35 protein-coding genes (1 of these 35 running past the window's edge) are annotated in these 57,671 nt (G+C 45.4%); 20 read left to right on the top strand and 15 right to left on the bottom strand.

The features are described 5' to 3' along the window. Positions 1-2,474: the 3' portion of a helix-turn-helix and ligand-binding sensor domain-containing protein gene (locus tag F7D20_RS11260; RefSeq protein WP_158464120.1), read on the top strand. Its footprint begins 274 nt before the window's first position; the window shows 2,474 of its 2,748 coding nt (coding positions 275-2,748); the start codon falls outside the window, past its left edge; its stop codon occupies positions 2,472-2,474. An 11-nt stretch (positions 2,475-2,485) separates the two neighbouring features. Here the strand turns inward: F7D20_RS11260 and F7D20_RS11255 are convergent, their stop codons facing one another. After that, positions 2,486-3,475: a YqiA/YcfP family alpha/beta fold hydrolase gene (locus F7D20_RS11255; protein ID WP_158464119.1), complete on the bottom strand. Its 990-nt coding sequence runs from the start codon at positions 3,473-3,475 to the stop codon at positions 2,486-2,488. A gap of 345 nt (positions 3,476-3,820) precedes the next feature. Here F7D20_RS11255 and F7D20_RS11250 point away from each other — a divergent pair, with 345 nt between their 5' ends. Together F7D20_RS11250 and xpt are read left to right on the top strand one after the other, a co-directional pair. Then, positions 3,821-5,125: a nucleobase:cation symporter-2 family protein gene (locus tag F7D20_RS11250; RefSeq protein WP_158464118.1), complete on the top strand. Its 1,305-nt coding sequence runs from the start codon at positions 3,821-3,823 to the stop codon at positions 5,123-5,125. Positions 5,126-5,168: 43 nt separating this feature from the next. Then, entirely contained in the window at positions 5,169-5,735 is a 567-nt protein-coding gene (gene xpt / locus F7D20_RS11245) for a xanthine phosphoribosyltransferase (protein WP_022252325.1), read from the top strand. Between the two features lie 363 nt (positions 5,736-6,098). Here xpt and F7D20_RS11240 read toward each other — a convergent pair whose 3' ends face one another. Together F7D20_RS11240 and F7D20_RS11235 are read right to left on the bottom strand one after the other, a co-directional pair. Continuing rightward, the gene (locus F7D20_RS11240) at positions 6,099-7,292 is read right to left on the bottom strand and encodes an SGNH/GDSL hydrolase family protein (RefSeq protein ID WP_158464117.1); all 1,194 of its coding nucleotides are present in this window, start codon (positions 7,290-7,292) and stop codon (positions 6,099-6,101) included. After that, positions 7,289-7,495, bottom strand: a complete 207-nt coding sequence (locus F7D20_RS11235; protein ID WP_158464116.1) for a hypothetical protein — start codon at positions 7,493-7,495, stop codon at positions 7,289-7,291. Before F7D20_RS11235 ends, F7D20_RS11240 begins: the two co-directional genes overlap by 4 nt. Before the next feature lie 618 nt (positions 7,496-8,113). Here F7D20_RS11235 and F7D20_RS11230 point away from each other — a divergent pair. Continuing rightward, positions 8,114-16,012, top strand: coding sequence for a S8 family serine peptidase (locus tag F7D20_RS11230; RefSeq protein ID WP_158464115.1), 7,899 nt, complete (start codon positions 8,114-8,116; stop codon positions 16,010-16,012). Positions 16,013-17,040: 1,028 nt separating this feature from the next. After that, positions 17,041-19,248, top strand: coding sequence for a M6 family metalloprotease domain-containing protein (locus F7D20_RS11225; RefSeq protein ID WP_158464114.1), 2,208 nt, complete (start codon positions 17,041-17,043; stop codon positions 19,246-19,248). A gap of 121 nt (positions 19,249-19,369) precedes the next feature. On the opposite strand, the gene F7D20_RS11220 is transcribed toward F7D20_RS11225, so the two are convergent. Beyond that, positions 19,370-19,510, bottom strand: coding sequence for a hypothetical protein (locus tag F7D20_RS11220; protein WP_158464113.1), 141 nt, complete (start codon positions 19,508-19,510; stop codon positions 19,370-19,372). A 4-nt stretch (positions 19,511-19,514) separates the two neighbouring features. Continuing rightward, the gene (locus F7D20_RS11215) at positions 19,515-19,802 is read right to left on the bottom strand and encodes a hypothetical protein (RefSeq protein ID WP_158464112.1); all 288 of its coding nucleotides are present in this window, start codon (positions 19,800-19,802) and stop codon (positions 19,515-19,517) included. A gap of 112 nt (positions 19,803-19,914) precedes the next feature. Between F7D20_RS11215 and F7D20_RS11210 the strand changes: the two genes are divergently transcribed. After that, entirely contained in the window at positions 19,915-20,574 is a 660-nt protein-coding gene (locus tag F7D20_RS11210; protein ID WP_158464111.1) for an Abi family protein, read from the top strand. A 223-nt stretch (positions 20,575-20,797) separates the two neighbouring features. Here the strand turns inward: F7D20_RS11210 and F7D20_RS11205 are convergent, their stop codons facing one another. The 4 genes from F7D20_RS11205 to F7D20_RS11190 all read right to left on the bottom strand — a co-directional run bounded on the left by F7D20_RS11205 (position 20,798) and on the right by F7D20_RS11190 (position 28,389). Then, positions 20,798-22,510: a C10 family peptidase gene (locus tag F7D20_RS11205; RefSeq protein WP_158464110.1), complete on the bottom strand. Its 1,713-nt coding sequence runs from the start codon at positions 22,508-22,510 to the stop codon at positions 20,798-20,800. Between the two features lie 98 nt (positions 22,511-22,608). Continuing rightward, positions 22,609-23,442 (bottom strand): hypothetical protein, encoded by an 834-nt coding sequence (locus tag F7D20_RS11200; protein ID WP_158464109.1) that lies wholly within the window; start codon positions 23,440-23,442, stop codon positions 22,609-22,611. A gap of 31 nt (positions 23,443-23,473) precedes the next feature. Next, complete coding sequence (locus F7D20_RS11195; RefSeq protein ID WP_158464108.1) at positions 23,474-25,171, bottom strand: RagB/SusD family nutrient uptake outer membrane protein; 1,698 nt, start codon at positions 25,169-25,171, stop codon at positions 23,474-23,476. A 20-nt stretch (positions 25,172-25,191) separates the two neighbouring features. Beyond that, positions 25,192-28,389, bottom strand: a complete 3,198-nt coding sequence (locus F7D20_RS11190) for a SusC/RagA family TonB-linked outer membrane protein (protein WP_194253558.1) — start codon at positions 28,387-28,389, stop codon at positions 25,192-25,194. Between the two features lie 319 nt (positions 28,390-28,708). Between F7D20_RS11190 and F7D20_RS11185 the strand changes: the two genes are divergently transcribed. Further along, positions 28,709-29,692 carry a tyrosine-type recombinase/integrase gene (locus tag F7D20_RS11185; RefSeq protein ID WP_158464107.1) on the top strand — a complete coding sequence of 328 codons (984 nt, stop codon included), beginning with the start codon at positions 28,709-28,711 and terminating at the stop codon, positions 29,690-29,692. Between the two features lie 645 nt (positions 29,693-30,337). After that, positions 30,338-31,228: an Rpn family recombination-promoting nuclease/putative transposase gene (locus F7D20_RS11180; RefSeq protein ID WP_158464106.1), complete on the top strand. Its 891-nt coding sequence runs from the start codon at positions 30,338-30,340 to the stop codon at positions 31,226-31,228. 400 nt (positions 31,229-31,628) lie between these two features. Here the strand turns inward: F7D20_RS11180 and F7D20_RS11175 are convergent, their stop codons facing one another. Continuing rightward, positions 31,629-32,513 (bottom strand): HNH endonuclease, encoded by an 885-nt coding sequence (locus F7D20_RS11175; RefSeq protein ID WP_158464105.1) that lies wholly within the window; start codon positions 32,511-32,513, stop codon positions 31,629-31,631. Further along, the gene (locus F7D20_RS11170) at positions 32,500-33,963 is read right to left on the bottom strand and encodes an AAA family ATPase (protein ID WP_194253557.1); all 1,464 of its coding nucleotides are present in this window, start codon (positions 33,961-33,963) and stop codon (positions 32,500-32,502) included. The genes F7D20_RS11175 and F7D20_RS11170 overlap by 14 nt, the downstream gene beginning before the upstream one ends. Positions 33,964-34,432: 469 nt before the next feature. On the opposite strand from F7D20_RS11170, the gene F7D20_RS11165 reads away from it, so the two are divergent. The 9 genes from F7D20_RS11165 to F7D20_RS11125 all read left to right on the top strand — a co-directional run bounded on the left by F7D20_RS11165 (position 34,433) and on the right by F7D20_RS11125 (position 46,650). Further along, complete coding sequence (locus tag F7D20_RS11165; RefSeq protein WP_194253556.1) at positions 34,433-37,681, top strand: SusC/RagA family TonB-linked outer membrane protein; 3,249 nt, start codon at positions 34,433-34,435, stop codon at positions 37,679-37,681. A 27-nt stretch (positions 37,682-37,708) separates the two neighbouring features. Then, on the top strand, positions 37,709-39,367 hold the full coding sequence (locus tag F7D20_RS11160) for a RagB/SusD family nutrient uptake outer membrane protein (protein ID WP_158464103.1): 1,659 nt from the start codon (positions 37,709-37,711) through the stop codon (positions 39,365-39,367). 36 nt (positions 39,368-39,403) lie between these two features. Beyond that, positions 39,404-41,242 (top strand): hypothetical protein, encoded by a 1,839-nt coding sequence (locus F7D20_RS11155; RefSeq protein ID WP_158464102.1) that lies wholly within the window; start codon positions 39,404-39,406, stop codon positions 41,240-41,242. A gap of 110 nt (positions 41,243-41,352) precedes the next feature. Next, positions 41,353-43,113 (top strand): M6 family metalloprotease domain-containing protein, encoded by a 1,761-nt coding sequence (locus F7D20_RS11150; protein ID WP_158464101.1) that lies wholly within the window; start codon positions 41,353-41,355, stop codon positions 43,111-43,113. Positions 43,114-43,116: 3 nt separating this feature from the next. Further along, entirely contained in the window at positions 43,117-43,581 is a 465-nt protein-coding gene (locus F7D20_RS11145; protein WP_158464100.1) for an energy transducer TonB, read from the top strand. A gap of 261 nt (positions 43,582-43,842) precedes the next feature. Continuing rightward, positions 43,843-44,043, top strand: coding sequence for a DUF4160 domain-containing protein (locus F7D20_RS11140; protein ID WP_228114180.1), 201 nt, complete (start codon positions 43,843-43,845; stop codon positions 44,041-44,043). 6 nt (positions 44,044-44,049) lie between these two features. Beyond that, entirely contained in the window at positions 44,050-44,316 is a 267-nt protein-coding gene (locus F7D20_RS11135; RefSeq protein WP_022252574.1) for a DUF2442 domain-containing protein, read from the top strand. Positions 44,317-44,519: 203 nt separating this feature from the next. Then, positions 44,520-45,908, top strand: coding sequence for a DUF5687 family protein (locus tag F7D20_RS11130; protein ID WP_158464099.1), 1,389 nt, complete (start codon positions 44,520-44,522; stop codon positions 45,906-45,908). A 34-nt stretch (positions 45,909-45,942) separates the two neighbouring features. After that, a complete protein-coding gene (locus F7D20_RS11125) occupies positions 45,943-46,650 on the top strand; it encodes an ABC transporter ATP-binding protein (RefSeq protein WP_228114179.1) in 708 nt (235 codons plus the stop codon). Positions 46,651-46,946: 296 nt separating this feature from the next. On the opposite strand, the gene F7D20_RS11120 is transcribed toward F7D20_RS11125, so the two are convergent. From F7D20_RS11120 to rhuM, 4 genes are all read right to left on the bottom strand, one after another. Further along, positions 46,947-48,056: a tetratricopeptide repeat protein gene (locus tag F7D20_RS11120; protein WP_158464097.1), complete on the bottom strand. Its 1,110-nt coding sequence runs from the start codon at positions 48,054-48,056 to the stop codon at positions 46,947-46,949. Between the two features lie 3 nt (positions 48,057-48,059). Further along, positions 48,060-49,553: a TlpA family protein disulfide reductase gene (locus F7D20_RS11115; protein ID WP_158464096.1), complete on the bottom strand. Its 1,494-nt coding sequence runs from the start codon at positions 49,551-49,553 to the stop codon at positions 48,060-48,062. 157 nt (positions 49,554-49,710) lie between these two features. Next, entirely contained in the window at positions 49,711-51,324 is a 1,614-nt protein-coding gene (locus F7D20_RS11110; RefSeq protein WP_158464095.1) for a hypothetical protein, read from the bottom strand. 187 nt (positions 51,325-51,511) lie between these two features. After that, the gene (gene rhuM, locus F7D20_RS11105) at positions 51,512-52,522 is read right to left on the bottom strand and encodes a RhuM family protein (protein ID WP_158464094.1); all 1,011 of its coding nucleotides are present in this window, start codon (positions 52,520-52,522) and stop codon (positions 51,512-51,514) included. 464 nt (positions 52,523-52,986) lie between these two features. Between rhuM and F7D20_RS11100 the strand changes: the two genes are divergently transcribed. From F7D20_RS11100 to F7D20_RS11090, 3 genes are all read left to right on the top strand, one after another. Next, complete coding sequence (locus tag F7D20_RS11100) at positions 52,987-55,338, top strand: beta-glucosidase (protein ID WP_158464126.1); 2,352 nt, start codon at positions 52,987-52,989, stop codon at positions 55,336-55,338. Positions 55,339-55,730: 392 nt separating this feature from the next. Then, positions 55,731-57,080 carry an ATP-binding protein gene (locus F7D20_RS11095; RefSeq protein WP_158464093.1) on the top strand — a complete coding sequence of 450 codons (1,350 nt, stop codon included), beginning with the start codon at positions 55,731-55,733 and terminating at the stop codon, positions 57,078-57,080. Positions 57,081-57,397: 317 nt separating this feature from the next. Further along, positions 57,398-57,628 carry a hypothetical protein gene (locus tag F7D20_RS11090; RefSeq protein ID WP_158464092.1) on the top strand — a complete coding sequence of 77 codons (231 nt, stop codon included), beginning with the start codon at positions 57,398-57,400 and terminating at the stop codon, positions 57,626-57,628. The last annotated feature ends 43 nt before the right edge of the window (positions 57,629-57,671 follow it).

The following is a 57,671-nucleotide window of genomic DNA, read 5'->3' as shown; positions in this document are numbered from 1 at the left end:
CCAAAAAATATCAGTCGCATAATGACGAGATATGGAATATCGTGAAGGGTGCTGATGGACATATTTACTTCCAGTCATTCTGCTCTTATTTCGTTTACGATGGCAAGAAAGTTACACCTTATTATATAAAGGAGCATCTGCCGCTCTGGTTTTTCCAAACAGGCGGTCAGCTCTATGCTCAATTGATTTCCGACGGATTGTGCCGGGTCAGCAAGACGTATTACCCCCCCATTCTACATCGTAGAGACTATGGCAACGATCATGTGATGGGCTTGCACCAGTTGGGCAAGAGTCATTTCTTGTTGGCCACCAACCAGAATGGACTCTTCCTATACGACGGACAGCAGGTGAAGCCTGTTCGTACTGATGTCGATGCTTTGCTCCGACAAGCCTTGATCAACCGTACTGTCATGCTCAATAAGCATACCTTGGTGTTGGGAACCATCAAGAGTGGAATTTTTGCCATCGACCTCAATACTAATAAGGTGTTGTGGCACTACAGCAAGGCTAACGGACTGGGAAACAATACCGTGCTCAATCTCCTGGTGGACAGAACGGGCAACTTATGGGCAGCCTTGGACAATGGCATCGCCCTTATCCATACGGGTTTGCCCCTTTCGGTGATGAGACTCGAGGGCATCGGTATGGTCTACGATGTGGCTACCTTGGGAAGCGATATGTATATTGCCACCAACCAGTCGGTGTGGCGATATGACATGAAGGAACACAATATAGTTCCAGTGAATGGCTGCGAAGGACAAAACTGGTATGTATCTCAGTTTGACAACCAGGTGTTTGCCGGCAACAATTTAGGCACAAAGGCCCTTGTGGGCAATCAGTCTTTCGACCTTTTAAACGACAATCAGGGCTGTACTATGATGCGTGAGTATCAGCATTATGGTCAGCATGCATTGATAGAGTCTTCCTACAACAGTTTCCGCATTTATTTACGCGATGGCGACAAATGGCGCTATGGTTGGACGGTGAAAGGCTTCAGTGCTCCTATCAGAGAGATAGAAATAGACAACCAGGGTGTCATCTGGGCAGCCCACATGAGCAAAGGTCTCTATCGACTGGAGCTTTCCAAGGACATGAAGCGATTTGAGAAGGTGAACTACTATTCGTCGTTGCCCAATAGCAAGGGTGATGCATTCCATGTGATGACCATCATGGGACGTGTGGTCTTCTCGTATGGTGGCCGTCTCTTTACTTACGATGATATACGCAAGCAGATATTGCCCTATTATGGTTGCGGCAGGTTGAGCGACATGGGCATTGTGTCGTCTGCCTTCCTTGATAAGAAAACCTTCTGGTTGCTCAATAGCGATGGCTATTGGCTCATGCATTCGGGCAGTAAGGAGAACCTGCCGGTGTTCTTTATCTCCAATTCTTCGTTTGGGCAGGAGTGCAACATCTATGGACATTCGATGTATGTGTCGGGTCGTGCCACCTATTTCTTCCTCAACGATGGTATAGGCAGATATTTGGGCACAGGTGCTGAAAAGGGAAAGAATCCCGCCTGCTATCAGGCTTCATTCAGCGAGGTGACGACAAAGGACCGTGATAATGTGGCGCATCAACTGCCTGTGGTCAGCGATGGCAAGGTGAAGGCATGGGGGAACATTCGGCTCAGGGTGTCGTTCCCCAACTACGATAACGACAAACTGCAGTTCTGCTATACGCTGAAGGGTGGAGGCAATACGCTTACCGAGTCTTCCTATTCGCCAGAGATCGTGTACAGCAACTTTGGCTTTGGAGATTATGAACTGACGGTGGTGGTCAAAAACCTTAAGGGCGACATCATAGGCAAGCCTCTTGTCTATTGTTTCTCTTTCCCCACACCTTTCCTGCTCTCATGGTGGGCGTGGCTGATGTATCTGTTGTTGCTCTCGGCTTTGGTGTATGGCTTTATTCGCTGGCGCACCAACAAGATTATTCGTCGCAATAAGAAGATTGCCGAAAAAGAGCTGATGGAGCAGAAGATGAAATCGTTGGAACAGGAACGTATCATTGCTGAGCAACAGAAACAACTCTTAGAAAACGAGCTCGTCCTTAAGGGAAAGGACGTGGCAAGCATGGCTTTCGATATGGTGGCGATGAACAACTCCATCAGTGAGGCGAAGGAGACTTTGCTTGAAGGCATGCGCAAGGGAACCATCACCACCAAGAATGCCAGCAAACTGTTGTTGCAGATGAAGAGTGGCGATAACGACTTGTTCTGGAATACGTTCCAAAACAACTTCGACCTGATACACAAGAAGTTCTTCCGCAGTCTGCGTGAGAAATATCCCGACCTCACGTCGAACGACCTGAAGGTGTGTGCCCTCTTGCGCCTGAACCTGAATACGAAGGATATTGCCAACTTCACTCACCTTACCATCCGTGGTGTGGAAGGCGCAAGATACCGACTCAGAAAGAAGTTGGGCATTCCTACCGACAAGTCGCTCACCGATTTCCTCATCGAGTTCGAATAAGGGTAGGATCTTTATTGTCCTCCCAAGCGCTCGAAGAAGGTGATGATTTCCTCAAAAGTCTTGAATTCATCGCTGCCATACTCGATGGCTGTGCCCATGAAGCCCTTGTCGGGACAGGGGTCGATGAAGTAGTCGCCATAGAGCAATGCCTTCTGGTTGCAGAAAATGACGTGGTTGTAGGCTGGGGCAGATAGGTACTCCTCTACCCAGGTCATGACACGAGCCATATAGTCATGGTCGTTGGTGGGGGCCTGTGCCACAATGTACACATTATAATATTCTATCAGCATCTCATAGGCCTTGTGCATTGAGCTGGTGGTTTTCCAGTAACTGTCGTGCAGGGCATCGAAGTCGATATACACGATGGGGCGTTCCTTTCCGTTCTGCTTGTCGTCTATCCATCGGATGACGGGTGCGAGATAATGGAATGCCACCTTGTCTATCAGTCGATGCTCACCATGGAAGCGGATGGCTTGTGGATAATGCTCGTGGAAGAGGTCGAAGGTATGAACCACTGGGTCCTTGTCGCCAAAGAGTCCGTAGACACGGCTTTGCTCCTCGGGTGTAACATTCTGAAAGCACAGGGCGGTAATGTCCTTGTACTCCTTGATGAGTCCCTTGTTCACCATCAGCTCCTGCACACCGTCCTTGCGCGGGTTCTGAAACTCCTGTCTTCCCGTCATACTGCTCATGGTGTTGCCCATCTCGAAAGCAGGGTTTACCAGGATGCGGTCGGTGCCATGGAGCATCTCGGTGAACATACCCCCCATGGAGGTGCCTATGATCAGGTCGGGTTTCTCCCTCTGCTGCATATCCTTCAGCATCGCTATGGCTTCTTCGGCATGCACGGGAATGTCGTCAGCCACGATGGTGGCATTGGGCATCAACTCCTGCAACATTTTTACCGTACCGCTCTGTCCCGACGACAGGAAGCCGTGTACATACATGATTTTCTTGCCCTGCATCAGGTCAGGGAACTGCTTGATGTATTGATTTTCCATTGCTTGTTGTTTTAATTCAAGTTTCTCAAGTGAGGGAATTGATAGAAGTTAAAGAAGTTATCACTCCCTACGGTCGTTCGGGAAGTTAAGAGACAATAGTCTTCTTTCGTAAAACGTAGGACATTTGTCCCTTCACTTCCCTCTAACTTCACTAACTTCACTTAACTTCCCCAAATGCGAAGTTTAGTAAAATGTAGTTGCAAAAGTACAGTTATTTGCAGTGAAAACAAAATTATTGATGCAGATTTTTTCTTCTGTTGTTCAAATAATGCGATGAAAGGGCAGTATTTCTCGGATTTTATTTGTACTTTTGCCGCATCTTTCTGAAATTACATATATGTGACAATGGAACAGTCAATAGAAAATCTCTACAAGCTCGACGGCAGAGTGCCCGTCGCCAAAGCACTTCCTTTCGGCCTTCAGCATGTGCTGGCCATGTTTGTGAGCAACATTGCTCCTATTATGATTCTTGCCGGAGCCGTAGGCTTGGACAGTTCAGTGAGCGCCGTGCTTATCCAGAACTGTATGGTCATAGCCGGTATCGGTACGTTGGTACAGCTTTATCCCGTTTGGCGCATTGGCTCGCGCCTGCCTATCGTGATGGGCATTTCCTTCACCTTCCTTTCTCTGGCCATCGCCATTGCCGGTTCTCAGGGCATGGGAACTCTCATTGGTGCGGTTATCATTGGTGGATTGATAGAGGGAACGCTTGGACTCTTTGCCAAGTATTGGATTAAACTCATTCCGCCCGTTGTGGCTGCTACGGTGGTTACCGCCATCGGTTTCTCGCTTCTTCCTGTAGGTGCCAACTCGTTTGCCGGTGGACAGGGCGCAGCCGATTTTGGCAGTGTGAACAACTGGATTGTAGGAAGCGTTACCCTGTTGGCCTGTCTGCTCTGCCAGATTTTTGCCAAGGGCTTCCTCCGTTCGCTGTCTGTTCTTATGGGTCTGATAGTAGGCTACATTCTTGCCTGCTGCATGGGTATGGTCAATTTCAGCGGACTCACCGGTCTGTCGCTTGTAGCCTTGCCCCAGCTTCTGCCTTTTACTCCCGAGTTTCATATCGGTGCCATCCTCTCGGTGGTAGCCGTCTATCTTGTGTCAGCCACAGAGACGATTGGTGATACTTCTGCCCTCTGCAACAGTGCGCTGAAGCGCAATCCTCAGACCAAGGAGATGGGCTCTGCCGTTTGCTGCGATGGTTTCGTCAGCTCGGTGTCTGGTCTCTTCGGTTGTACTCCTATCACCTCGTTCAGTCAGAATGTGGGATTGGCAGCCATGTCGGGTGTGGTCAACCGTTTCACCATTGCCATGGGAGCCTTGATAATGATTATCGGTGGTGTGTTCCCTGCCATAGGCTATGTGCTCACCACCATTCCTCAGGCTGTTTTGGGCGGTTGCACCATTATGATGTTTGGTAGCATCCTCTTTGCCGGTTTCGGTATGATGGCGCGTACGGGCTTCTCACAGCGCAACATGGTGATCGTGAGCCTTTCGCTGAGTGTAGGCCTTGGCTTCACCCAGGCTACAGGCATGTTCAACATCTTCCCTGAGATTGTCCGCACGGTGTTTGCCGACAACTGCGTGGCTGTGGTCTTCCTGCTTGCTGTGGTTCTCAACCTCGTGTTGCCAAAGGATCTGGAACAATAAAAAGAGAATTATTTGCTAATATTACTATAAAATTCTATTCATAATGGATTTACTGAAAGAAAGAATTATGCAGGAAGGCAGATGTTTTCCTGGTGGAATCTTAAAAGTAGACAGTTTCGTAAATCACCAGATGGATCCTATCTTGATGATGGATTTGGCGAAGGAGTTTGTTCGTCTGTTCCAGGACATTAAGTACAACAAGATCATCACCATTGAGGCATCGGGTATCGCTCCTGCCATCATGGTAGGTTATCTGACCCATCTTCCAGTGGTCTTCGTCAAGAAGAAACAGCCCAAGACAATGGAGGGTATGATTACTTCTGTGGTTCACTCTTTCACCAAGGACCGCGACTATACGGTTTGTGTGAGCGACAGCTATCTTACTCCCGACGACCATGTCATCTTTATCGACGATTTCCTCGCCAATGGCAATGCTTCCAAGGGCGTGATGGAACTCTGCGAAAAGGCTGGCGCCAAGATAGAGGCGATGGGCTTTATCATTGAGAAAGCCTTCCAGCATGGTGGCGACTTCCTGCGCCGTGAGGGAATGCGCTATGAGGCGCTCGCTACGGTTGAGAGCCTGGAAGACTGCAAGATCGTATTGAAGTAAGGGGCTCAAGTTTCACAAGTGGTTTAAGTACGCCCTGAAGGCCCAAAAACTCTTAGCCCATGGTTGTTATGGACACAAGCAGCACGCCCTGAAGGGGCAGAAGCTCTTAGCCCAGGGCATCGCTCTGGGTACAATGACAATCAGAAAGGCGCCCTGTAAGGGCAAAAGCTTTGTATATTGTCCGGTATTTTAAAGCTTTTGCCCTTACAGGGCGACAGGTTTGCAGCCGTAATTACCCAGGGCGATGCCCTGGGCTAAGAGCTTCTGCCCCTTCAGGGCGTGTGGGGAAAAACAATAAGGAGTTATTTCATGGAGTTAACTCCTTAACTCCTCCAAATCTCAAGTGCTTTAACTCCTCCAAATCTATTTGACTATTTCTGCCGCATAGATTCCCATTACCTTATATCCTGCGGCGTTGGGATGCAGCCAGTCGCTGCATACATATTCCTTCTTCATTCTGTGCTCATCGGCAGAATCTTGCATCAGTTTGGCAAAGTCGAGCACGCCATCCACCTTTTTCTCTTTGCCCTGACTGCGTATCCAGTCGTTCACGTATTGGCGGCATGCCTCGTGGAAATAAGTGTAATAGCCTGCACCCTTGAAAGGCGTGATGGTGGCGAGATACACCTTCATGCGCTTGGCCTTTGCCTTCTTTATCATGTTCTGATAACTCTCTATCAGCAGTCGGGCTGTTGTCTCGCTGTTTCCGCTCTTAGTGTTTCCTATATCGTTGACACCTTCGAAGATAATCACCTTCTTCACACCGCATTGTCCCAGGATGTCGCGGTCGTATCGGTCTTTGGCCAATGTGCCTATTCCTCCGGGCACTACCACCTGATTGGATCCGATACCTAAGTTGAGTACGCCCTGATTGGTAATCTTATGTTTCAGGTGCAGCATCTCGCTCATGATGTCGGGCCATCGGTTCTGTGCATTGTCGGTTGTTCCGCGACCATCGGTTATTGAGTTTCCTATGATGGCAATGGCGCTCAGGTTGTTCTTCATCGACCATACATCAATGCCTGCGATGGTGTACCAATGGTTCACGCGTTGTGCTTTTTCGAAGTTGGAGTGAGCATTGGTTACTCCTTTCATGATATAGGAGGTGGTGCGTGAGCCTGGATGCATGGTAGGCTTGGCTGGCGATGAGGTGTAGTTGATGGTAATGGCAACGCGCTCCAAAGGTCTGAGGTTGAACTTCAGCGGGTCGCTTTCTATCGCCTTGCCAGCAGGAATCACAGTCTTGTATTTGCCGTGAAACTTCAGGTACTCAGCGCTCTTGGCGTCTACGCCAAATGTGTCTTTGGCATGGGCGATATAGACCGAACGTATCACCACGGGTTCCGAACTGTAGATGTTGCTCAGCTTCAGTCGTATCACCTCGCCGCCCAATGATACCTTCACCACTTGTCTGATGGAGTGGGGCGTATTGCTGTATAACACTTTGCTCTTTTCGGCAGCCTGTGGAGCTGTAGCCCAGGTTCCTACCCATGTCTGTGCCGTGGCATTCATGATGAATGCACACAGAAAGCATAATAATGCGAATGTTTTCTTCATAATATTTCTCTCTTTTCTTTTTTCTGCTTTGTTTTTCTTTTGCGTGTTATTTTCTTTCTTCTTCCGAAATATCTTTGGTAAAGATACGACTTTTTATCGTGCTGAGCATACTGCGAGGGTTTTTCTCTAACTTCCTTTAACGAGTTTAACTTCCATTGTAACCGCTCTGCAACCCTAAAGCTATGTTCAGTTACTTTAATCATTGTTTTTCGTTCGTTATGAATTTGTTTTTTCTCTTGTGGATAAATCTCCGTTCCGTGATACGGAACGGCCGTTCCAAATCACGGAATGGCGGTTCTAAATCACGGAATGTGCGTTCCGAATCACGGAACGGAGATTTTTGCAGCTTCAACAAAACTTTTATATAGTATAAGAGTAAGATTTTTGTGATTTAACGATTTTAATTGACCACTCTTGGCATTATTTTTAATATGAGTAGACTCGGTTGTTGCTTATTTGTCATTTGCGTTGACTTACTTAATTTTAGTCATATTCATTGTTGACTGCTTATCTCCTTAACTTTACAAAATGGAAATAACATTTCGTAAATAAAAGTGCTTAAAAATGGGGTGGTTGTAAGTTGCGGCCGTGATAAGGCATAAAATGATGTATTTTTACTATCTTTTTATACAAAAACTGTTAGAAATGCTTGCATATATCAATTAATTTATTTACTTTTGCACCCGAGAGAAAAAGTTTGTGTCGTACAGACACTCATGAGGGCGTATCAACACTTATCAGATTGTTCCGGCACTTATTTACGGATAGCATTATAATATACTATTATTTGTTTTATATTTATTTTTTACAACATTTTCAAGATGACAAGAAGATTACTTTTGTTAGTATGTGCAATGCTGTGTTTAGGCAGTAGTGTGCATATTCAGGCGCAGTCTGTATCTTCTTCTACAGCAACCTCTGCGGATGGTAATTACGTAGAGGGTGTCGTTCGTGTCAAACTCCAGCGCGAGATAGCCGACCGTTTGGTGGCTGCCAAGCTTCCGCTGTCAGTAAAAGGTACGAGCAAGAAGTATGTTCAGACTGGCGTGACCCCGCTCGACAGGGTCAGTCAGAAAGTAAAGGCAGTCTCCATGACCCGTGTTTTCCCTTATGCCGGTAAGGATGAGGCTAAGCACAAGGCAGCAGGACTGGATCTTTGGTACGATGTCCATTACGAGGCATCAGGTATGAAACTGGCACAAGCCCGCAACTTGCTCCGTTCTACAGAGGGTGTGGCTTATGCCCAGCGCATACCGGTTTACAAACCCATAGGCGGTGAGCGTTTCCTTGAGGTTTCGCCAGCAGCAGTGGCTAAGGCTGCCAAGGCTGCATCCACCTTGCCTTTCAACGACCCATTGCTCAATGACCAGTGGCATTACAACAACGATGGTCATATCCCAGGTACCAAGGCAGGTGCCGATGCCAATGTGTTCAAGGCTTGGGAGTCTGGTGTTACCGGTTCTAAGGATGTAGTGGTTGCCATCATTGATGGTGGTTTCCAGGTAGATCACCCAGACCTGAAGGACAATGTGTGGATCAACGAAGCTGAGAAGAACGGTAAGCCTGGTGTTGATGATGATGGTGATGGCTATGTAGATGATATCTACGGTTACAACTTCGTTATCAATTCAAGCAATATCAACGCTCACTCTCATGGTACTCACGTAGCAGGTACCGTAGGTGCCACCAATAATAATGGTATTGGTGTCTGCGGTGTTGCCGGTGGTGGTAAAGACGGTAAGGGCGGTGTCAAGATGATGGTTTGTCAGGTATTCGACAGCCGTGCCAGCAGTTCTGCTGTAGCTGATTTCGGTGCTGCGCTTGTCTATGCAGCCGACCGCGGTGCCAGCATCGCCCAGTGTTCTTGGGGTGCCAGTGTTGCAGACGATGAGGACAAGTCGGTTACCGAAGCTGTTGATTACTTCACCAAGAATGGTGGCGGCGACAAGATGAACGGAGGTCTCTGTATCTTTGCTGCCGGCAACAATGGTGAGGAAGGCAACTATTATCCCGGTTGTCTTGACAAGGTTGTGGCTGTTGGTTCCATGGCTCCTGACGGAAGCGTGGCTTATTATTCCAACCGTGGCAAGTGGGTTGATGTGACAGCCCCTGGTGGTCTGGAGGACAATGGTCAGCAGTATGGCGTATTGAGTACCTTGCCTAACAGTACCTATGGTTACAACGAGGGAACCTCTATGGCGTGTCCTCATGTATCGGGTATTGCAGCCTTGATTCTTTCCAAGTATGGTAACAAGCAGTTCTCTAATGAGACTCTCCGCACCTTGCTCACCACATCCGTAAACGACCTGTATACTCAGAATCCTGAGTACGAGGGATTGATGGGCTCCGGTTATATCGATGCCTACAAGGCCCTGCAGGGCAAGGAGGGCAGCGTGCCTGAGGCTGTTGCCGACTTCACTGTTACTGCATCTCATGACAATGCTCTCATCGAATGGACGATTCCTGAGACCGAAGAGAAGAGCATCGATCATCATGTGATTTATTATAGCACAGAGGCTTTCACTGCTACAGACGACTTGAACAAGCTGAGCTCAGTGTCAGTAGATACCAAGTTCAAGTATTCTGGCGATAAGATGTCTTACGAGTTGGACGGTCTGAAGGCTTCCACCAAGTACTACTTCGCCATTGTGGCTTACAACCGTTGGGGTAAGGCTTCTGCCGTATCTCTCATCAAGGAGGCTACCACCAATGCAGGTCCTAAGGTAGAGGTAGACAAGAAGAACCTTCCTATGACAGTAGATGCCACCAAGGCTTCCACAGCTGAGGCTTCTTTCAATGTAAAGAATGCCGGTGAGGGCGTGTTGAAGTATCAGCTCACTACAGCAACCACCAAGGCTACCATGTCTACCAGCGGTCGCATCAAGAATCCGAACCCTGGTCAGGTTCTTCCTTTCAGCGGTACTGTCAGCCCAACACTTGTAAAGCGCAATGCTGTGGCCACTTCCGACTATCAGGCAAAGGACTGGCCAGACACTTTGACCTATTCCAACCTGTTGTACAGCTATATCGGTGAGACTGACACCAAGCTGCCTAATGCCTTGGCTCAGTATTTCTATGTAGATAAGGCAACTTATCCTAATGGTTTCAACCTGACCGATCTTCGCTTCCAGGGACATAACGGACAGGATCCTGTGATTGAGATTTACGACGGATCTCGTTCTATCTCTACTGCAAGTTTGATTCAGAAGGTTAATTATAAATTCTGGGCATACGATTATCCTATTACTTTGGAAGAGCAGATTCACTTTGCTCCAGGTACCAGCTTCTGGGTAGTGGCTAAGTTCCCTGCCGGCGCCAAGAACCCATTGGCTACAGGCAAGACTACCCGAACCGATGTTGCCCAGTATAGCTTCTATAGCTCTGACAATGGTACTACCTGGACTCAGCTGAGTCAAGTGCTCAAGGGCACCAGCTTCGAGGCAGTAGCTAATCAGCTCACATGGGCTGTACAGGCCATCAGCAAGAACCCAGACTGGAGTCAGGTTCTCAATCCAGAGCCTATCAGCGGCGAGGTTCGTCCTAATGAAAGCCAGAAGGTTACTCTGAAGAATGATGGTCAGAAACTCGTTAACGGCACATACAATTTTAATATCCATGTCAAGAGCAATGAGGCTGTTGATTCTAAGCAGCAGGTTGCTTTGTCTATGACCGTGAAGGGCTATAAGCCTGAATTGCACAGCCAGCAGCTGGTTGACTTCGGCGACTTGCTGGTGGGTCAGACCAAGACCATTGATGTGGAGTTGACCAATAGTGGTTATGGTGTGTTTGGTGGTAATTATGGTAGGCTCCAGGCTCCAAAGAACGTGACGTCTTCTTTACCCGATCAGTTCAACGTGTCAAAGGGTGCCAATAATATTGCTGCCCGCTCTACAGGTACGTTGCCTGTGACGTTCGCTCCTACCAAGGAGGGCAACTTCAGCAGTACCATCACCCTGACCGATAAGAATGGTAATCAGCATTCATTCCTGGTTCGCGGTGTCGCTTCTGTACCTGCCAAGCAGAGTGTAACTCCTGATGTTTACGAAGCAGGCGACCTGAAGGTAGGCGGTGAGGATAAGACTGCTACCATCACTATCAGTAACAAGGGTAACTATCCTTTGCAGTATGTCTTCCCTAAGTTCTCTTCCGAGAAGATAGTAGGTTCTACTGCCAAAGTACATAAGTTTGGTTATACTACCATCTCTAATGTTGCCGGCGACGAATCATTCGAGTACGAGCCAGCTCCAGAGTTGGCTGACGAGAAGGACATCACCTCTCAGTTCACCAACGACAACTGGCAGTCGGGTCCTATCAAGGTGGGCTTCAAGTTCCCATTCTATGGTAAGGACTACGAGCAGATTTACGTATCTTCTTATGGTGGTGTTTCTATGCAGCAGATGGATGGCCGTATCTCTTGTATGGTTCCTACTGGTGACTGTGTAGATGGTTTGGGCTATATCTCAGCCTACACCAACTCTGGCTGGATGGACATGGGCGCCAACAGCAAGATTACCTATGGTCATAAGAACGGCAAACTCTATATCAAGTTCAAGGATGTGGTAACTCCTGCCACCAACGGTGCCGGCGAGACAACAACCATCAGCTTCCACATGGCTCTCTGCCCTGACGGAAGTGTAGAGGTCTTCTACGATGATTATGATCCAGCTGGCGTATTCGGCTCTGGTGGTCACAACTTCGTTGGTGTCAGCGATATTGCTGCTTCCGACCCTTGTATATTTGTTGATGCCAACAAGGTAAAGGAGAGCAATGATGGTCTGGATGCTCCTTATTATGATATCGCTACTGGCAGCGCCATCAAGATTGTGGCTCCTGCCAAGTCTATGATCAAGAGCCTGTCAAGCACTGATGGCTATGTAGGCAATGGTGAAAGCAAGGAAATCAAGGTGACATTGGCTGCCAATGATGATTTGGTAGCAGGACCTCTGACCAACTATCTCACCGTTATCACCAACGACCCTATCAACCCAAGCTCAACTGTCAAGCTGACTGCCAACATCGTTGGCGACAACCTGAAGGCTGAGGCTGCTCTCGATTCTACCAGCGTAGATTTCGGTAAGGTATTCCGTACTTCAGCCCAGCAGCGCACCGTCTTGTTGAGCAACAATGGTAAGGATGCTCTCAACGTGACAAGCGTAACTGTTAAGAATGGCAAGTTCACTCTTGCAGAAGATATGAATGCGGCCTTCTCTGTTCCTGCAGGTCAGGGCAAGGATATCGTAGTAACATTGCCTACTGCCGAGAAGGGTACTGTAGAAGATGTGCTCGTTATCACCTATCAGGATGGTACAACCAAGGAAATACCATTGAAGGCTGAGGTGATTGGTAATCCTACCTGGAAGAGCAATCCAGAGAGCCTGGAGGTTGAAACTCCTTATGGTACCAACGTAGAAAAGACAATCCAGGTAACCAACGAGGGCGATGAGAACCTTACGTTCTCTGCTGAGCCTGCTTCATGGTATACTGCTTCCGACCAGGTGGCTAACGACAACTCAACTGTAGACTATGTGTTCAAGTCTAAGCTCGATGGCTTCGATGTGCCTTACAAGTGGGTAGACATCACCAACGACTATACCGAGCACATGCCTTATGCATTCTATATCGACAAGACAGACTTCGAGAAGGTGGAGCTTCCATTCGAGTTCCCATTCTATGGCAAGAAGTACAAGGAGATGTATATCTACAATACTGGTTTCGTATCTTTCGATGCACCGGTAGAGGATTACAAGCAGTTCCCTGAGCCACCAGCAAGTCTGCCAACAACAGAAACCTTCTATACCAACATCATCTGCCCATTCTGGGGTAACCACTCTATGAATACTCCATCTTCTGATGGTGTATATTACAAGGCAAAGGATGACGAGGTGATCGTAAGCTATAAGAACTATGGCAATACGATGATGCAGGGTATGAACTTCGAGGTGATCCTCCGCAAGGACGGTTCCTTCAAGTTCCAGTACAATGTGGATCCTGATGGATTCCAGGTGGGCGTATTCGGTCTCTGTGGTATCATGGATCATACTGGTACCCGTGGTATTACTCCTTCCGATATGTATATCACCGACGGCAATACCGTTGAGTTTACACCTTATAAGAACTATGTCGTGGCTCCAGGTGATCAGGTAGATATGCCTGTCGTACTGAAGGCAGACCAGTTGGCTGATACTTACGACTATGAGTTGAACGTTACCACCAACGATCCTTCTAAGCCAAGTGTCAAGATTCCTGTTACGCTGAATATCACTGGTGAGGCTAAGCCTGAGTTCCCAGAGGTAATCAATGTTGAGCAGCCTGTAGATGAAAACGCAGATCCTTCATACTATGAATTCTATGTAGTCAACAAGGGAACCAAGGCATTCACTATCACAGATGTGGCTTCTGAGATGTTTACTGGCTCGGAGTCTGATGACCCTGATGTTGAGCCTTCTGCTCCAGAAGGTCAACTTGAGGTCTATGCTGCACAAAGCAACTATGGCGGTGACGACGGTATCGACCCAGGTCCAATGGCTCTCTCTGATGATGCTACAGCCAAGGCATGGATTCCATACCAGAGCGGTATGATGGCTCCTATCGTAGTAGGTACCGACACCGTGAAGTTCAGAATCGCACCTTATAATGTTTATGAGGTTCATGCGAAGGATTTCCCTCTCGTATTCACTGTAGATGGCTTGGAAAATACCGAGTACACCTCTACCATCAAGTTGAATATCACTAAGGCTCCTGTCTTGTCATTCGACCAAGAGGAGTTGCGCATTGAGAATGTGGCTTCTGACTATAAGGGCACTTCTACCGTCAATCTGATGAACGAAGGCAAGTATAAGCTTACTTACTCTTTGAGTCTCGACCCATCTGGTCGTGATGCTGGTAATGAGTATGAGGACGGCAACGATCCTGCTCCTGCCTATAACGTCATCTCTTATCCTTCTGAGGATGCAGCCAAGAACTTCGTTGCTACCTGCGTGGAGAAGGTTTCCGGCAAGAAGGGCATGGTGAAGGCTCTTGGCTTGAAGAAGGTGAAGGACGATCAGAAGTTCAACTACGACTTGCCTACAGGTTATGAGGGCAATGCGCTCTATTATCCAGTACTCAACCCTGTAGCCAATGCTCAGGCTGCCCTGATGGGTACGGGTGCTACTGCTCTGGATGAGAACTTCTATGCAGCCACTCGCTATGAGGCTCCTGCTGAAGGCTTCAACTTGACCCATCTCTACTTCGTCGGTACTGTAGGCGACTTGGAGAATGTGGACATCGAGGCTTCTGTCATCCTGGGCAATGATGTAACTGCTACAGAGAAGACCATCGGTCATGGCAAGCTTCATATTGTCAAGGAAGAACCTCGTGAGGATGGCAGCTACCAGGGTGCTGCACGTATGTTGGAGTTTGACAATCCTATCTACATCAATCCTGCCGATACCTTCTATGTTGTATTGAAGTATCCTGCCGGCTACAAGTCATCAGCCTTGATGGCTACCAAGGATGGAGATATGGAGACCAATCGCTACATGGCACACTTGAAGTCATTGGGTGGCTGGGTTGACATCGAGACACTCTACGACAATGCTTACAGCTATGGTGCCTTCGGTTACTTCATGACTTGTATCGAGAAGGAGAAGGGTGAGCCATGGATTAAGTTGCTCAACGAGAAGAAGGAAGGTGAGATTACTCCTGGCGAGGCTATTCCTGTACAGTTTGAGGTGAATGCCAAGAGCGCTTACTTCTCTAAGAACAATAAGGCTACTCTCGTAGTGAAGAGCAATGATCCTATGAACAAGCTCTACAACTATCACATCTATCTCGACAAGAATGCAGCTCCTACCATCACCGCTCCTGAAGGTGAGACCACTGTTCCTGAGGCAAGCAAGGCAGCTGTTGATGTAACTGTTGCTGATGCCGAGGGCGAGCCTTTCACTGTAAGTCTGAAAGATGTAGACGACATCGCTGCTGTTGAGAGTTATGAGAATGAGGACGGTACTCAGGAAGGTATTTCTGAAAGCAATGGTACTTATTCTGTTGAGGAAGGCTTCAGCTTGAAGCTCCGTGTCGTTCTTGCTCCTGATTATGGTACTGCAGGAAAGCATTCTTTCGCTGTTAATGCCAAGGACGAGTCTGGCAATGTAAGCTCAGCTGTTGTCAACTACAATGTAGAACATACCAACCGTGCTCCTGAGTACGTAGGTGCCACAGAGTTGGCTATGAAGGTTGGCGAGACCTCTGTTCAGTACAACTTCGCTGAGCTCTTCAAGGATGTGGATGACGACAAGATGACCTACACAGCTTCTGTTGAGGATGCCTCTGTAGCTACTGTCTTCAAGTCGGAGGATGGATTCATCGTGGCTGGCAAGGCAGCAGGTAAGACCAACATCAACGTAGTGGCTACCGATGCCAACGGTGCTTCTTCTACAGGTGTCATCTCTCTGACCGTATCTGAGACCACAGGCATCGACGGTGTTGAGGCCGATGGCAGCAACAAGGGTGATGTAACGGTCAACGAGAATGGTGAGGTTACTCTCCATGTCAATGCCGACAAGGCCGTGCTCCGTGTTTACAGCAATGCCGGTCAGCTGATGGCTCAGCAAATAGCCGCTCCTGTACATGCAGGCGATAAGGTTAGCCTTAACCTGTCTGGCTCTATTGCTGGTGTTTATCACCTCGTAGCCGACATCGATGGTAAGGTTTCTGCCATTAAGTTCGCACTCAAGTAAATTCTTTCTTCTATCCATCAGAGAGCCTTTTGGGTTCTCTGTAGGATAGGATAATAAACCCAAAAGTCCCGTGTCATGTTTGTGATGCGGGACTTTTTTTGTCTGAACTCCTTAAACTCCCTTAACTCCTGCGACAGCCCCAACGACACTTAAAAATAACCCTTGCAAGCCTGCAACAGCCCCAAAAGTACAAAAAGTGACCCTTGCAAGCCTGCAAGAGCTTCAAAAGTACAAAAAGTGACCCTTGCAAGCCTGCAAGAGCTCCAAACATATCAGAAAGTAGAAATATTTTCTAATCAACAGCCCCAAAAGCATCAGAAATAGAAATATTTCGATCTGTACGGTTGGAATTACGTAGCACGCCCTGAAAGGGCAGAAGCTCTTAGCCCAGGGCAACGCCCTGGGTTATTATGTTTGCTAACCTGTCGCCCTGTAAGGTAGGGTGTTCAAAATCTATCAATTTTTCGACACGTTTTTTTGCACCGAAATACAAGTTAATTCGCACGAAATCAACGTGTTAAGAATTCAAAAATGTGACTTTTTTTAGTTCTGCGCAATATTCGTATCGATAATTATTGAATATCAGTTAGTTGAACCGATTATTCTACTAAAAAACGTGCCAAATTTTAAACGGATTTTGAACACCCTACCTGTAAGGGCAAAAGCTTTAAAACTCCCGGCAATTAGTAAAGCTTTTGCCCTTACAGGGCGCCTTGCTGACTGCCATTATACCCAGGGCTAAGAGCTTCTGCCCTTTCAGGGCGTGCTGCTTCTAAGAGTTTTTCCCTTACCCTTCGACCAGCGATTTTCAATTCCCTTCGGCTGGTGACCATTGGCTCAGGGTGTATTGGGGATTTTCAACCGTACAAGTCGAGAAAATTTCAAGAATTATGCAGAAAAGCTTGTGGGGAGAAAATAAAATGTGTAAATTTGCGTCACTTAATGGATGGTTTCACAACTTCTATGACTTCCGTACATACGAAAGAGGAGTAACTTATAATTACTGAAACACAACGAAAAGACTTACGATGAAAAGATGGTTTACACTATGGGTTGTGCTCTTTGTTGTCTTATCGGCAACGGCAGTACCCGCCAAGCCAGGAGTCTGGCGCACCATTTCGCTTACTGATGGCACACAGGTCAAGGTGCAGTTGGTTGGTGATGAGTTTATGCACTATTACCAGAGTGAGGACGGAACACGTTATCTCTATGATGCTGCTTCAGCAACTTATCAGGTTTATTCTGATAGCCAATTCTCGAATTCTCGTCGCAAGGCTGTGGCACGGAGAGCCAAGGCCAACAACCGTCGCGCAGTGAGGCGAAAGGCAAATGTTACTAATATTTTCCAAGGCACGAAGAAGGGACTGATCATCTTGGCACAGTTTACCGACTCCAAGTTTCAGAGTGGTCACGACCGCGCTTTGTACAACAAGATAGCCAATGCTGAGAACTATACCGACAATGGATTCAAAGGCAGCGTGAAAGATTACTTCAAGGCGCAGAGTGCAGGACAGTTCGAACTCGATTTTGATGTCGTAGGAATCTGTCAGCTGAAGAACCCATGTTCCTATTATGGAGGAAATGATGCTTCTATTGGCGAAGACGGAGTTGACCTTCGTGCTGGTGAGATGGTAGCTGAGGCTTGTCAGTGGGCAGCCACTCAAGGTGTTGATTTCTCCAAATACGATTGGGATGGTGATGGTGAAGTAGACCAGGTGTTTGTGCTTTATGCTGGAAAGGGTGAGGCTGATGGCGGTGCTGTATCTACGGTATGGCCACACGAGTACGCTCTTTCTTATTCCGATTATGGTAAGTCCCTTTCCCTTAGTGGCGTCATTGTGGATACTTATGCCTGCAGCGCAGAGCTGAATGGTAGTGGCAAACTCGGTGGTATTGGCACTTTCTGTCATGAGTTCTCCCATTGCATGGGATTCCCTGACTTGTATGATACTGGTTATTCTGGATGGTTCGGAATGGGCGACTACGACTTGATGTGTGCAGGCAATTACAATAATGACGGCAAATGTCCTGCAGGATATTCGGCTTACGAGAAGCATGAATGTGGCTGGTTGACATATCAGGACGTTACCAATATTGAGGAAGATCTCAACGTTACGGGGCTGAAAGCGATCAGCGAGGGCGGTAGTGCTTATGTCGTAAAGAATAAGGCACACGAGGATGAATATTACATCATCGAGAACCGACAAAATATAGGTTGGGATGCCTATCTTCCTGCTGCGGGTGTGATGATTACTCATGTAGACTACGATGCCGATATCTGGTGGAATAATATGCCCAATACAAAGGGAAATTACTATGATGAACATAATAATGTTTATTATAACGATCATCAGCGTCTGACCATCTTCCGAGCAGGACGTTCTACGTCAGATTATGGCGATACTTCTGACCTTTATCCCTATAACACCAACAACAGTCTTACCGCCGAGTCCAATCCTGCTGCCACCTTATATAATAAGAACAGCGACGGCACCAAGTACATGCATGTGGATATCAAGGACATCAGTGTGGCATCCGACGGAACAGCCTCGCTCACCTTCTGCAAGGCAGACCGCAGTAGTAGTGGCGGTGGGGGAGAGACTGATCCCGATACTCCTGTCACCCCATCGGGCTCTACCTTGTTGTATGAGTCGTTCGATAATTGTGGTGGAATAGGAGGTAATGATGGCAAGTGGAGTGGTAACGGTGTTGCCGGGAGCGAAGCTCTTGCAAGTGCATATGACAACCATGGATGGACCAGTACAGGCAAAATCTATTCAGGAGACGGATGTGTACGATTGGGTACCAGTAAAATAGCCGGAAATATCACGACTCCCGCCTTTACTGTCAATGGCTCTGCTTATCTGTCATTCAAGGCAGGAGGGTGGGACGGCACTAATGACGCCACCACACTGACGCTTTCTGTCAACAATGGCACGTTGTCGAAGAATACCGTTAGTATAACGAAAGGTTCCTGGAAATCGTTTGGTGTCACCATCACAGCTACAGGCACAGTAAAGGTTACCTTCAAGGCAAACAAGCTGCGTTTCTTCCTCGATGAAGTGAAGGTAGTTGACCCAGCCATCGACTCAGGCATTCACGACATCGTGGCGGGCGAAGAGAATGGTATCGTGGCTTATTACTCGCTCAATGGAACTCGCCTCAATGGTCCTCGCCCTGGAGTCTGCATCGTACGTTACGCCAATGGCGAAGTACGTAAAGTCATCATCCGATGATTTGTTCAGCGATATTCCTTAGGGAAAAGTAATGATGAAAAAAACAACAATGCCCACCCTTGGTTCGGTAAGTAACCAAAGGTGGGCATTATACATCTCCTCTTCATTTAATTTCATTATATTATGGGTTAGGATAATCTTGATTGATTCCTTTGGGGAGAAGATCGGTCTTTCCTGCAACTACGGCATCAACAATAGTTTTGTCACAACCATGAAATCCAATCACAAGATTGGAGCGTCTGGAATAAAGAGATTCATCCATATTTCTATCGCAAATGTGGTGCAACTTCTCCGTTAGGCAACAAAATTCCTGCCTCAATGAGGAATTTTCTTGCCGCTTCTTTGCTGGCTACAGAAGCCTTTCTTGCAGCCTCTAATCTTTCTTGTCTTTTGCTATCAAATAAATCCATACTTAACCTCCTTGTTTTTATGATTCTTCTTTTCTTATGCAAAGATATATTTTTCTTCTGAAAGATGCAAGGAATTATTGGAAAATGTTTGAGGGTGAAGGAGATAACTGAAAAAGCAAAGAAAAAAGGCTTTTTTGTTGTCACTATCAAACTATTTATGTACTTTTGCAAAAACAAAAAACCCGGGGTCATCACCAGCATCGAATAATCTGGGAGAGGGCCTTACCGGGACTGCGCTGCAAAGATAAGAATTAAAATGGAATATACCAAAGATTTTTTCGAAAAAGTTTTCTCGACAGATAGAATGAAGAAATATTTCTTGCTCTATCCTGGGGATGAAGTAAAGGCAATTAAGCATTATCAATGTAACATAATGCTTTCCGAAGCTATGTACCCATGTCTTTCTGTCTTTGAGGTAGAACTCCGTAATTCCGTAGTTCGGGAACTTGTGGCATTTGCCAAAAGAGAAGATTGGTATGTTGTATTCTCTACAACTCCAGGCTTAATGGAGCTGAATAAATATATAAGCACAGCTAAGAAACAAATTGCTGCACGAGGAGAAGATATTACCACAGCAAAGATTACAGCAGAATTGACCTGGGGCTTCTGGACATCCCTTTTTAATAGAAACTACGAACGTATCCTTTGGAAAGATTTAAGGAGAGCTTTCCCCTTTATGAAGAAAGCTAATCGGCAAAGAAAGATAGTTGCTAGCTTCTTGAACAAATTCCGTCGCTTGCGCAATAGGATAGATCATAATGAAGCAATTTGTTGGAATCTCGATGAAGTTGAGATGATACACGATGAAATGAAGAATGTTATGGGATGGATGAATAAGGAGGTACCAGCTTGGTTGTCTCAGTTTGATAGATTTGGCTCTGTAAGCTTTGATATACGTAAAATTATGGATTGGTAAAGCCATATCTAAAAAAGTTATATCTCCATGATTGGAGATTATCGCTTCTTCTGAAAGAAGCAAGGAATTTATTGGAAAATATTTGAGAGTGAGGAAGATAAAAAGAAATGCCCACCCTTGGTACGGTAAGTAACCATGGGTGGGCAATGTCTTTAATGAATGATGAATGATAGAAGAGTGTTTTACTTCACAACCTTTCTTGTCGTGTCGCCTTGCTTCACAATCAGTACGCCGTGGGCAGGAACATCATCGAGGCTGAAGTCCTGTGTCTTCGACTTGTACACCTCCTGACCTTGCATATTATATATATATAGGTGTAAGGAGCAGAGATGTTGTGCTTAACAGAAACGGAAGAGATAGCAGTAGTGCCATCCTGTGATAATGTCATCGTGCCGTCGGCAGCAACGGCAAGTGTGTACATGATGGTGCCACCTACGCTACGCAAGCATTGATAGGCTTTTTCTTTTGTCGACTTAGAACCAATAAACAGCTTATAAGTTCCTGCAGAAATATTCTTTAACTCTGGATCCTGACTCAGATTGAAATCAACTTCAGGATGATCTTTGTCACCGTAATTAAAACCACTCAACATATCTACATAAGGAGTTTCTGTATCCGTCTCGAAAATAGGATCAGTATAGAGTTTGCTGCTGTTGTCACCAGTGCCTTGTAGCACGATGTCCAATCTACCCTCGAACACGCGATGACTGTAATTGTAGGCGTTAGTCAGTTTGACGTGCAACTCGTTATTGCTGATATAAAAACTATATCCGTCAGTTACCCATTGCGAAATGTTTTCTTCGTCAGCGCTCGGAGTCTCCTGTTTCTTGAAGCCTAAAACCATACTCTGTCCGATGTTAAAACCCTCTCCGGTAAACCCAGTGATATTAGGTCTCAGAACATCAATATCAAACCATCCGTCTCCAGACTTTCCCCATCCCCAGTTGACATGTACTTTACCATCGCTCTGTATGCCATCGAGCAAGAAGGCATGACCTCCTTCTATCTCATCGCTACCGCAGTAGAGAACAGGCTGTTTAGCTTCCATTTCTTTGCGTACCAATTCCATCCATTCCGCATCGGTATAGAAGTCGCGCTGCAGGCAACTGATAGCCAAAGAATCATATCTGAAGTTCTCGGCAAATCCCTTGGCTGCATACCATTCTATAGTACCACTGCTATTAGCCTGATAATTCATTTGACTGGCAGCACCGGCATCAGCCATCAGTGTGGCTACGGCATCATTCTCATCTTTGGACACCACTCCATAGCTCGACTGCATAGCTGTCCATTGATAAGTATGTCCCAGTTCTCGCTTATACCACTTAGTGGTGCCCTCTTTGTCATTTTTATCTTTATACGTAGTTACGGAATATATGCCTGTACCCTTACTTGTAGCAGGATATTGATAGTACTTCATAATCTGTGCCATGGCTGTAGCTATACAACCCGTTGGGGCGGCGCTGCCATTAATCTGAGGACAAAGATTGTTGAAGGGTGTGTCCTGATTCCAGTAGGTCTTGATAAAATAGGTGGGGCGTCCACTTGCTGCCATTGGGTTAGCACTATAAGTAATACCTTTGGCTTTCATCCTTTCAAGTGATTTGTTGGCTGTATTCAGCCACCACTTCATGCCACAAGGCATATTATTTACATCAAAGTCTTCATCAGAAATTCCAAGCACAGGCTCTATGTCGTCGTCTTTGCTGATGAACACCACCCCTTTGCCCTTGATTCCATAGACATTGACCATATCTAATGACTGATATTTCTCAACGGCAATATTGGCTGCTGCCTTCTTGGCTCCACCTGCCTGAAGATTTGAGGAGCAGAGTGCTTGCAGTGCTATTGTCTGCATTTCCTGTTCGCTTCGGTCGTCAGCGAAGCTTGGCATAGCGAGCAGAGAAGCAATAAAAAGTGTAAGAGTCTTTCTCATATTATATAAATTTATTTGGGGGTAAAACTGACTCTAAACAAGAATGGCGAAGCACTTGTGGCTTCGCCATTCTCTATAGAATATAATAAACTTTTTGTTTACTCGTTGGGTTCGAATGTATCGTAGTCCGTAATCTGACCCAAGTTACTTGCACTTACATACCACTGCATTAAAATCATGCAGTAATAATTATCGTACATGAAGCTGGGTGAGTTTACCGACTTGCGAGTGAGACCATCTGCATAATAGATTGTTCCGTAGTCAGGATAAGTATATGGAGTAGCCTGCTCAGGAACTACAAGCTGGGTGATGGTAAGTCCCTTTTGGTCTGTTCCCTTTTTGTCTGTAAGATTAAAGGTCATGTGCTTACCTGTTCCCCAGAAGTTCTTGAAGCGGAAGAGTTTCGGATTGGCATCATTTACCTGCAAGGTGGCTGGTTTGGAAGCGCCAAACAACTGAGCACCGACACCATTGAAATTGTAAGTACCTTCGGCAACGGTAGTCCAACTGTTGGCAGTAAACTGTACTGTAGCCAAAGACTTTCCACCACCTACAGCTACCACGGCTATAGTGTTGTCACCACTAAGGCTCTTGATGGTCTTGTCAATATTGGCAGCACCTTCTGCACCTTCAATCTTCTCACCATTCTCAACCACATAGTCCTTATAGCCTTCCTCGCCCAATTGGGTAAGGCGACTTTCATAATCAGCTGTTTTCTCTACCAGCAGATAAGCACTCTGTGTAGCGCTGTTGGTAGCGATACGAATCTGCGTATCAATATCAGCATCATTAGGCTCTGTGGCTGTGTACTGATAAAGAGTTGCTTTAGCTTGGCTGTCAGAACCGATGTCGGAACCTTCATCCTCAGAGCAGGCGGTAAACATAGCTACCGACACGAGGGCAAAGAACAGTCCATAAATATATTTTTTCATATTCTTTTCTTTTATCTGTTAAACTAATGTTTTACCATATATACTCTTGTGAGTCGCTTGTAGGAGTTGTTACCATCGGGTTCTGAGTACAATCGGCATTGTATGCACCCTCACTCTCCACAATCATCAAGGTCATCCACTGTGGCACACCAGTTGTGTTCCAACGAGATTCCTCGCAGTGGTTAGTACCGGCATAGCTGCGAATCACACTCTTGCCAAAGCGCTTGATGTCGAAAGTAGCGAAGCCCTCGCCCCAAAGCTCTACACGACGCTGCCACCAGATCTCGTTCTGGAAGCCGGAGTTGCTGCTGTTGCCATACTTATCGTTGACGTGCTTGCCATATACGAATTGTGGGTCACGTGCCTTGGCAAAAGCCTCAAGCAACTGCTTGCCACGAGCCTCGTCCTGCATACCTGCAGCCTCTGCCTCGATGAGCTTCATTTCCTCAACACGCATCAATGGAACAGACTGGAGGAAGCCCTTGGATGTATTGTTGTGTCCTTCCACGCCATTGGCTGTACGGAACTTCAAGCTCAGGCCACCTGTTCCTGGCCACTTGGCCATTTCGGCAGAATACTCGAGCCATGTAGGATAGTCAGAATATTCCTTCAACTTATTCTCGAGTTCTGTGCCTTCCATGTCGTTGGTAGAGAAGTCAACAAAGCACTTCTTGCGACAGTCGGTAGCAGGAATGGTCTCATAGAGGTGACGGTCTATCAACTTGGCATCACCATAATTGGCAGCATAGCCACAGGCAGAGACATCCTTGTCAGGGTTGATCTCAAGTGACATCTGAGATCCCCAAGAAGTATCAGCGTCATTGTACTTGATACATGGGTCAGTGTCCTTGTAGGTTACACAGAACATCCATGCCTCGTTAGGCGTATTGAAACCTGTCTCACGGTCGGTATATTCTGCAGAAGACATTACAGAATATCCTGCTTGTGCCTTCTTGGCATATTCTTCTGCCTTGTCCCATTTGCCCATTACGAGGTAGGCACGTGCCTTCAGACCATAAACGACTGAAACATCAGGAGTAGTCTTGTCCGGACGCTCATAGCCAGCAAGATATTCCTCTGCCTTGTCAAGGTCGGAGATGATGAAGTTCCACATCTTCTCATTGGTAGCACGAGGGTTGTGGTTCATGTCGATACTCTCGTCATCAGAAACGATAGGCACGGTCTCTGCCTCTGGATTCTTGGTGTAAGTCTCGTTGGCATACATCTGTGCCATATCCTCATAGAAGAAGGCGCGCATGGCGTATGCGATACCCACGCCACTCTTCTGCTCTTCTGTAGGATTGCCTGCACCCATCTTGATGACAGTATTACAGTTTTTGATCCACGCATAATATACAGTCCATGGAATTTGACACATCAAATATTGTGGTGTCAACACATCGAAATAATTGTACCATACAGTGAAAAATCCAGGTGCAACTGTGGCAGGATAAGCGATATCCTGGCCCATAAGGTCACGCTGAATCATCTGTGAAGGATAGCCAAAATCGTAGTTGTTGGCACTCAATTTGGATTCACTGTTCATCATTGGGCGACCATTCATGTCGGCTGTAATAGCCGATACGAACTTGTTGAACGAGTTGGGAGCCGAAGCAGCCTGGTCTATAGTTACGATGTCACTCTGTGGGTCAACTTCTTCGATACAACTGGTGAACGAAGTTGCTGCCAAAGCAAGAGCAACAAATGTTGTTTTATTTATTTTCATCATTGTTTCGTCTTTTAATGTTTTTAGAACGTCAATTGAATACCACCAGAAATATTACGTGTAGGTGAGTAACTTGTGCCAGTTACACCATCATACGAGTAGCGTGGATCCAAGCCCTTGCGAGCTGAGATGAAACCAAGGTTCTCGCCAGAGCAATAAATGCGAATCTTAGAGAAGTATGGTATCAAGTTCTTTGGGAAGGTGTAACCTACTGTGAATGACTGGAAGTTGAAGTAACTTGCATTGGTCAAGAAACGGTCAGATACCTGACTGTTGTCATCACCATACTGCCAGCGAGGAATGTCGCTGCTGGTATTGTTAGGACTCCATGACTTGATATAGTCTTTATGGATAGCCGTACCACCAGTAGATTTGGCTGTCAGAGGATTCATCAAACCGGCATACTTCATATCGTACACCTTGCCTCCAATCTGGTAGTCGAAGCTGAATGTAGCGTCAAATCCCTTATAAGAAACAGTGGTGCTAAGACCGCCAGATACCTTTGGCAACAAAGAGCCTGTCTCATAGTTGCTGGCCTTGCTGGCGTCAGTTGTAGTGTAAGACAACTTCTGACCGGGGCGACCTGTTATTTCACTGTCTGAGACATCCTCGTCTACCCAGTACAGTGCCTCACCCTTCTCGTTGACACCTGCATACTTAGGCAGGAAGCCATTGTAGAGAGGACCACCCTCTTTATACCAATACATAGTATACTTCATATCACTGGTCTGTGAGAAGCCACCATACTGGTTCTTTGAAGTAGAGTCAAGCTTCAATATCTTGGTCTTGTTGTGTGCCAAGTTGGCTGTAACAGACCAGTCGAAATCCTTAGTGCGGAAAATGTGACCTGTCAAAGTCAACTCAACACCTGTGTTGCGAATGTCACCCACATTGCTATAGTAGCCACGAGTACCTTGTGACTCTGGAACACGCAACCAGAAGAGCAAGTCGGTAGTCTTCTTGGTATAGAAGTCGAAGCTACCGCTCAAGCGGCCCTTGAAGAAACTGAACTCTGTACCAATGTTGAAGTTGGTGGTAGTTTCCCAAGTGATGTTCTTATTACCCAATTGAGCGAATGATGCAGACATCTCTGTATCTAAAACCTGTTGCAATGTATAGAGGTCGGTGTAAGCCCAGTTGCCGATGTTATCGTTACCCTGCTGACCGATAGAAGCCTTCAACTTCAACTCGTCTACCCAAGGAGCATTAAACCAAGCCTCCTTGTTGATCAGCCAAGCTGCGCCTACTGACCAGAAGCTACCCCAACGGTTCTCCTTGGCAAAGCGTGAAGAAGCATCACGACGATAAGAGAAAGAGCCGAAGTACTTGTTGTCATAATTGTACTGAGCATTGCCGAAGAAACCCTCTACATTGTAAGCAGACTCATAGCCACTTGCATCCTTCTTGTTGGCAAAGGCGCTAATCTGCAAGATGCTTGGCGAGAAGCCGCCCTCAGCCAAGGCATCAAGATAGGTGCTGTTAATCTTGTAGTATTCGTGACCAAGCATCACGGTAACACCATGCTTGCCAAAGTTGTCGAAATAGGTAAGAGTCTGTACGTGGTTCTGACGCCAGCTTTCTGTAGAAGACTTAGAAAGCGAACCGTTCACACCCGCCTTAGAACCGAAGAATGGATTGGCATAGCCTGTCGCATTGGTATGTCCCCAGATAATGGTGCTGGTCAAGTTGGCCTTCAAGAAGTCTGTAATCTGAATATCTGCGGTGAATGTACCATTCAACTGATTACCCTTGTTCTCACTCTTGTCATAGTTGTTGGAAGCAATAGGGTTGTAGTTGTTGTTGAATGGACGGTTGATACCTAATGTAGAAGAGCCCAAGTCGTACAAAGGCAAGCCTCTCTCGTCGGTTGGGATATATACGTTGCCATTTTCGTCAATCTGACGGAGATACAATGGATAAATAGGAGCCATACTGGATGTGAAGCTCAAGCTGGTACCTAAGTTGGCATTGGCAGTCTGTGTAGAGTGTACAAAGCCAATGTTGGCGCCCAACTTCAACCACTTCTTGATCTGATAGTCGGCCTTCAATCGAGCAGTGATACGCTCGAAACTTGAATTTTTGATGATACCCTCATCATTCAAGTAACCTAAGCTGGCATAATAAGAAGAACGGTCAGAACCGCCACTTGCGTTTACGTTATATTCCTGACGCAAAGAGTTCTGGAACACAGCATCTGTCCAGTCGTCAGGTGTTACATAGTATGACTTTCCGCCGGCACCTGTGATAGTGCGGCCTAAAGTTGCATTAGGATTCAACTTGCCGTCCAAACCAATGAGCTGCTCTGTGTCAGGATAGCTGTACACATTGTATGCCAACTTATTCAACATAGCGGAGTTTGCCTTTACATTGGCTGCGTTGGCACTCAAGCCATCAGCATAGTAATATTTGTTGTAATATTCTGAGTACACAGCCTCGTAATACTGACCTGGATCTGTGATAACATCATACTCAGGAACGGCACGAGAGTTGGAACCCCACTTCATGTCGACATTAATCTTGCCTTCTGAATTATTGGCACCCTTCTTGGTTGTTACAATGATAACACCAGCAGCACCACGTGCACCATAAAGAGCAGCAGAAGCTGCATCCTTCAATACAGTAACCGACTCGATATCGTCGGTAGGAATATTAGAAAGACTTGCAGAATAAGGAGCACCATCGACAATTACCAATGGGTCTGTAGCAGCATACATAGAAGCGATACCACGAATGTTGATACTACCCTGACCTGCACCTGGCTGGCCAGAGCTACCACGCATCTGCAAACCAGATACAGAACCAACCAAAGCATCAGCTACGTTAGTGGTAACCTTCTTGGAAAGTTCCTCAGAACCTACTACAGCTGCCGAACCTGTGAAGGCGCTCTTCTTGGCTGTACCATAGGCAACAACCATTACCTCGTCCAAAGATTGGTTGTCTGGATCCAATACAATCTTCATGTTCTTTGCGGCCTTGACGGTCTTGGTGACCATGCCGATGTACGATACCTCCAACTTCGCGTTGGCTGATACGTTCAGTGAGAAGTTACCATCGATGTTGGTAACAGTACCGGTATTGGTGCCTACCACCTTGATGCTGGCGCCGATAACTGGCGAGCCATCTTCGGAAGAGGTGACCGTTCCGGAAACTTGAGTTTGTGCCAAAGCCATTCCTATGCTAAGGAACAGGCAGGCGATAAACGTCATGAGTCTTTTTTCCATAAATCTCTCTCTTTTTTAAAAAATGAATGTATAAAGTTTATTCTTTTCTCATATCTTTGTATCCACCTCGTGCCCCGAGGTGGAAAAAAACTATGCTACTTAACTCTTGCCAATGGGGAAGTTAAGGGAGTTAAGGAGTTAAGGAGTTAAGACAACAGCTTTTGTGGACACAACATTAACCATTAATCATTCCCTCCAAGGCTGTTGTCCCTTAACTTCCCAAACGACCGAAAGGAAACGATCATTTCCTTTAACTCCGCTAACTTCTGAAGCGGTAAAAGTTGAGTGACACAAGATAAACCCTAAAAGATTTTATAGTATGGTATATTTTAAGTTAGAATTTGGCTTTCACCTGCCAGGTAGAAAACATCGTGTAGAGAACAAAACTAATTCCAAAGCACAGCCTGCTTGGAACTTCATCAGTAAGGAGGTAGAGAGCGCCGAGGCACGAAAGTGCTACAAGACCGCAGCCAACTATCGTACCGCAGCCAACTCGCTGACCCTTTTCTGGCAAAGAAACGACTGGACGCTGGCTGACATATTGCCGCAAGAAATGGCACGTTATCAGCGATGGCTCATAGACCGGGGATTGTGCATGAACACCATTTCGTGTTACATGCGTTCCTTGCGTACCTTATATAATAGAGGTGTAGCCTTGCAGATGACTGCCGACACGCAACCTTTCCGCAAAGTGTTCACCGGGAAGGAACATACTCGCAAGCGCAGTGCACAAGAAGAGGACATTCTGCGGCTGAGCCACCTCAATCTCGAAGACAAGCCATCGCTTGCTTTTGCCCGCGACATATTCCTCTTCAGTTTTTATGCCATGGGAATGCCTTTCGTAGATATTGCCTATCTGCGAAAGGAACAAATCAGAGACGGAAGATTTCACTATGCCCGCCACAAAACAGGACAAGAGATAGTGGTGGCGATAGAACCATGTATGAACGAGATCATCAGAAAGTATGAGGCTTACAGCAATACTCCGTATGTTTTTCCCATCATCAATTCTCCCGATGCAGTATTGGCACATGGGCAATACCAAAACCAGCTTCGCCGCTACAACTACAACCTGTCGTGCCTGTCGAAGCGCATCTCTGCCAGCCAGCCCCTTTCCTCCTATGTGGTGAGACATACTTGGGCGAGCATTGCCTATCAGCACGACCTTGACGTGCGACTTATCTCCAAGGCTTTGGGACACACCAGCACCTCCACCACCATGATCTACATAAAGAGCCTCTTCGATCCACAACTTGCCGATGCCAACCATCAACTCCTGAAAACGTTTGAACTGTACGGCTGAAATTACCCAATACGCCCTGAAGGGGGCAGAAGCTCTTAGCCCAGGGCAGCGCCCTGGGTATAATGGCAGTCAGCAATGCGCCCTGTAAGGGCAACAGCCTTATAAATTGCCCAGTATTTTAAAGCTTTTGCCCTTACAGGGCGACAGGTTTGCGTCCGTAATTACCCAGGGCGATGCCCTGGGCTAAGAGCTTCTGCCCCTTCAGGGCGTGTGGGGCAAAACTTGCGAAACTTGAGCAGTATATATAAATGTTTGTCACCCCATGGGCACGGCAGCAGAGTAGCTTTCTCTGAGCGCATCTGACGTTTGTGGGAGCGAAACAGAAAATCGTGGGAGCGAAAGCGGGAAACGTAGGAGCGTAACTGAGCAACGTGGGAGCGACGGATTCTATTCAAAGGACACTTTTGTGCCCTTCGAAGGGACACTATTGTGCCACAAGTAGGCATTTTGTCTGTATCCGTTTTTTTTAAATGAATTACGCAAATACCCTTCACCCTTCATCTTTTCCTTGAAATCCCCAGTGTTTATCGGGGTTTCAGGGGGTGAAGGGTGCAAGTCAACCCTTCATCACCCTTCATAATTTTCAAAAATTTCTTGCAGATATGAAGATAAAGTCGTAACTTTGCGTTATAGATTTTAAAACTAATGGTTATGAAGTACTTAGACCCTAAGGCAGACCTTACGTTCAAGAAGATATTCGGCAATCATCCTGCAAGACTGATCAGCCTTCTGAACGCCCTGTTGCCACTCAGCGACGAGGAGCAGATACACAAGATAGAGTATCTGCCAACAGAACTTGTGCCCCAGCTCGAAGGGGGCAAGAACACCATCGTGGATGTACTCTGCACAGATTCTAAAGGCAGAAAGTTCTGCGTGGAGATGCAAATGGAATGGTCTGACGCATTCCAGCAGCGAGTACTTTTCAATGCATCCAAGCTCTATGTGAGTCAGGCTAAAAAGGGAGGAAAATACAGCGAACTGCAACCCGTATATTCTCTGAATCTTGTGAATGATATCTTCGCACATGACACTCCGGATTTCATCCACAACTATCGTATCGTGCACGACAAGGACAGCAATAAGGTAATTAAAGGCTTGCATTTTACCTTCATTGAACTCCCTAAGTTCACTCCTCATTCCATTGCCGACAAGCGCATGATGGTCTTGTGGCTCCGTTTCCTCACGGAAATCAATGCCAACACGAAGGAGATTCCTGCCGACCTGCTTAATGACCCGGAGATTGGAAAAGCCGTAGAGGAGTTGGAGATTTCTGGCTTCACAGATGCCGAACTCCGTGCCTACGATAAATTCTGGGATTCCGTAAGTGTTGAAAGAACCCTTTTGGATGACAGATACCAGAAAGGTAAAGAAGAGGGTATGGAAGAAGGAAGAGCAGAAGGAAGAGCAGAAGGTATGAACCAGCGAAGTCTTGAGATTGCAAAGAAGATGCTGGCAAAGGGAATGGATGAAGCGACAGTCATGGATGTGACGGGGCTGACGGCAGAGGAGATGAAACTGCTGAAAGCGAAAGTATAGATTAATGCGTGGAACCATAGAAACCATAGCAAGCATCATAGAAGCCTAAACTGGGGCATAATAGAAGACCTGGACTGGGCATAATAGAAGGCTCGGATTGGTCATAATAGACGACTTAGGCTGGTCATAATAGACGACTCAGGCTGGGCTTAATAGAAGCATGAGTACGACTCTATCAGTGGTTAACCGAAATCTGAAAATGGCAAAAAGATGAAGGGTGATGAAGGGTGATGAAGGGTTGACTTGCACCCTTCTCCCTCTGAAACCCCGATAAACACAGGGGATTCCGAAGGATAGATGAAGGGTGAAGGGTATTTGCGTAATCCAATTATGAAAAAGCAATATGTCGATATTGCGCCTTAAGAATCAACGTTATCCCGAACGGAGGTTGATACCATACTTACCCCCACTTGTAGGAATAAAACCAATCGAAATCTAAAAAGAGTTTCCAATAAGTGTTGTCCCCTGTCAGGATGCCTGCATATTTCTGATACTCTTCTGAAATTTTGGTAAAGTTATCAACATCAAAAATCAGATTTAGAAAGAGGACTCGTTCTTTTGTATTATAATCGCCCAATGCTTCAAGCTTGATTTTGTCTTTATGTAGCCATGCTTTATACCATAGCAGTCGTACCTCCTTGTATGTGCCGTCATTTAGTGTCTGCAATAACTTTTCCCACGATTTCTCTTCAGGGTACAATACAATTAGTCCAGAAAACTTGTCAAATCTGATACGTTTGCTTATTTCAGGCATAAGTATAAGGGGAAGCAGATAGTCGTTGCTTCTCGCATTATTACAACAGCAGCCATCGCTTGGCTTGCCAAACTTACCATTACAGGATGCTAAAAGGTTTGACAGGGCTATTCTGTGTGGAAACTTTTCTATCTCTGAAAGTTCGTCTTTGTTTGTAAACTTCTTCTTGGCAAATTCTGATGCCAATTCCACGTTCTGCTCCAAGAAAGAAGAAACGTTTGTATATTTAGCAAACTCTTCCATTTGTTCGTTGGTTTGAATATTTCTTGGGATTACGTGTTCTATGTTTAAAGCTCCAACATGGAGTCTTCTCATACAATAGCAGCATCTTCCGTTTTGTTCTTTCAATAGCAGATGTTCCCAACCATCGATACCTTTTCGGTAAATACGGCTGGAAAAATTGCTATACGATTGGTCGGAGTCTATCTCTGGATAGAAAGACTGAGAGTCTTCGTCATAACAATCTTTGAGAAAGTTCCTGTCTATCTCTTGTTCCCGATTTAAAAAGAGACTTTTGTCAATATACTCCATATTCTGCAGCTTTAGCTCTTATTTCTTCCAAAATCTTAGCATCCTTTCCGACTAAAGACACAATCTTTTCATAAATGGTTTGGCTCTCCTTTTTCAGTTCCATAGACAGATAAGTGAAATAGAGGTCTTCCAAATGCCTCAAGTCCTCATTGCGTGAGGGAGTTTCCATGAAATCTCGCATTACGGCATTATAATCTACACCCAGCAAATTTGGCAACACTTGTGGATGATCCTCGTTCATGCTCATTACAAGAATCTGACAGTTTCTGTTTTCTTTTCCACTTATAACCTCTGTTGAAGTATCAAGGTTCGATATAACTGCTGCTGAGTGGGTAGACACAATATATTGCATTTGTGGAAAAGTTTTCAAGAAAGCTTCGAGTACCACTTGTTCCAGCGCAGGATGAAGATGAAGGTCAATCTCATCAATGATGGCGATGCCTTTAGTCTCCTTACCTTGGTTCAGTATATAAGAACGATATGCCATGTCCATGACTATCGAGAACAAGCGTCTGTAGCCAGCAGGCAAATCTTGGAGAAGAATACTCTTTCCGTTTTTAAAGTTGATGGACAACTTGTAGCCTTCATCGGATTGGGAAGCAAAAAAATAATCAATCCCATATCCCTCGTTTTGTATTTTGGGAAGATGCGAAATGAATAAAGACAATTTTTGTTCAATGTAACTAACCTCATCGTGTAAGGGCGCGAAAGCGTTGTTTACTCTTTCCAACTCCTTTTTTAATCTTGAATATTCTTCGTCTTTCTGGAGAGCCTCCAAGTTTGACGCTTCTTCTTTTTCGTTTATTGCAGCCGACAATCTTGAAGCAGGTGTGAAGAGCGGCTGCATTTTGGCCAATCTTCCACACAGCCTTGTTTCCCATAAAGAGGTACAAGCCGATTCGTAGTCCCACTGGTAATAACCGAAGTTGCGTGGTATAATATCTTGGTTGATAGTGTCTAATGTTTGGCTTGTCACCTTAGAATAGACATGAGGGTAGGAATCTGAGTAATACGCCAACAAAGGCCATTCACAATTCTTGGCCTTAGTGGCTGTCATAAACTTGACAAACGCATTTTTGTAAAGTGATGGATACAAGGATGCACCAGGAGAATTGCGTTTATATAATTCCCAACCAAGAGTTTCTCCTGCAAAACAACCATGAGCTTTTATGCGAACATCATGGGAATATTCACGTTTGTTTTCGTCGAAATGAAAATCAGAAGTGTTATAACCTCTTACGTTGAGCGTATTATTGCCAGACGACAGAAAGTCTTTTCCCAATGATTTGTCATTGGAAAATACGAAGCTTAAGGCTTTGGTGATGGCATGAACGAGAGTTGTCTTTCCTGCGCCATTGCGTCCGATAAGGACATTCGCCTTGGGACAAAGGGACACCTCGTAATGCTTGAAGCATTTAAATCCATCAATAATTATTTTTTCAATCTTCATGTGGCTGAACTTTGCATCGATTATTTTTTCAATACACAAAAATAAGGATAATTTTATAAATATGTATGTTTCAAGTCGATTAAATAACATTCTTTAAGTTAAGAACATCATGAATAGAAGTTATGAGCCGAGCGAGGCTCATCCCGACATAATAAGTTAAAGAATGCTATCTAAAACCACAGAAATGACAAAATGTGCTTATAAATAATAAGTAAAAATGGTATTTTTAAAGACTTTTGTGAGTTTAATGGTTAAAAATGCAACTTTTTGCAAGAAATATTTGGTGAATAACTAAATTTTATATAATTTTGCAGCCGTTACAATTCAATTGTTAAATATTGTACTATAAAGAGAGAGATTTTATATATAAAATAGCATAGTTTTTTCCACCTCGGGGCACGAGGTGGATACAAAGATATGAGAAAAGAATAAACTTTATACATTCATTTTAAAAAAAAGAGAGAGATTTATGGAAAAAAGACTCATGACGTTTATCGCCTGCCTGTTCCTTAGCATAGGAATGGCTTTGGCACAAACTCAAGTTTCCGGAACGGTCACCTCTTCCGAAGATGGCTCGCCAGTTATCGGCGCCAGCATCAAGGTGGTAGGCACCAATACCGGTACTGTTACCAACATCGATGGTAACTTCTCACTGAACGTATCAGCCAACGCGAAGTTGGAGGTATCGTACATCGGCATGGTCACCAAGACCGTCAAGGCCGCAAAGAACATGAAGATTGTATTGGATCCAGACAACCACGCTCTTGATGAGGTAATGGTTGTTGCCTATGGTACTCAGAAGAAGAGTGCTTTTACTGGTTCTGCTGCTATTGTAGACGCGAAAGAGATTGGTAAGGTTCAGGTAACCAATGCTGTAGATGCCTTGAAGGGTAAGGCTGCAGGTGTGCAGATTTACACTGGCAGCGGTCAGCCTGGTGCTACTCCTACCATCCGTATTCGTGGTTTCAACTCTAAGAGTGCGGGTAACGACCCTCTGATTGTGCTTGATGGTTCTCCATTCAGCGGTTCTCTTAACGACATCAACCCTGCTGACGTAGAGAGCATGACGGTATTGAAGGATGCTTCTTCTACAGCTCTTTATGGTGCCCGTGGTGGTAACGGTGTTATCTTGATTACAACCAAGAGCGGACAGAAAGGCACAAAGGGCACTCTTACCGTAGATGCTAAGTGGGGTTCCAACTCAAAGGCTGTGCCTGAGTACGAAACAATGAAGAGTCCTGCAAAGTACTATGAGATGTGGTACAAAGCACTGAACAACTATGCTCAGAATGTGAACCACATGGATGCCACACAGGCATGGAAGTGGGCTAACGACAATATGATTACCAATACCTCTTATGGTTTGGGTTACAATGTGTATACTATCCCAGAGGGACAGCAACTCATTGGTACCAACGGCAAGCTCAATCCTAACGCTACCCTTGGTTCTTACTCTACAATGAATGGAACAACCTATTATCTGACTCCAGATGACTGGATAGACGAAATCTACAACAACAGCCTTCGTCAGGAATATACTGTTACAGCAACAGGTGCTTCAGACAGAGGCACATTTTATGGCTCTGCCAACTATTTGAGCAATGACGGTATTACAGCAGCTTCTAACTATCGTCGTTTCACTTCTCGTTTGAAGGCAGACTATCAGGTTAACAAATGGTTGAAGGTGGGTGCCAACATGAGTTATGGTCACTTCAACAGCAATTCTCTTACCGAGAGTGGTGACAATGGTAGTATTTTCGCAACTGTTAACATTGCGCCTATCTATCCTATGTATATGCGTGATGCCAATGGCAACATCATTTACGACCAGAATTCACGCATGATAGCTTATGACTATGGTAGTGGTAAGGTAGCTCCATTCCGTGCTTTCATGGGTGGTGGCAACCCTATCTCTGATGCTAAACTGAATACAGACAATACAGAAGGAAACACATTTAACGGAACTGGCTTTGCTGAAATTCAGTTGCCTTATGGTTTCAAGTTTACTTCTATCAACAATGTATATCTCAACGAAAGCCGTTCTACAAGCACTACCAACCCATACTTCGGTCAGTATGCTGCAAGTAATGGTACGGTGAGCAAGGAGCACGACCGTACATGGTCTTACAACTATCAGCAGCGTATCAACTGGCATCAGGTTTATGGCAAGCACGATATTGAGGTGATGCTCGGTCATGAGTATTATCGTGTTTATGGTTATGGTCTGTTAGCCAGCAAGCACAATCAGTTCTCTGTAGACAACAAGGAGTTGGCTGGTGCTGTTGTGTTGGACAATGGTACTTCTTCTATGAGCGAGTACAACACAGAGTCTTGGCTCAGTCGTGCCATGTATAACTACGATTCTCGTTACTTTGGTAGTGTTTCTGTTATGCGTCAGGCTTCTTCTCGTTTTGCAAAGGACAACTGGTGGGGTACTTTCTGGTCATTTGGTGCTGGTTGGAATATGCATAAGGAGTCTTGGTTCAAGGTTAACTGGATTGACGAATTGAAGTTGAAGGCTTCTTATGGTGAGAATGGTAATGACGCTATTGGTAGCTATATGTATACCAAGTATTTCGCGATTTCCAACTCCAACAATGAAGTGTCTTTGACACCTTCTTCTTTAGGTAATCCAAAGATTTCTTGGGAGAAGAACGGTAAGTTCAATATTGGTGTAGATTTCTCTTTGTTGAAGAACCGCATCTGGGGTAGCATCGAGTACTACAACAACACGACCTCAGATATGCTTTCTACGGTTTATCTCCCTGTGTCTTACGGATGGAGCGGATATTTCGACAATATTGGTAATATGGTGAACCGTGGTGTCGAGATTGACCTTCATGCTGATGCTATCCGTACTAAGGATTTCACTTGGAATGTATATGTCAACATGACAACCAACCACAATGAGATAACAAAACTTTCAGACTCTTACAAGCAGAGTTGGTATGATGGTATAGGATTGGGTAGCCCGAGCGGTGCGTACTTCTATCAGGAGGGCAAGTCACTCTTCACATACTATACCAAGAAGTATGCAGGTGTAGATCCTGAGACAGGTCTTTCTCTTTTCTATAAGAACGTATATGAGAAGGATGAGAACAATAAGGACGTTTACTACAACAATGCTGGCGAAAAGGTTGATGACAGCTATACAGGCGTCAAGCATCGTAAAGTGGTAGGCCAGGAAACTACTTCCACCTACAATGACGGTAGCGACTACCTTTGCGGTGATGTCCTGCCAGATGTATATGGTGGTTTCGGTACCAGTGTGGCCTGGAAGGGTCTTGATTTCTCTATGGATTTCCAGTATCAGATAGGTGGTCAGGTTTACGATGTTGCATACGCAAGCTTGATGGACTGCTCTGCAGGTCAGGCAATCCACGTAGATATGGAGAAAGCATGGACACCAGAGAATACCAACACCAGCGTGCCACGCTGGCAGTATGGCGACTCATATATGTCTGCACATACAGACCGCTTCTTGACCAATGCTTCTTATCTTACATTGTCTAACATTACTTTGGGTTACACCTTGCCTACCCAGTGGATGCAGACTGTAGGTTTGCAGAAGGTACGTGTTTATATGGTAGCCGACAACATCTGGACATGGTCTAAGCGCCAGGGTCTTGACCCACGTCAGAGCATTACTGGTGGCAGCTCTAATTCAGTTTACCGTCCTATCCGTACCATCTCAGGAGGTATTACTGTTACATTCTAAACGTTTCAACTATAAAGAAAGAATAAAATGAACAAGAAAACAATATATCGTTCGATGGCTGGACTTGTGATGGCTGGATTCTCTCTGACTTCACTTACTGGCTGTATGGAGGTGACAGAACCTGCATCAAATATTGCCACCGAGGGGCAGATACAGAACTCCCCATCATCATCGGAATCGTTCCTGATGGCGATGCCTGCATATTTTAATAAGGTAAATTCCTCTTGGGTATATGATAAAGGTATGCACTTCCCATTTGGTTATGGTGCCATCATGTATATACGTGACCTGATGACTGGCGACCTTTTGCAGTCTTCCAAGAACTATACTGTACACTTTTACTATTGGGCACAGAACAAGTATCAGGGTGATGGCTATTTGTTCGGACAGTACATCAGTACCTATTATTATAACTTTATCCTGACCATCAACAACATGGTGGGAGCTGTCAATCCCGAGAATGCCACCGACCAGCAGTTGGGATATCTGGGTGCAGGTCTGGCTTTCCGTGCTATGTGTTATATCGACCTCGCCCGTATGTACGAGTTCCTGCCTAACGACAGAACCAGCAATATCAATGCTGAAGGTAATGACGTAAGCGGACTTACAGTGCCTATCGTTACTGCCGAGATGAATCAGGCAGACGCCCTCAACAACCCTCGTGCAACTCACGAGAAGATGAAGGAGTTTATCGAGAGCGACCTCAACAAGGCAGAGGAGTATATCAAGCACTTGACAAAAACAGCTGGTGGCGTGCTTCCTGATTTGTCTTGTGTTTATGGTCTGAAGGCTCGTCTGTATATGTGGGATGGCGACTACGAGAATGCTGCCAAGTATGCGCGTCTTGCCATCAACAATGCCAAGGTTCAGCCTATGAGCGAAGAGGCTTGCACTAACTATAAGACTGGTTTCAACGACATCACAAAGTGGATGTGGGGTGCTTCCCAGACCTCTGAGGATACCTCTGTTAAGACAGGTATTGTCAACTGGACTTCATGGCTCAGCAACCAGACTACATTTGGTTATACTGGTTATGGTGAAGAGAATATGCCTTTCAATGAGATTGACAAGAGAATGTACGAGCGTATCAGCGATACTGACTTCCGCAAGACGGAATTCAAGGCTCCTGAAGGTTCTGAATTGGCTGATAAGGTGATTCAGATACCTGCAACAAAGAGCTTGGCAGACAAGCGTATGCCAGCATATGCATCTGTAAAGTTCCGTCCTAACGAGGGTAATACTGACGATCCTAACATCGGTGCCGCTTCTTCTTATCCTATTATGCGTGTTGAAGAAATGTACTTTATCGAGGCAGAGGCTGTAGCTCACACCAATGCTGCCAAGGGTAAGGAACTGTTGGAAACCTTTATGAAGACCTATCGGGATCCTAAGTACACTTGCAAGGTGTCTTCAACAGATGACGTGGTAGAGGAAATCGTATTCCAGAAGCGTGTAGAACTTTGGGGTGAGGGTCAGACCTTCTTTGATATCAAGCGTTTGAACTACTCAGTAACCCGTGGCTATCCAGGTACCAACTGGTACGACCTGACTCGTCTCAACACCAATGGCCGTCCTGCATGGATGAACCTCGTGTTCGTAGCTTACGAGGGTGACCGCAATCAGGGAGTAAGAGGTATGAACAATCCTGACCCATCAGATCTCTACACTCCATGGACTGAGCAATAGTAGTTTTTTATGAACGAATAGATAAACATAACAATTATGAAAAAAGCATTCAAATTTTCATATATGGTACTCCTGAGCTTGGTGGCATTCGCCATCAGCTCATGTACCAGCGACTACGACTACACGGGTGCACCTAAGGTTGCCAATGAAGTGTACTTCAGCAATGCCCAGCAGTCGAAGATAGAGTTGAGCAAGAGCAACTCCAGCTTTGTTATTACACTTCATCGTGTAAAGACAGAGGGTGAACAGACAGTTCTTTTGAAATATACAGCTGATGAGGGTAGTATTTTCAACGTGCCTAACCATGTGACATTTGCCGATGGTAAGGCTGAGGCTCCTATCACTATCACTTACAATCCTGAGAATTTGCAGTATGGTACTTATAATGGTGGTACCATCAGCGTTGCCAGTGAGGACTGTGACACAACATACGGTATAGGTTCATTTACCTTTAAGGCTGGTGCTACAGAGTGGATGGATATTACTTCTAATAAGTCGATGGGTGCTTACCGTGAGGATGTGCTGACTACATTCTTCGGTGTAGATAATGCTGTTGACGAAGTGAAGATTCAGAAGAGTGTTGTCGAGGAAGGTAAGTATCGTATCGTCAATCCTTATGCTTCTTGGAAAGGAGAAGAGGGTACTACCTATGATTCCGAGAATGACCATTACTGGGTAATCAATGCTACCGATCCAGATTTCGTCTATGTAGAAACTTGTCATACTGGTTTTGCTATCGGTAATTATGGTGAGATTACTGTTACCAGCAAGGTTGCTTACAACTTGGAGGGTGGAGCATCTCTTGATCTTATCAAGTCAAAGAAGCCAGAGTGGTTCGGTACCTTGAAGGATGGTATCATAACCATGCCAGTAAAATCTTTGTTGATTTCTATGGCAAATTACAAAGATGGTGGACTTTATGAGGCCAACAATAGTGGTTTGTTTGCTATAGCTCTTCCTGGTAAGGCAATCGCTAATTACAGTGTCGAGGCTGCCTATAAGGGTCGTTTCACCGATGCCAATGACAATGATTTCGCACAGGTAACCATGACTTTAAGCAATGATGTTGCCAAGGTGAAGTATGCTCTTGTTCCTGCAAGCAGCGACTTGAATGCTACCGTAAGCGGTATCGTTGACGGCAGTGTGGCTTCTGAGGAAGTATCAGCTTCTGGTGATGTTCAGGTTCCTTTCGATGAGACTGGCAAGTATGTGCTCGTAATGGTAATGTATAATGCAAACGACGAGGCTGTAGGTTCAGATGTACTGAATCTCTCACTCAAGTCAAGCAAGGATGCTGCCGAGGTTTGGAATGATGTTGCTGCTGGTACAGTAACCATTGGTGTCAAGAGTTACGGTTCTATCCTCTTCCAAAAGGATCCTGGTGTGCTCATGGGTGAGCCAGTTGTTACAGAAGGTGTACTCTCACAGAGTGGTAGCGATCCTACCAAGTTCCGCATTACTCCTTTTGCTGTTGAGAAAGCTCCATTGGAGTTTACTGTTGCAGAGGATGGTTCAATCACAGTAGATACACAGGAGACAGGTCTTGCTCTTCAGGATGGTACAGCCATCTTGGTAACAGATATTGTGACTTACTTTGGTGCTGATACTGATAATGGTAAGCTCTTTGCAAGCAATGGATTCCTTTCTAAGTATGACAGTAGCAAGAAGCTCTATACCTTCTTCAATGTCTATACAGATGCCTCAGACAATGCTTATGCATTCGAGTCTGATACCTTCGAGGTAACAGATGAGGGTAATGCTAAGATTCATGCTGCTTTTGCCAAGGCAAAGAAGGCTGCAGCACATCACTCAGCTGTAGTTTCTGCCAAGGCACATAAGATGTATGTGGCTAAGCGTGGAGCTTGGGCTAAGTAATACAGGCGTTTTTCCATAAACAAAAACACGATATGAGTTGAGGCTCCAGATAACTTGAATGGTTTTCTGGAGCCTTGTTTTTTCTAAACAGCTTTTAGAACAAAAGAAATATGATGATGAAAAGAAATATGAAACTACTGATGCTTGCTTCCCTGCTGGGCTTTGTGGCTCTTTCTGCCCAAGCTGTACCTGCCAAAAAGGGTGTATGGCGTATGGTGACATTGGCTGATGGAACTCAGAAAAGGGTGGAACTTCGTGGTGATGAATTCTGCAGCTACTGGGTGGATGCTGAAGGCGTTAGCTATAATCTGGACAGCGAAAGCAAGCGATATGTAAGAGTTGATGCCAATGCTCTGCAGCTACGTGCGAGTCAGTTGCGTGCCAAGGCCAATCAAGACCGTATTGAGCGTATGGCGAAAGCTCGTCGTATGGCAACGAAAAAGAGCTTAGGGCAAACTAATGGTTCTTATACAGGAAAGAAGAAAGGTCTTATCATCCTGGTGCAGTATAAGGATAAGAAATTCAAGTTTGGACATAACCAGAAGATGTATGACAGAATGGCAAATGAGACTGGATATAATACTTCGCTCGGCTTTGTGGGCAGTGTGAAGGATTATTTCTTAGCACAGAGTAACGGACAGTTTGAACTGGACTTTGATGTGGTAGGACCTTATACACTCAATCATGAATATGCTTACTATGGCGCACCTTCAGGAACATCAAACGATGTCCGCCCTCGTGACATGGTGTACGATGCCTGTCGTTTGGCAGACCCTGATGTAAATTATGCAGACTATGATTGGGATGGTGATGGGTATGTAGAGCAAGTATATGTTCTTTTTGCAGGACTCGGACAGGCTGCTGGTGGTGACGAAAATACAATCTGGCCTCATGAGTCGAAATTGCAATATGGAAACAACGGCTCATATGTAAGCAAGGACAATAATGTAACGGTGAACACATACGCATGTGGACCCGAACTTACTTTGCAATATACTCCTATTGCTTACAGGGAACGTGTGGATGGTATCGGAACTCTCTGTCATGAGTTCTCTCATTGTTTAGGTTATCCAGACCTGTATGATACTGGTAATGGTGGAAATTTCGGAATGGGTGAGTTCGATCTGATGGATGCCGGAAGCTATAATGGTGAGAGCTTCTGTCCTCCTAACTATTCTGCCTATGAAAAATGGTTTGCTGGCTGGATAACTCCCACTGTACTGGATAAACCAGCATCTGTTAAAGGTATGCAGGCTCAAGATGTGAAGTACGGACAAGCATTTGTGGTCTATAATGATAACAACAAGAACGAGTATTATCTTATCGAGAACAGACAACAGAATGTGGGTATCTGGGACAAGCAGCTGCCAGCCAGTGGCATGATGATTACCCATGTGGACTACGACAAGAATATCTGGGAGTGGAACAATGTCAATACCATTGTCAATTATAGCAACCAGCATGGCCCAGAATATGCTTATCTTGACAACGATCATCAGCGCCTTACGATTTTTCATGCTGACAACGAAGAGGGTTCTTCTGCAGACTCGCAGGCTGGTGACCTGTATCCCTTTAATGGTAATAACAGTCTTACCGACACCTCTTCGCCTGCTGCTACCATCTATCAGGGCGGAACAACCATGGGCAAGCCTATCACCAATATTACCCAAAATGAGGATGGAAGCATCGACTTCGACTTCATGGGTGGCAGTAACGACAACATCATCTCGGGTATTCACTTCATAGAGAATGATGAGATGTCTTCTTTCGGCCAGGGTGTTTACTCTTTGGACGGTCGTTATATGGGCACTTCTGCCAACGGCCTTGACAAAGGCATATATATCGTGAACGGCAAGAAGATTGTCAAATAAAGTATGAAACAGAGAAATCTTATATTGCTTTTCTGTGCAGTCCTGTTGGTGGCAGGCTGTACGGAAAAGAAACAAAATCACATGAAATCGCCCGACTTTGAAGCGAGTCAAGTACTTAAGGACTCCATGCCGGAGCCTGTTAAGTTGGATAGCGACCTGCTCTCTGATGCAGGTACCGTCGTTCCTTACTTCCCAGGAGGTCTGAAAGCCATGCGTGCTTTCATTGCCAAACATATGCGTTATCCTGAGGCTGCCCGCACGTTGAAAAAAGAAGGCAGGGTTATCATTTCAGCTCAGGTAGACACCAAGGGCAATCTCTCTCAATACAAGGTGATGATGAGCGACGACCCTCTTTTCGACAAGGAGGCTTTGAGAATAGTTAAGTTGATGCCTCGCTTTGTTCCTAATGGGGAAGGCAAGGTGGTTGCCGGCTCCGTAGAGATTCCTGTCATGTTTAGATTGAAATAAAGCTGCCGCTTCCTTATCCTATCAAATACATTGCCCACCCATGGTTACTTACCGTATCAAGGGTGGGCATTTCTCTTTATCTTCCTCACTCTCAAACATTTTCCCGTAAATTTCTTGCATCTTTCGGAAGAAAAGTGTAATTTTACATAAGATTAGCTGCGCTCGGCAATTTGAAAGCAAGCTTTCATTGCGCTCACTGGCATAATCTTTGCAAAAAAAGAAACGATGCCAACAATATTCATATTTTTTTGATTTAGGTTCATGTTTTATTCAAATGATCATGAACCGATTCATGTTCATGTAATCAAAGATGGAAATGAAGCAAAATATAATGTTTCTCCTCTGATCCAGATTTACAATCATGGGTTCAAAAAGCATGATATTGCCTTGATAGAATCTATTATTTCTGAGAACGAAGCAGTTATTATAGATAGATGGAAAGAGTATTTTAATCAAAAATAAGATATTATGGAGCAATATAGAATAAACCGCGTTTGGGTAGACGATACCCATATTTGGGCAGAAACCCAAAATGGCTGGAAGGCAAACTATCCTTTTAGCCGGTGGAGCCGTCTTGCTAACGCCACACCTGCTCAACGTAAAGCATTCGTATTGAGTAGATATGGTATTCATTGGCCTGAACTGGATGAAGATCTATGTTTTGAAGGCCTGTTTGCAGATGCTGGTATTTACAAACCGTCAGATGCAGAAAATGCTATTTATTATCAAGCATAATTAAATAGTGCTTTTCACATAAGCTTAGCTGCGCTCGGCAATACCTATAATGCCCACCCATGGTTACTTACCGTACCAAGGGTGGGCATTGATGTTATCACAATCTTTTGATGGTTATTTTTAGGTTATTTCTGTCAAAAAGAAATGACTTTTGGCACTTTTTGCTTATCTTTGTGCCCGTAAACCATTAATAAGACAGATTTATGTTACGACTATTGTTTAGACTATGGTGGCTTCAGCAACGTCGCTCCTTCACCTGGAAGGATGCCGTTGTGGGTGGTTATCTCATCTTCGTTTATGTGATGGTGGGCTTAGGCTTCTACTTTGGAGCTACCCTCGATGGCGAGGAACTCTTCGAGGACGGAACTCCTGATGCTCTTTGTGCCATTTTGGTGTTGACAATGCTGGTGCCCGATATCATCCTGAAGGTGGTGATGAAGCACGACAGCACGGCCATGGACGATTATCTCAAGTCGCGACCTGTGCCCGAGAAGGTTTGGAACCGTTTCCTGCTGCTCACCAACCTTGTCAATTTCTGGAATTACGTCATGCCTGTGCTCATGCTCCCCATGCTTTTCTGGATGCTCAGCGTGCCTCAGGCCATTGTGGGCTATCTGCTGATGCAGGCTTTCTCTTTCATCAATGGCATTTATGTCACTTGCTATTATAAAACTACCGACAGGATGCTGCGCTGGCCCTTACTGTTGGGCTGGATAGGTATGGGAGCCATCCTTACTGCCTATCTTGTATGTTTCGCCTGGATGCCGGGATTTTTGATCAACATCGGTATGGCTGTATGGGCTGTGCTCATCATCACCGGCTTGCTTTTCTATCTCTATAACCTGAAGATTTATAATGAGCACAAGCAGAAGACGTCCCGTTTCAGAAGTTTTGGCAAGACAACGCTTTACAAGCTGCAGTACATCGGACTGCTTCGTGCCAAACGTGTGCGCAACATGGTGCTTGTCATGGTGATCATCTTCTTCCTCGATGCCCTGCTGATGGTATTCCTGCCCGATAGTGGTTCAGGCAATCAGGTTTCCTTGATCATGTATGTGGTGGGAGATGTATTGCTGCCTTCGGTAGTCTTGTCGCAGTGGACTTTTGGTATAGAGGCCAACTTCTTTCAGGGATTGATGACAAAACCTGTCAAGGTGGAACAACTCTTGCGCAACTGCTTCTACTTCTATCTGAGTATCAGCGGTGTGATGACGGTTCTCAGTTTGGTCTTCGTCTTCCTTTCTCCCGAAATAACGGTATTCACCTTGTTGGGTGCCATGGGTATGGCTGTGTTTGTCAACCTTTCCAATCTGCCTACCTGTCTCTTTTCGTCACGGTTGGAAATCTTCTCCAAATCGATGTTCAACATGCAGGGAGCCAACATGAAGATCAATCTCTATGGTGTTGTCTTCTTGGTGCCTTCAGGTCTTATGGCGGGTGTCTATTATCTGTGGGGAGCTGAGGTGTGGTGCATCGTTAGCGTAACTATGGCTGTCGTGTGCCTGTTGATTCATCGCAAGGTAATAGCACGTGTGGCAGCTATATACGATCGCATACGCTATGAGCGCATGGAGAAATATATGGAGAATTAAGTTTTATGTTCAACGAATTAAAATGTACAGCAAAATGATTAAGATACAGAATCTCAAGAAAATATATAATGGCACAACCGTGCTGGATATAGAAAGCCTCGATATTGCCCAGGGCGAGTTGGTGGGATTGGTAGGTAACAACGGAGCAGGAAAGACCACCTTGCTGCGTCTTGTACTCGACCTGATAAAGGCTGACGATGGTTTTGTGGAGAGCGATGGAAAGAAGGTCAACGAGTCGGAAGACTGGAAAACCTATACGGGCAGCTATATTGACGGACGCTTCTTGGTTGACTTCCTGACCCCGGAGGAGTATTTCTCGTTTATAGGTGATGTCTATGGTATTGACGAAGAGACGATGAAGGAACGTCTGGCTCCTTTTGAGACGTTTATGCACGATGAAATCATGGGAACCAAGAAGTATCTGCGTGATTTCTCGCAGGGCAACCGCCAGAAGATAGGTATCATTGGCGCAATGATCATTAACCCCAAGGTTCTCTTGCTCGACGAGCCTTTCAACTATCTCGACCCTTCTTCGCAGATGAACATTGCCCGACTGATTCATCAGGTGTGCAAGGAGCATGGCACTACGGTCATCATCTCCAGCCATAATCTCAACTTTGTGGCAGATATCTCTTCCCGCATCCTTTTGTTAGAGAAAGGTAAGCTCATTAAGGACTTGCAGAATACGGATGGTGCCGCTATCGCCGAACTCAACGAGTATTTCGGTATTCAGGCGGAGTAAATGTTCTGTTTTAAAGTTCGGTTAAGATCATATAAAATCCTCAACTTCCGCAAGTGGTTTATGTACGGGCTGAAGGCCCAAAAGCTCTTAGCCCAGGGCAGCGCCCTGGGTATAATGGCAATCGGCAAGGCGCCCTGTAAGGGCAAAAGCCTTATAAATTGTTAGGAGTTTTAAAGCTTTTGCCCTTACAGGGCGATAGGCTATCATCCGTAATAACCCAGGGCGCTGCCCTGGGCTAAGAGCTTCTGCCCCTTCAGGGCGTGTGGGGCAAAACTTGCGAAACTTCAGGATTTTAATTATCTTGTTTTCAACTGTGCCTTTGCTTTGGTGATGAGTTTCTCCTTCTCAGCTCCCTCTTTCATTTTCGGTGCTTTCTGCAGGAAGATTCGAAGGTACAGGCGTGCCTTCAGTTCGTCACCATCGGCCATATACATTTGTGCGGCATTGTAGTAGTTGAGTGGGTTGTCGCTATCGTCGTATTCGATGCATTGGGCGAAAGCATGTCCCGCATTTCCGAACTTTCCTTTATCGTAGTAGAGTTCTGCCAGTTGTTGGTTGATGTAGAGTGCACGTTCTCTTGGGTAGGCAACTTCTATAGAACGGTTCAGATTCTGAATGGCTAACTCCCGATATTCTTTCTTTTTTGCCTCCTGATCAGCCTTGCAGGCGTCAGCCAGCTTCTTGTAGTCCATTCCCAAGAAGTATAGGCTGTTCATGGTTGGGTCGTCTTTTAGGTCTACAGCTCTTTTCAGATAAGGTAGTGCCAGTTGGTATTTCTCTGTGTTGTAGTAGCAAAGTCCTAACACAAAGTTTGATTCATAATTGTCGAATCCATCGGCTATAAGCTTCTTGTAATAGGGTATTGCCTGTTTGTATCTGAATTGCAGAAACAGCGAGTAGGCAAGCTCTTTATTGATGAGGATGTTGGTGGAATCCTGTTTCTCTACATACGATAAGGCGAAGGCCGAAACGTTTTCGGGCTCGTTGGAGTTGTTCCAGTGTGAAAGGAGTGTGGTAAACACCTCGCTGTCGTTGGGATACATTAGCCTGATGCGAAGTCCCCAGTTGTCTATTGCGGATTTGTTGCCAAGGTTCAGATTAGTAAAGAAGAGCATTCTCATGTCCTCGTGGTTGAGGCTGTCTTTGGGTATACTGTCCATACAGGCGATGGCTTTCTTGTTGTCGCCGCGCATTCGGTAGCAAGAAGCCAACTTGCGTAATACAGGCAAGTCGCCAGGATGTGTGTTGAGATGTTGTTGATAAAACCCGATGGCATGCTGAGAGTCGTGCTCGGCCATGCAACTGTCGCCCTGGCTCACGAGTGCTGAACGTACAGGATGCTCGTTCTTGCCCTGCATTGTGAGGGCCAGAACGAGAATGTATGTTATTAATAATATTTTTCTCATATTTTATTTATTAGCATTGGTTAGTGCTTCCTTCAAGGCTTCTATACCTGGGAAGCCTGTGTGTTGGTAGATTTTGTGCCCCTGCTTGTCGATAATTACGTAGGTAGGAATGGCATCAAAATTGTACTGCTTGCCCAACTCGGTGCTTTGGGGATTGCTGATACGAGTGTGAATGCCATGAATGTCGGGTATCATCTCGTTCCACTTGTCGATAGGCGAGGTGGCATCGGCAATGTATATGTAAACTATGTCTTTCATTTCTTCTTTGATAGGCTTGATGGATTTCATGGCAGCACGGCATGGCATGCACCATGTGTTCCAGAAGTCGATGAGGATGGTCTTGCCCTTGTAGGGAGCGATGAGGGTTTCGATAATCTTTCCGGCGGCCATCTTCTCGGGTATGTCGACGATGGAGAATGTGCCCTTGGCGGCAGCTTCTTCCCTCAACTTCTTCGAGGCTTCGGCATCGGCTTTCGCTTTTTGAGCTACTTGTTCATTCTTGGCCAGCAACAATTGTAATACGGGCTGGCAGGTAATCTCGGCTTTGGCGGCCTGGAGTTCTTCCTCGCTGAGCGGTGTGTTGGGGGCTGGCATGAAGGGATTGCTGCTGGTAAGTTTCTTGCCGTACTTGTCGGCCTTGATCAGGTTGTCGCTCAGCTCGTCATTGATAATGTGTATGCCGAGAGGCTTATTGTCCAGTTCGCAGTAATAGGGATAGTAACGCTGATTGACTGAGCGAAGGATGGACATTTTGGACAGTCCCTTAAAATAGGACGCCGAGTCGATGGGTGTTTCTAAGTTCTTTTGGGCTGTGCTGTCTTTGCTTATCATATTGCTCATGCTAAGGTATGTCTTGTAGCCCAAAAGGTGGCCTATGTAGTTGAGGTCGAGTTGCACACGGGCATAAGTCTTGCAGGCCTTGCTCACCGCAGCCTTGTCGATGGCCTTCTTGTTGGCTTGGTAAGTATCGACGATGAACTGCTTGTATTGCAGGGGTGTCATGCCTTTTATGTCATCGAAGAATGTTCGACCACTCGTCTCCAGATTGTCTTTGACGGTTTGCAACTCGGTGCAGAGGGCGGCATAGTCGCCATCAAATTTCACATTTGTAGAGTCGAGAGTGATGGTCAGCTTTCCTTCTGGAACCATGATGATGGGGATTGCTCGCTTGCCTATCTTCAGGTCTGCCTGGGTAGGCAGCACCAGATTTTCTGTGATGGCGAAGCCCTGTGTGCCATCGGCGTTCTTTCGCAGTTTGGTGTCGTAGGGACCGCCACTAAACGCTCCGTTGTATAAAATTATGCGCACGCGTTCCCTGGATCCAGGAGTGTAGTGGTCGAAGATGACATTTATTTGCGATGGACCGAAGTGGGGTGAAGTCGGTGGCAAAGTAATGGTGTTGTCCTTGGCCTGTGCGGTGAAACCGAATGAAAGAGCCAAGACCAGAAACAAGAGATGGCGACAGATGGTCGTCTTGCAGTAGTTGAATTGTGTCATACGAAATGTTGTTTTATGTAATAATTTACAGCTGCAAAAATAAGTATAATCTTGCAATCTTGCAAACGAATATTACAGCAAAGAGTGTTGGTATATCTTGGTTATCAGGTGCTTAAGCGTGATATATAACCATACAATTCTCTTTTTGGTAATCGACTTACACTTCACGGCTTATCACAGCCTCGAAGGAATATACCTCGCAGTCGGCCTTGATGCGCGACTTCCTAACCCTTATATTAGCCATCGAATATTGCAGTATCTGCATTACTTCCTCGTCGGTCTTTCCGATGTGGTAGAGTATGCAGAAGAGGCAATGTGAGGGATTTAGATCGTAGCAGGCAAGCCGTTTGCTGTATTTTTCGTCTATCATTCTGTAGCTGGCAAGTAGCTGCAGGATTCCCTGTTTGCCGATTTGACTGATGTTCTTGTTCTGTACCGCTTGCGAGTAGTATACGAGTCCCTGACTTATATCGGTCAGTTCGCCGATTTGTGTCTTGTACAATTCTATATCCTTGTCGCGTCTTTTCAGTTTGCGTACTTGTGTGGTGATGTCATGATTCAGTTGCTCGCATCGTTCTGCAAGTGTTGCGTTCTCTACGTCTTTTAGCTGATGTAGCGAACTTTGTAGAGCGGCAATGGTGCTTTGGGCTTTTCGTATGCGTGAAACAGAAAGGTATGTCATTGTCAGCAATATGGCAAGCACGATGATGATGGCTACAAGAATCCAGTTCTTCGCTTGCGCATATCGGTAGTTGCTGTAACCTCCTTCATACATTAGTTTCACCTTTTGTTCCTTGTCTGCATTGCCTTGTCTTTCAATGAAGGGTTCTGACTGATGTATTAGTTTGACGATGTTGTCGGCAGTCGTTGTGTCACCCAGGTGTAAGTACACAAAGTAAAACGGTATGAGATATTCATACGAACCCAGGTACATGTAATTGGATAATTCCTCTATTTCCGGTTTATGGGCATTGAGAAATTTCTCTCCTTTGGGTGTCTTGCCGTATCTCCATAGAAAACGATACAGATCCACTGCAGTCTTGTGTTTTATACCACCATAGTTATCTGCCAGATTGATGTAATCCATGATGACGGAGTCGGGAGTGTTTCCTTGTTCTATCAGTTTTTGAAAATAATAGTTGTACATAGGCCCTAATGTACTGTCCTTGTTCTCGGGAATGGAGTAAGCGATGTCGAAAGCTTCTTCTGCCAACTGACGGTCTTGATTGTTCACGGCACGGTAGAGCGTCGCCCAGGCACGATGGGATATGTTGTGGCTTTGTCGTGCCTCGTCCTCGAGTTTTACGGTGTAGGAGTTGTCGTGAGTGATGCGGCACATCAGGTCGTAGAGGTCGAGCTTCTCCTTTTGACGCATGATGGAGCTATGTCTGCAGGCTTGCATCAGTATTTGCAGCGTTTGTGTTGTGTCGTGAGTTGTGTTGAAAGTCATGGCGCCCTTATAATATAATGCACGCGCAAGCATAGGCTCATTGTTTTCTTTGGTAAAGATCTGTATGGCGTCCTCAATGTCGGAATCTCGGCGCAAAAAATATACGCCAGTGATTTGGTATCTTATCTTGCAAGCCAGTAGCTTGTAGTACCCTTTGTTGTCGTTGCTGTCGGTTCTTTCCAAATATACCTTGGCTTGGGCGGGATAATAGTCTGCCATATCGTCTATTTCTTCGAACGAAAGACGATAGTGCGATGGCGTACAGCCGACAACGAAGGTCAGCAACAGGGAAAATAGAAATAATATGACCGTTTTCTTCATTCTGCCTGCAAAGGTAAACATTCTTTCTGAAAATCATGTACAGATAGAGAAGAAACTTGTGCTGTGATTATCAGTTTTCTTGGATGTGACAGTTCTTTTTTTAACCGCCCAACAGCTGATATGCGGTCGCTCTTCAACTGTTGTTCGCTTGTCTTTCAGCTGTTGTCCGGTTTTTAAATGGCAATTCTTATTGATTATCTTTGTTAATCAAGTTGACAACCACTTTTACCATTACATCTTTTTCCTCAGTTCTGCTTTCTGCAATCATCAGAGTCAGTGCAACGAGTGTGTTGTCGGCAATTCTCTTATGTCCATTTTCTGCATACAGAATGCCATTCTTCTCCATAAACCAAAGAAAAAGCATGGCTGCAATTCTCTTGTTGCCATCGCTGAATGAATGGTTTTTTACGACAAGGTAGAGCAGCATGGCTGCTTTCTCTTCTACTGAAGCATAGAGTTCTTCACCACCGAAGGTTTGGTAAATCTGACCGATGCTGCTTTTGAAAGAATCATCCTTCTCATTGGCAAACCATTTGCTGCCTCCAAACTTTTCTTTCAGGGCATTGATTGCTTCCATGGCATTTTCGTAGGTAGCATGGAACGGTTCGGTTTGAGTCGTCTTGTCTATAAGCAATGTTTGATAATCGTATTTGTCGAGAGTATCCAAAGCATAAACATAGTCGCTGATAACATTGAACAGCCCGTTATATTCGTCCTCGGATACTTGATCTTGCAATGTAATCGCACGTGACATCAAACGAACCACTTCTTTCAGTTCATTGTAATTGTCTAAGCGCTTCTGGTTGATGGCATAACCCTTGATGATGTATTGCTTCAAGATAGAGTTAGCCCATTGACGGAATCTGGTACCATTGATTGACTTTACACGATAGCCTACGGAGATAATGACATCCAGGTTATAATATTCCGTTTCGACAACCTGTTCAAAGCCGTCGTGGCGGCCATATTTCTTGGTATGTGCAAATTTTGCACATACCAAGGATTTATCGAGTTCACCTTCTTTAAAACAGTTATTGACATGTCGTGAAATCACAGTTCTGTCACGGCCAAACAACTCTGCCATTTGACTTTGTGTAAGCCAAACGGTATCATTCTCTAATTTTACATTCAGCTCTATGTTGCCCTCTGGGGAACGATAGATTTCAATGGAAGAATTTCTCTGCTCCATACCTTTCATTATTTAAATGTCCTAATTCTGGTATCCAATTTTTGGATAATTCAGCAAAGATACGATAATTATCTGATTCCTACAAGGTTTTCAAGTATTTTTCCTGCTTTTTTGATGAAACTTGTAAAAGATAGAAATGGTTTTGTCTTAATGAAAGCATTCGTTCTTGAGGCTTTTTCTACCTATACCTATATTTATAAATGAGATTGCTGCGTTTTTTTGAAATTTATGGTATCTGTGTAACATCAGCTTTTCATCAAACTGCATGAAAAGGGATAGGAATGCTGTGTCATGATACTGAACAATATGTTAATCATATATGCTTAATCGGTTAAGACATGACGAAAAGATGGATTTTTGAGGAATAAAAGATAGAAAAAAGTTGGCTTTTCGTCTCGATTTTATTAATTTTGCAAGCGTGATATGCAGTAGTAAAGTTTATAAGCTAATAACTAAACAATATAACGAAAATGATGAATTATAAGAAGATGGTTCTTACTATGGCAGTTGGGGCCTTGTCGGCAACAATGACGGCACAGACTGCACCACAACTCAATGCCAACAACATTGAGGAAGTAATCAAGGCAATGACTTTGGAAGAGAAAGCACAGCTCTTAGTGGGAGGTGGCAACGATGGATTCGTAGGAAGCGGAGCCATGTTGGGACACCAGAAGAAGTTTGTTCCTGGTGCTGCAGGAACGACAGTGGCTATTCCGCGTTTGGGAATTCCTGCTACGGTGCAGTGTGATGGTCCGGCAGGAGTGCATATAGATGCACATCGCGAGGGCGACAGCCGTAACTATTATGCCACAGGTTTCCCCGTAGGAACCTGTCTGGCCTCTACCTGGAACACCGATTTGGTGCGTAAAGTGGGCGAAGCCATCGGTAATGAGACCTTGGAGTATGGCTGTGATGTGGTTTTAGGACCAGGCATGAACCTGCATCGCAATCCGCTTTGTGGCAGAAACTTTGAGTATTACTCAGAAGACCCTGTTGTGACAGGTCTTATGGGAACTGCCTTTGTGCTCGGTGTACAGAGTCAGGGTGTGGGCGTGAGTGCCAAGCATTTTGCCGTGAACTCACAGGAAAGTGACCGTACCCGTGTGGATGAGCGTCTGAGTCAGCGTGCTTTGCGTGAGCTTTATCTCAAGGGTTTTGAGATGATGGTGCGCAAGAGCAATCCTTGGACTATCATGTCGGCGTATAATAAGGTGAACGGTGTCTATGCACAAGGCAACAAAGATCTCTTGACCAACATCCTGCGTAACGACTGGGGATATAAGGGAATCGTCGAGACCGACTGGATTGGTAAGCGTGAAGACCTGCCTGTAGAACAGGAGGTGGCTGCTGGCAACGACCTGATGATGCCGGGCTATCCTGCACAGGTAAAAGATATAGTAAACGCGGTGAAATCGGGCAAATTGGACGTAAATGACGTTGACCGCAACGTGCGCCGTATGTTGGAATACATCGTGAAGACTCCACGTTTCAAGGGGTATAAATATAGTGGCGAGCCCGACCTCAAGGCTCATGCTGCCATTACCCGCCAGAGCAGCACCGAGGGTATGGTACTCTTGAAGAACAATGCAGCTCTCCCTATCCGTGGCTTGAAGACGGTGGCTCTCTTCGGTGTCAACTCCTACGACTTTATGTCGGGTGGACTTGGTAGTGGAGCTGTCAATGTAGGCTATTCTGTAGATATGGTTACAGGACTGAAGAACATCGGTGTGGCTACTACTCCGCAGCTCGCAGAAATCTATCAGAACTATGTGAAATATGCCAAGGCAAAGCTCAAGGCAGACAAGAATCCAATGATGTGGTTCCTGAATCAAGGACAACCAAAGCTCGATGAAATCGATATAACTGAGCGCTGTGTGGCCAATGAGGAGCCTAAGGCTGATGCCGCCATCATCACCATCGGACGTCAGGCTGGTGAGGGTATGGACCGTCAGATCAATGGCGAGTTCAACCTCAGTAAGACGGAACAGGATATGATTTTCCGTGTTTCTGATGCCTTCCATGCTAAAGGCAAGAAGGTGATTGTCATCATCAACTCAGGATCTGTCATGGAAACAGCAAGTTGGCGCGACCGTGTGGATGCCATCCTCGTGGCATGGCAACCTGGTATTGAAGGCGGTAACTCTGTGGCCGACATCCTGACAGGAAAGGTGAATCCATCGGGCAAACTGACCATGACTTGGCCTATTGCAGCGACTGATCATCCTTCTACTGCCAACTTCGCCAAGGAGTATGATATGTACACCTATAAGAATATGGAAGGCTGGGGCAAGGGCAATATTCCTGGCGTAGATTTCAGCAATCATGAAGAAGACATCTACGTGGGCTATCGCTACTTCGATACTTTCAAGAAGGATGTGGCTTATCCTTTCGGTTTCGGTCTGAGTTATACTACTTTCGAGATGGGCAAGCCTTCTGTCAAGGCTAACGGTAAGAACATAGAGGTAAGTGTAACCATCAAGAATACTGGCAAGGTTGCTGGCAAGCAGGTGGCACAGGTTTATGTCACCGCTCCTAAGGGTGCTTACGAGAAGCCTGCCAAGGAACTTAAAGCCTTTGGCAAGACCCGTGAGTTGAAGCCAGGCGAGAGCCAGACTTTGAAGATGACTCTCGAGAAGCGCGACTTGGCAAGCTTTGATGAAGCCAGCAGTCAGTGGAAGGTTGATGCTGGCAATTATCTGTTCCAGGTGGGAACCGATGTGGAGAGCATCAAGGGAACTGCTACATTAAAAGTGGCTGAATACACCGAGAAAACAAGCAGAGCCTGCGCTCCTAATGTTCAGTTGAATTATCTGAAGCAGAAGTAACTTTAATCGTGTAAGCAGAAGTATCTCTTCTCGTGTAAGAAGTAATACTTCATCACGTACAACTATGTACTCTGCCCATCGCATTGGGCAACTTTGCCCATAACGTTGGGCAGAGTTGTTCAATACGATGGGCAAAAATGCCCATAACGATGGGCAGATACTAATAAAGCCTTTCGCAGACTTTGTTCTCCTCTTCTTTCAGCCCTCCTGCATGATAGTCTTGACAGTTGATAGTTCTCAGTTTCTATAGAAAAGAATAGCTTTTCCGGTTGTTTTTTAGGAAAAGTGTAGTTTTTCTTATTGTTATTTATAGGAAAAGTGTAGTTTTTGCTTGGTTGTTTCGTAGGAAAAGTGTATATTTGCGCCTGTAAAATCATAGGAAAAGTGTAAATATGCTCTATAGAAAGATTGAAAAATATATTATAAGTCACTTACAATCAGGGTCTGACAAGATTTTGATTATAGATGGTGCACGCCAAATAGGTAAGTCCTTTATCATTCGTGAAGTCGGAAAGAAGCTTTTTCCCAACTACATTGAGATAAATATGGAGACAGACAAGCTTGGAGACAGGACTTTTGCCGATGCTAAGACGGTGGATGATTTCTATTTGGCTTTGAGTACGGTGGCAGGTGATAGGATGAAGGAAAAGAATAACACTTTGGTGTTTATTGATGAGATTCAGGCCTACGACCATCTGCTTACTTTACTCAAGTTCCTGTGCGAAGATAACAAGTTTACTTATATAGCCAGCGGCTCGTTACTGGGTGTTACACTCAAGATAACTTCCTCTGTTCCTTTGGGCAGTATCATCATCCGGCACATGTATCCATTGGACTTCGAGGAGTTTTTGATAGCCAATGGTGTAGGACAACTGGTGCTTGATACGATTCGCAAGAAGTTTGCTTCAAGGGAGTCGATGCCGGAAGCTATCCATAACAAACTGCTCGATTTGTTCAAGAAGTATCTCTTGGTAGGAGGCTTGCCTGATGCCGTCAACGAATTCTTGGCTACCAAGAATATCACAGTCATTCGTACCATACAGAATGAAATCCATCACCTCTATGGTGTGGATGCGGCCCGTTATGAGGAAATGCACAATCGCCTGAAGATTCAGCGCATCTACAGTATGATTCCTTCTAACTTGGAAAACAAGAAGAAGCGAGTAGTGGTGAAGGATATTGAGGACAAGAAGGGAAAGCGAATGGGTGATTATGTCGAGGAGTTCGACTATCTGATTTCTTCGGGCATTGCGTTGGAAGTGAAGGCCATCAGCAAGCCAAGTTTCCCCTTGATAGAGAATAGTGGTAAAAATCTGCTCAAACTTTATATGAACGATGTGGGTATTCTGACCAGTATTTTCTTCGGCACCAACATCAAGGCGGTGATGGATGATGTGGCAAGCATCAATCTTGGTTCCGTTTATGAGACCGTGGTGGCGCAGGAACTGAAGGCGCATGGTTTCAACCTTTATTATTACGACAATAAGAAAACTGGAGAGGTGGATTATCTGATAGATGACATGGAGCATCTGTCAGTCCTTCCGCTCGAAATCAAGTCGGGTAAGGATTATCAGGTACACAGTGCTTTGGATAAGTTCTTGCAAATCAAGGAATACAACATCCAGGACGCCTTCGTTCTCTCGAATGCTCAGCAGGTGGAACAGAAGAATGGCATCACTTATCTGCCTATCTATTATATAATGTGTATAGAACCGAAGGAGATGGAAAATAAAGTGTTGTAGAAATACTTTTTCTTGTGTCTATACCCATATCGGAAGCCTTGATGGGCAGAGGTCGGTTCTGTATATTTTCTCCTTAGAGAGCACAAATGTGCCCTCAGGCAGGGCACATTTGTGCCATAAGTAGGCATTTTCCCTGCAGCAGTATTTATAAAAAAGCAACAAGTCGAAAACAAGAGTCTTATCGTATTACACCTCCTATATCGTATTTAGTTTAATTGATGTTAATTAAGGATGGCTTGACACAAATAAATCGGTTAAGGCTTTGTCGTTTCTGAATAATGTAGTATTTTCGTATTGTCAATATAAATGTTTACATCATGGTAAAGAATATTGCATCATTTATCTTGCTGGTTGTACTTTGCGTCTCTTGTGGCAAGCATGAGTATCCATCTGCTTTGGTGGAGGCTGACAGTTTGTGTTATTCTAATCCCAAACTGGCATTGGAGAAACTCGCCCAAATCCGAAAAGATTTAGATACAACAAATACTGCGGATTGGATGTATTTCCGTTTAGTAAAGTTAAAGGCACAAGACAAAGGAGGGCACTGAAAAAGTCCCTTCATGGGTTATGTTAGTTTAACATTCGATCTTT

The organism is Segatella copri (assembly GCF_009495355.1).
In the GTDB taxonomy this organism is placed as follows: Bacteria; Bacteroidota; Bacteroidia; order Bacteroidales; family Bacteroidaceae; genus Prevotella.
Note: the sequence above shows the minus strand (reverse complement) of the source record. Positions and strands in the feature narration are given on the sequence as shown.

Excerpts from the sequence above, each read along its gene's own strand:
- F7D20_RS11255 (WP_158464119.1), bottom strand. The coding sequence starts at position 3,475 with ATGGAAAATCAATACATCAAGCAGTTCCCTGACCTGATGCAGGGCAAG.
- F7D20_RS11250 (WP_158464118.1), top strand. The coding sequence starts at position 3,821 with ATGGAACAGTCAATAGAAAATCTCTACAAGCTCGACGGCAGAGTGCCC.
- xpt (WP_022252325.1), top strand. The coding sequence starts at position 5,169 with ATGGATTTACTGAAAGAAAGAATTATGCAGGAAGGCAGATGTTTTCCT.
- F7D20_RS11240 (WP_158464117.1), bottom strand. The coding sequence starts at position 7,292 with ATGAAGAAAACATTCGCATTATTATGCTTTCTGTGTGCATTCATCATG.
- F7D20_RS11235 (WP_158464116.1), bottom strand. The coding sequence starts at position 7,495 with ATGATTAAAGTAACTGAACATAGCTTTAGGGTTGCAGAGCGGTTACAA.
- F7D20_RS11230 (WP_158464115.1), top strand. The coding sequence starts at position 8,114 with ATGACAAGAAGATTACTTTTGTTAGTATGTGCAATGCTGTGTTTAGGC.
- F7D20_RS11225 (WP_158464114.1), top strand. The coding sequence starts at position 17,041 with ATGAAAAGATGGTTTACACTATGGGTTGTGCTCTTTGTTGTCTTATCG.
- F7D20_RS11220 (WP_158464113.1), bottom strand. The coding sequence starts at position 19,510 with ATGGATGAATCTCTTTATTCCAGACGCTCCAATCTTGTGATTGGATTT.
- F7D20_RS11210 (WP_158464111.1), top strand. The coding sequence starts at position 19,915 with ATGGAATATACCAAAGATTTTTTCGAAAAAGTTTTCTCGACAGATAGA.
- F7D20_RS11205 (WP_158464110.1), bottom strand. The coding sequence starts at position 22,510 with ATGAGAAAGACTCTTACACTTTTTATTGCTTCTCTGCTCGCTATGCCA.
- F7D20_RS11200 (WP_158464109.1), bottom strand. The coding sequence starts at position 23,442 with ATGAAAAAATATATTTATGGACTGTTCTTTGCCCTCGTGTCGGTAGCT.
- F7D20_RS11195 (WP_158464108.1), bottom strand. The coding sequence starts at position 25,171 with ATGATGAAAATAAATAAAACAACATTTGTTGCTCTTGCTTTGGCAGCA.
- F7D20_RS11190 (WP_194253558.1), bottom strand. The coding sequence starts at position 28,389 with ATGGAAAAAAGACTCATGACGTTTATCGCCTGCCTGTTCCTTAGCATA.
- F7D20_RS11185 (WP_158464107.1), top strand. The coding sequence starts at position 28,709 with ATGGTATATTTTAAGTTAGAATTTGGCTTTCACCTGCCAGGTAGAAAA.
- F7D20_RS11180 (WP_158464106.1), top strand. The coding sequence starts at position 30,338 with ATGGTTATGAAGTACTTAGACCCTAAGGCAGACCTTACGTTCAAGAAG.
- F7D20_RS11175 (WP_158464105.1), bottom strand. The coding sequence starts at position 32,513 with ATGGAGTATATTGACAAAAGTCTCTTTTTAAATCGGGAACAAGAGATA.
- F7D20_RS11170 (WP_194253557.1), bottom strand. The coding sequence starts at position 33,963 with ATGAAGATTGAAAAAATAATTATTGATGGATTTAAATGCTTCAAGCAT.
- F7D20_RS11165 (WP_194253556.1), top strand. The coding sequence starts at position 34,433 with ATGGAAAAAAGACTCATGACGTTTATCGCCTGCCTGTTCCTTAGCATA.
- F7D20_RS11160 (WP_158464103.1), top strand. The coding sequence starts at position 37,709 with ATGAACAAGAAAACAATATATCGTTCGATGGCTGGACTTGTGATGGCT.
- F7D20_RS11155 (WP_158464102.1), top strand. The coding sequence starts at position 39,404 with ATGAAAAAAGCATTCAAATTTTCATATATGGTACTCCTGAGCTTGGTG.
- F7D20_RS11150 (WP_158464101.1), top strand. The coding sequence starts at position 41,353 with ATGATGATGAAAAGAAATATGAAACTACTGATGCTTGCTTCCCTGCTG.
- F7D20_RS11145 (WP_158464100.1), top strand. The coding sequence starts at position 43,117 with ATGAAACAGAGAAATCTTATATTGCTTTTCTGTGCAGTCCTGTTGGTG.
- F7D20_RS11140 (WP_228114180.1), top strand. The coding sequence starts at position 43,843 with ATGTTTTATTCAAATGATCATGAACCGATTCATGTTCATGTAATCAAA.
- F7D20_RS11135 (WP_022252574.1), top strand. The coding sequence starts at position 44,050 with ATGGAGCAATATAGAATAAACCGCGTTTGGGTAGACGATACCCATATT.
- F7D20_RS11130 (WP_158464099.1), top strand. The coding sequence starts at position 44,520 with ATGTTACGACTATTGTTTAGACTATGGTGGCTTCAGCAACGTCGCTCC.
- F7D20_RS11125 (WP_228114179.1), top strand. The coding sequence starts at position 45,943 with ATGATTAAGATACAGAATCTCAAGAAAATATATAATGGCACAACCGTG.
- F7D20_RS11120 (WP_158464097.1), bottom strand. The coding sequence starts at position 48,056 with ATGAGAAAAATATTATTAATAACATACATTCTCGTTCTGGCCCTCACA.
- F7D20_RS11115 (WP_158464096.1), bottom strand. The coding sequence starts at position 49,553 with ATGACACAATTCAACTACTGCAAGACGACCATCTGTCGCCATCTCTTG.
- F7D20_RS11110 (WP_158464095.1), bottom strand. The coding sequence starts at position 51,324 with ATGAAGAAAACGGTCATATTATTTCTATTTTCCCTGTTGCTGACCTTC.
- rhuM (WP_158464094.1), bottom strand. The coding sequence starts at position 52,522 with ATGAAAGGTATGGAGCAGAGAAATTCTTCCATTGAAATCTATCGTTCC.
- F7D20_RS11100 (WP_158464126.1), top strand. The coding sequence starts at position 52,987 with ATGAATTATAAGAAGATGGTTCTTACTATGGCAGTTGGGGCCTTGTCG.
- F7D20_RS11095 (WP_158464093.1), top strand. The coding sequence starts at position 55,731 with ATGCTCTATAGAAAGATTGAAAAATATATTATAAGTCACTTACAATCA.
- F7D20_RS11090 (WP_158464092.1), top strand. The coding sequence starts at position 57,398 with ATGGTAAAGAATATTGCATCATTTATCTTGCTGGTTGTACTTTGCGTC.